The organism is Bradyrhizobium sp. USDA3516 (assembly GCF_057651995.1).
In genome coordinates, this window is the sequence record NZ_JBYGYN010000009.1 from 250068 (window position 1) to 307477 (window position 57410).

A 57410-nucleotide genomic window follows, 5' to 3' on the forward strand; every position below is an offset into this window, starting at 1 on the left:
CGGGTCCCAGCTCTCGTCGATGCCGTTGAGGATGCCGGTGAGTTCGGCGGCGTCCGAGCGCAGGCGGAGCAGGCCCTCGAGGCCGCAGCCGAACTCGGCCGTGGTGATCTCCCGCGCATAGGTGCCGCTGACCGTGGTGAGGTGCGAGGCGTAGACGAGGCCCGCCTTGAGGAAGGAGACCTGGTCGTAGAACTCGACGCCGTCGATGTGGAAGGAGCTCTCCGGTGCGCCGATCCGCCGCAGCGAGTCCTTCGGGAAGAGGCCCTGATAGGCGAGGTTATGGATGGTGAGAATGGACGGCAGCTTGGCGCCCTGCCAGGCCAGATAGGCCGGCACGAGCGAGGCCTGCCAGTCGTTGGCATGGATCAGGTCTGCTGCCCAATTCTTGTCCAGCTTGCCCATGGCGAGCTCAGCTGCCGCCGAGGCGAAGCGCGCGAAGCGGATGTCGTTGTCGGGCCAATCCCGCCCAAGCTCGTCGCCATAGGGGTTGCCGGGCCGGTCGTAGAGCTGCGAGCACAACAGCACATAGACCGGCAGCCCGTCCTTGGTCGCCGCACGGCCGAGCGAGCAGGCCGGCATCTCCGCGAATGCGGGACAGCGGCCGACGATCTGAATATGCGTGAGTTGCTCGATGATGTCGCGATAGCCGGGCAGCATGATCCGGATATCGGCGAAGGAGCGAAGTGCGCGGGGAAGGGCGGCGGAAACGGCGCCCAGTCCGCCGACGCGGACGAAGTCGTCCATCTCTGTGGTGACGAACAAGACCCTCAAGAACAGCCGCCCTCTTCCGATCCCGCTTGCTGCTATGCAAGAACGGGTCCAGTTATCCTGGAATTCCAAAGCCCGCCCACGCGGCACGTCTGCTCGGTAAACACTTTCCTACTCAGCCGCCGCCCTCTAGGGTCGCCGCATCAACAACGAAGAACTTCGATGGTTCCCAAGAGATCCCAGGACGCAGGCAGGCATGCAGCTAGCAGATAAGCATGAGCGGACGACGACAAAGGCCTTCGCGGGCCTGCGGGTGCTGGATTTTTCGACCACGATCGCCGGGCCCCATTGCACACGGATGCTCGCCGACATGGGTGCCGAGGTCATCAAGATCGAGTCCGACGGCGGCGAGACGATGCGGACCCGGCCGCCGCTGCGCAACGGCTGCAGCACCGCGTTCGGCCAGCTCAATGTCGGCAAGAAGAGCGTGGTCCTCGATCTCAAGTCCGAGGACGGCAAGGAGGCGGTGCGCCGGCTGGCCGCGACCTCGGACATTCTGGTCGAGAACTTCCGTCCCGGCGTGATGCGCCGCCTTCGGCTCGACTACGACAGCCTGCGCCAGGTCAACCCGAGACTGATCTATTGCTCGATCTCGGGCTACGGCCAGACCGGCCCTTCGGCCGAACTGCCGGCCTACGCCCCGGTGATCCACGCGGCCTCCGGCTACGACATGGCGCATCTCGCCTACCAGCCCGGCCGCAACCGTCCCGACTATTGCGGCATCTACCACGCCGACGTCGTCACCGGCACCTATGGTTTTGGCGCGATAGCGTCCGCGCTCTATCAACGCACCGTGACGGGCGCCGGCCAGCACATCGACGTCTCCATGCTGGAAACCATGCTGTCGCTGACGCTGACCGAGCTGCAGAGCTCGCAATTCGCGGTGCCGCCCCCGCCGCGCCCGATGTTCGGACCGACCGAGACGGCAAGCGGCTACGTCATGATCACGATCGCCAGCGAGAAGACGTTCCAGGCCCTGATGGGGGTGATCGGCCGCCCGGACTGGGTCTCCGATCCACGCTTCGCCACCTACGCCGCGCGGCGCGCGAACTGGGCCGAGCTGATGGATGGCGTCGAAATCTGGTCGCGGCAGCTTTCGACCGATGCGTGCCTGCGTGTGCTCGAGGGTGCCGGCGTGCCGGCTTCGGCCTATCGCAGCGTGTCCGAGGCCCTGGCCGATCCGCAGCTCGCGCATCGCGGTGCGCTCTCCGAGGTGCGGGACGAGGGCGGCTCGTTTAGGGTGCTCAACCTGCCGTTTCGGATGTCGGGGGCTGACACGGCCCCGGCCAGGACCGTGTCCGCGCTTGGCGAGCACACCGACGCATTGCGCCAGGAGATCGGCCTTGCGGACGGTACGGCAATTCCGCCAGGCAAAACGGTCGCGACATCTTAAAGTCTTATCGCCGCCGCATGCGGCGTTCGAGCTCTCGTTCGTTCCTCTTGCCGAGCCGGGCATTTGTCGCCAAGCTCGCCTCCGAGTCATTCAACGATCCGAAACATCGGACGAGGGATCCCGGGAGGAACCATGACGAACGCGGCGGCCTTGGCGCGCAAGCGCGTGCCTGTTTTCCTCGTTGCGGCATTTGCACTGACAACGCCGGTGCAGGCGCAGAAGTCGGGCGGCAGCATCACGGTCGGACAGGAGCTCGATATTCCGGGCTTCGATCCACTCAAGGTCGGTGTCTACGACACCTCGACCAATACGGCCGCGGCCGCGATCTTCGACACACTGACGACGCTTGATGAGAAGGGAGAGCCGGCGCCGAAGCTCGCGGTGTCCTGGTCCCACTCCGAGGACTACAAGACCTGGACCTTCAAGCTTCGAGAGGGCGTGAAATTCCACGACGGCACGCCGTTCAACGCACAGGCCTTCAAGGAGAATTTCGATCGCCAGAAGGATCCCGCCAACAAGTGCCGCTGCGCCTTCTACATCACCAACGTCAAGGAGGTGCTGGCGCCGGACGAATACACGATCGTCTACAATCTCACCGATCCCAGTGTGAACCTGCCGGCGACGATCACCATCCAGAGCCAGAACAACGTCATCCATTCGCCGACCGCCTGGAAGACCAAGGGCGACGATTACAACCGCAATCCCGTCGGCACCGGCCCCTACATCCTGAAATCCTGGACCGCCGGCGACCGCATGGTGCTGGAGAAGAACCCGAACTATTGGGACAAGGGCCGTCCTTATCTCGACCGCATCGTCCTGAAGCCGCTGCCGGATGCGCAGTCGCGCTTCGCTTCGCTGCAATCGGGCGAGGCCGACATCATCTGGGACGACGAGAACGACGCCGACAACATCATGAAGGCGCAGAAAGACCCCAAGCTCACGGTGCACACCTACAAGGGCTCGGGCGCTGCGGTCTACGCCTTCAACACCAAGGTGGCGCCGTTCGACGACGTCAGGGTGCGGCAGGCGCTGGTGATGGCGATCGACCGCCCGAAGATGTCGCAGGCGATCAGCAACGGCCTCAGCCGGCCTGCGAGCAATCCTTACGGCGACGGCTCCTGGGTCAAGTGCAAGGACGACGGGGCGCTGCCGTTCGACGTCGAGAAGGCCAAGGCGCTGATCAAGGATTACGGCAAGCCGGTCGAGTTCAAGATGCTGGTGACGGCGACGCCGCGCGGCCGCATGGTCGGCCAGGTGCTGCAGCAGTTCTGGAAGCGTGTCGGCGCCAACATGGAGATCGAGCAGGTCGACCAGGCCACGATTCCGACGCGCGCCTTCACCCGTCAGTTCCAGCTGACGCCGTGGCGCATCGTCGATCTCGCCGATCCCGATCCGCAGATGTACGCGAATTTCCGCAGCGGCAGCCCGCTGGCGCTCGCCGGATATTCGAACCCCGAGCTCGACAAGCTGCTGGACCATGCGCGCGTCACCGCCGACATCGGCCAGCGCACCGAGGATTACTGCGCCATCAGCCGCCTGATCAACAAGGAGGCGATCTGGTTCTGGACCTTCCAGAACACTTACTACGCGCTGTCGAGCGCCAGGCTGAAAGGCTTCCCGAAGATGTACAACGGCGTGATCGACGTCTCGACCACCTGGCTGGAATGACCGCGTGATGCTGAACTTCGTCGCGCGGCGGCTGCTTGCCATGCTGCCGGTCCTGCTCGCCGTCTCGTTGCTGACGTTCCTGATCGCCTCGCTGCTGCCGGGCGATCTCGCGCTCGTCATCCTCGGCGACCAGGCAACGCCGGAGAATGTCGCGGCGCTGCGCCGTGACATGGGGCTCGACCGGCCGTTGTGGTGGCGCTATTTGAGCTGGCTCGGCCACGTGTTGCAGGGCGATCTCGGCCGCTCGTTTCGCACCGGGCAGACGGTGCTGCAGGCGGTCGCCGAGCGCATTCCGGTCTCGCTGCAGCTGATGCTGATGGCAGAGTTCATCGGGCTCCTGATCGGCGTTCCCATTGCGATCGCCTGTGCTGCGCGCGCCGGCGGCGCGTTCGACCGCTTCATGACCGGCAGCGCTTTCGCGATGCTGTCGATGCCGTCCTTCCTGGTGGCGATCCTCTTGATCTATCTGTTCGCCGTCGAGCTGCGCTGGCTGCCGGCGACCGGCTATGTGCCGTTCACCGAAGAACCGCTGGCCAATTTGCGCTTCTTCGTGCTGCCGGCGCTGACGCTGGCGCTGGCGGAATGGCCGGGCATCATGCGCGTGCTGCGCTCCGACATGATCGCGACCCTGCAGGAGGATTATATCGCGCTCGCCAAAGCAAAGGGCCTCAAGCCGTCCCGCATCCTGTTCGTGCATGCGCTGAAGCCGTCGTCGCTGACCCTGGTGACGGTGACGGGCATCAATATCGGCCGCTTGCTCGGCGGCACGCTGATCGTGGAATCGATCTTCGCGCTGCCGGGCATCGGCCGGCTGCTGGTCGGGGCGATCTACACCCGCGACCTCGTCATCCTCCAGGGCGTCGTGCTGCTGGTCGCCTGCGGCTTCGTCATCGTCAACTTCATCGTCGACATGCTCTATGCCGTGCTCGATCCGAGGATCCGCCATGGCCACGCTTGAGCTGTCGATCCAGGACGAGGAGGTGGCGGCGCCGGTCGGCCGCAAGCGCAAGCTCGGCCTGTTGTTCTGGGTTGCAAGCGCCTGGGTCGCAATCATCCTTTCGCTCGCGATCCTGGCGCCGGTACTGCCGCTGCAGAATCCTGTCGACATGGACATGCTGGAACGGCGCGCTCCTTTCTCCGGCGAGCACTGGCTCGGCACCGACGGGCTCGGCCGCGACGAGCTCGCCCGGCTGATCTTCGGTGCGCGGGTGTCGCTGACGGTCGGGCTGATCGCGCCCATGATCGGCCTCGTCGTCGGCGGCGCGCTCGGCCTGCTGTCCGGCTATTTCCGCGGCCGGTTCGAGACGCTGGTGGTGGGCAGCATGGACGTGCTGCTCGCCTTTCCGCCGCTGATCTTCGCGCTCGCGGTGGTCGCTTATCTTGGCCAGTCGGTCCCCAACCTCACGATCGTCCTCGGCGTGCTCGGCATTCCCGCTTTCATGCGCGTGGCGCGCGCGGCGACGCTGACGCTGGCGCGGCGCGAATTCGTGATCGCGGCCGAGGCGTTAGGGGCGAGCCATGCGCGCATCCTGCTGCGCGAGCTGCTGCCAAACGTCATCCTGCCGCTGCTCGCCTTCTTCCTGCTCGGCGTCGCCGTCACCATCGTGGTCGAGGGCGCGCTGTCCTTTCTCGGCCTCGGCGTGCCGCCCCCGATGCCGAGCTGGGGCAGCATGATCGGGGAGGGGCGCGACAGTCTCGACGTCGCGCCGCGCCTCGCTTTTCTGCCGGCGGCTGCACTGTTTGCGACCGTGCTGGCGTTCAACCTCGTCGGCGACACATTGCGGGCCCTCACCGACCCCCGTCAGGGGGCGCTGTGAGCGCGCCGCTCTTGACCATCGAGGATGTCGCGGTCGAGCTGCCGACCCCGCGCGGAAGTCTGCGTGCCGTCGATCACGTCGACCTTTCGCTGCAGGCCGGCCGCACGCTCGGGATCGTCGGTGAATCCGGCTGCGGCAAGACCATGCTCTCGCGCGCCGTGCTGCAGCTGCTGCCGAAGAAGGCGAAGCTGACCGGCCGGGTGATGTTCGACGGCGAGGATCTGGTGCGGCTCGACTCCGAGCGCCTGCGGCGCCTGCGCGGACGCGATCTCGCGGTCGTGTTCCAGGACCCCATGACCTCGCTCAACCCGGTGCTCACCATCGGCACGCAGCTGATGGAGACGCTCCAGGAGCATCTCGAGCTCGACGCTCCCGCCGCGCGGGCCCGCAGCATCGAGCTGCTCGCCGCCGTCGGCATTCCCGCGCCGGAGCAGCGGCTCGCGCAATATCCGCATCAATGCTCCGGCGGCATGCGCCAGCGCATCGCGATCGCGATCGCACTGTCCTGCGAGCCGAAGCTCCTGATCGCGGACGAGCCGACCACCGCGCTCGACGTCACCATCCAGGCGCAGATCCTCGATCTGCTCGCGCGCGAGCAGCGCCGCCGCCACATGGCGATGATCATCATCACCCACGATCTCGGCGTCGTCGCAGGCCGCGCCGACGAGGTCGCGGTGATGTATGCCGGCCGGGTGGTGGAGCGCGCGCCGACATCGGGGTTGTTCAAGCGCATGCACATGCCCTACACCGAGGCGCTGCTGGCGGCGATCCCGAAGCTCGACACCGCCCCGCATACGCCGCTGCCGGCGATCTCGGGCCGTCCACCCGATCCGACGCGGCCGCTGAAGGGCTGCTCCTTCGCGCCGCGCTGCACTTATGCCACCTCGCGCTGTCATGAGGCCAAGCCGGTCCTGACGAGCGCCGAGATGCCGGATCATCTCTACGCCTGCTTCCATCCGATCCGGATGGCGGAGGGGATCGAGGCATGATGCAGCTTGCCGTGCGCCCCGCGCCGCTTCTGAGCGTCGACAATCTCGTCGTCGAATACGGTCTCGGCAACAAGATCGTTCATGCCGTCTCCGGTGTCAGTCTCGAGGTCGCGCGCGGTGAGACGCTTGGGCTGGTCGGCGAATCCGGCTGCGGCAAGTCGACGCTCGGGCGCGCAGTGCTGCAACTGCGCCGCGCCAAGTCCGGCCGCGTGATGTTCGACGGCGAGAACCTCACCGCGATGGAGGGTGAGGCGCTGCGCAGGATGCGCCGCCGCGTGCAGCTGATCTTCCAGGATCCGATTGCCTCGCTCAATCCGCGCCGGCGCATCGGCGACATCGTCGCCGAGCCGCTGATCATCGCCGGCGTCAAGGATGCCGCCGAGCGCAAGCGCAGGGTTCACGAGGTGCTGTCCGCGGTCGGGCTCGACCCCGATCTCGTGACGGGCCGCCTGCCGCACGAATTCTCCGGCGGCCAGTGCCAGCGCATCTGCATCGCGCGCTCGCTGGTGCTCAACCCGGAGTTCATCGTCTGCGACGAGCCGGTGTCGGCCCTCGACGTCTCCATTCGCGCGCAGATCCTCAACCTGCTGGAGGAGATGAAGGCGCGCTTCGGCCTGACGCTGCTGTTCATCGCGCACGACCTCGCAGTGGTCAAAGCGGTCAGCGACCGCGTCGCGGTGATGTATCTCGGCCGGCTCTGCGAGGTCGCCCCCTCCGAGCAATTGTTCGCGCGGCCGGCGCATCCCTACACCGCGCTGCTGTTGCAGGCGATCCCGGTGCCGGATCCGGACGTGCGTCCCGCCGAAAGTGTGGCGGCCGGCGAGCCGCCATCGCCGATTGCGCCGCCATCCGGCTGCCGCTTCCGTACCCGCTGCCCACGCGCCGATCAGCGTTGCAGCGCGGAGATACCGGAGTTGCGCCAGGTCGCACCCGGCCAGTTCGCAGCTTGCCACCATCCGCTGGCCTGAACTAAGACCGGTTTGTCTGGTCGCGCCGAGCATGGCATGGTGGCGCGACAACAAGAAGCATGCGGGAGGACGCCGATGAAGAGTTTCAAGGTTGCCGATTTCAAGGCCCCGCTGCAGGAGGTCGACGAGGCGACGCCGCAGCCCTCGGGCACGCAGGTGCTGATCAGGGTGAAGGCCGCCGGCGTCTGCCACAGCGACCTCCACATCTGGGAAGGCGGCTACGATCTCGGTCATGGCCGCAAGCCGCTCTCGTTGAAGGACCGCGGCATCAACCTGCCGCTGACCATGGGCCACGAGACGGTCGGCGAAGTCCTCGCCTTCGGCCCCGACGTGAAGCCGACCGACCAGGGCGACCTGAAGGCCGGCGATATCGGGCTCGTCTATCCCTGGATCGGCTGCGGCAAATGTGCCACGTGCCTTGGCGGCGACGAGAACATGTGCCTGACGCCGCGCTCGCTCGGTGTCTATTGCGACGGCGGCTATTCCGATCACATGCTGGTGCCGCATCCGCGCTACCTGCTCAATCTGAAAGGCCTCGATCCCGCGACGACGGCGCCCTATGCCTGCTCGGGCGTCACCACCTACAGTGCGCTGAAGAAGGTCGAGCAGCATTTCGACACGCCGATCGTGATGTTCGGCGCCGGCGGCCTCGGACTGATGGCGTTGTCGCTGCTCAAGGCGATGGGCGGCAAGGGCGCGATCATGGTCGATATCGACGCAAGGAAGCGCGAGGCGGCAGAGAAGGCCGGTGCGCTTGCGACCGTCGATCCCAAGGCGCCGGACGCGCTGGAGCAACTCGCCAAGAAGGCGGGAGGCCCGATCCGCGCCGTGATCGACCTCGTCGGCAATGCCGCCACGACGCAGCTCGGCTTCGATTGCCTGACCAAGGGCGGCAAGCTCGTTATCGTCGGCCTGTTCGGCGGCGGCGCGACCTGGGCGCTGCCGCTGATTCCGATCAAGGCGGTGACGATCCAGGGCAGTTATGTCGGCAATTTGCGCGAGACGCAGGAACTGCTCGACCTCGTGCGGTCGAAGAAGGTGCCGCCGATCCCGGTGACGCAACAACCGCTCGCCAAGGCCAACGACGCCCTGCTGCAATTGCAGCAGGGCGCGGTGGTCGGGCGTACGGTGCTGACGCCGTAGTTCGACTCTCTCTCTTCGTCATTGCGAGGAGCGAAGCGACGAAGCAATCCAGTCTGCCTCCGCGGATGTAGTTCTGGATTGCTTCGCTTCGCTCGCGATAACGACCTGGTTGACACCTTTCTTGAGGCTCAAATGTCCGCAAACAACGCCTTCCACATTGCCGTGCTCGCCGGTGACGGCATCGGCCCCGAAGTCATGGCGCCGGCGCTGGAAGTGCTGCGCAAGGTCGGCGAGAAGTCCGGCCTCGGCTTCCGCTTCACCGAGGCGCCGGCCGGCGCCAACCATTATCTCGCGACCGGCAAGTCGATGCCGGATAGCACCGTCAGGCTCTGCGAGGAGGCGGACGCGATCCTGCTCGGGGCCTGCGGCCTGCCGTCGGTGCGCTACCCCGACAATACCGAGATCGCGCCGCAGATCGAGCTGCGCTTCATCTTCGATCTCTACGCCGGCGTGCGTCCGGCGCGGCTCATTCCGGGCGTGCCGAGCCCGATCGTCGGCGCGGACCAGCGCGGCATCGATCTCGTCGTGATCCGCGAGTCCACCGAAGGCCTGTTCGCCTCGATGGGCAAGGGCATCGTCACTCATGAGGACGCGCGCGAGACCCTGGTGATCACGCGCAAGACTTCCGAGCGCCTGTTCGAGTTCTCGTTTCGACTCGCCGAGCGGCGCAAGGCGCGCGGCAAGCCGGGGTCGCTTGCCTGTGTCGACAAGGCAAATGTGTTCAAGGCGTTCGCCTTCTTCCGCCGGATCTTTGACGAGGCCGCCAAGCGTCATCCGGACGTGAAGACGGATCATCTCTATGTCGATGCCTGCTCGGCGATGCTGGTCAAGCGTCCCTGGGATTTCGACGTGATGGTGATGGAGAATATGTTCGGCGACATCGTCTCCGACATCACCGCGAGCCTGATCGGCGGCCTCGGCATGGCGCCATCCGCCGACATCGGTGACAAATACGCAGTGTTCCAGCCCTGCCACGGCACGGCACCCGACATCATGGGGCAGGGCAAGGCCAACCCCACCGGCATGATCCTGTCCGCCGCGATGATGCTGGATTGGCTCGCCGACAAGCACGGCGTCGAGAGCGCTGCGGAAGCCGGCGCGATCATCGAGCGTGCGGTGGACCAGGTCTATGCCGGCGGCATCAAGCCGATGGAATTCGGCGGCGGCAATGGTACGGCTGATATCACGAAGGCGGTGCTGGGAGCGCTGTAGCGGCTGTGCTCCTCGCCTCTCTCCACGACGAAATTACTTCCCCCTAAACTGCGGCTTGCGCTTTTCCATGAAGGCCTGGCGGCCCTCGCGGAAATCCGCGCTGTCCATGCAGGCATTGCCGATCGCCTTGATCGCCTCTATGTCGCGCCGGCTCTCGTCCTTCAGCACCTGCGCGATGGTGATCTTGGCGGCCTTGATCGCGAGCGGGGCGTTCTGCGCGATCGTCTCGGCAATCGCCATGGTCTCGCCCCAGAGCTCGCCTTGCGGAAACACGCGCTCGACGAGGCCGACGCGCAGCGCCTCGGCGGAATCGATCCGCATGCCCGTGTACATCAAGAGCCGCGCCCAGGACGGCCCGACCAGCGACACCAGGTGCTTCAAGCCGTCATATCCGTAAGCGATGCCGAGTTTGGCCGCGGGAATGCCGAACTGGCTGTCCTGCGAGGCGAGGCGGATGTCGGCGAGCATCGCGACCTGCATGCCGCCGCCGAGGCAATAGCCGTCGATGCAGGCGATGGTCGGCTTGGGATAATCGGCGAGCAGCGCGCGCTGAGCGGCGCTGCGCCTGGCGTATTCCTCGGACGCCGCCGCATTGTGCCTGACCTTCTCGAACTGGCTGATGTCGGCGCCCGAGACGAACGCCTTGCCGCCGGCGCCGCGCAGGATCACGACGCGGACCGTGTCGTCGTCGCGCAAGGCCGTCAGCGCCTCGCCAAATCCCTCCCACATCTCCAGCGACATCGCGTTGCGCTTGTCGGGATTGTTGAAGGTGATCACGCCGACGCCACCAGCTCTGTGCGCGAGGATCTTGCCCTCGGCGTAAGGTGTTTCGGCCGTGCTGAAAATGTCGGACATCGCGCGCTCGCTGTTCGGTGGCGAGGCGCAATGTGCGGCGCAGGCGGCGCCGCGGTCAACCGGGGCAGGGTAGGACGGCCTGCATCCGCCCGTGCCGCGATTGCATGGCGCGCGGCGTTCGACGGAGGCAGAAACGTCGAAGGAAGACCGCCAAGAAACCGTCGAGAAAAAGGGGCGGCCAGGCCGCCCCGAGACAGGCCGCGCGCGAGCGCGCAGACATCTTTCAACCGATCCCGTTCAATCCGGCCGCGCCCCCGTGACGCGGCGGATTGAACGTCGGCCGTGAAAGCTGGACCGTCGACCGGCCTCAGCTCTCGTTCGCCGCGATCGATTCCATCAGCGAGACAAGCTGACGCTGCACCGTCTGATCCTTGATCTTGCTGTAGGCGCGCAGCAGGCGGAGGCTGAAAGCCGAATCGAGGAAGAGCAGGCTCTCGACCTCGCGGGCCTTGTTGTCGCCGTCGTAGAAGAACGTCACGGGCACATCGAGGGCGGAGGCGATCTGCTGAAGCCGGGCCGCGCCGACGCGATTGACGCCCTTCTCGTATTTCTGCACCTGCTGGAAGCTGACGCCGAGCTTCTCGCCGAGCTCGGCCTGCGAGATCTTCATCTCGACGCGCCGCAGACGGATACGCTTGCCAAGCTCGATGTCCGGCTTGCCCGCGCTGCGCTGCTTCATTCTTTTCGCCGCTGCTTTCATCTCTGTTTTCACCTTTGTTCTTCGGTTGAAAATCCCCCGAAGAGCTGGGTCAGGGGTTCGCCCATATACGAGTCCTTGAATTCATGCGGGTGCACGAACTCTTCCTTAAACCACGGGAAGCGGGCCGGATTGAAAGCCTCGATCAGCCAGTCAATCATGTGCCGCACGCGCGGGATACGGCCGCTACCGGGGTGGTAGGACAGCCAGATATCCAGCGGTCGGTTCAGCTCGACCTCCAGTGGAATTAATTTCCCGCCGAGCGCAATGGCGTAGCTCGGGAAGACGCCGATGCCGGCGCCGTTCGCGACCGCCCAATAATTGGCGCTCGAGACGTTGGTCTTCATGACCAGAAGGTCACGTTCGGACACGCCCGGGAAGAAGCTTTCGAAGGATTCCTTGGCGGCGAGCTGGTCAGCGAATTGCAGCACCAGACGATGCTTGATCAATTCCGCCGCCGAGCGCGGCGCGCCATGCTTTGCGATGTATTTCTCGGAGGCCCAGAACATCAGATGCATGCGGCCGAGCCGCACCAGCTTGATGTCCAGCGCCGAAGGACGGGACAGATGAATGGCGACGTCGGCCTCGTGGCGCGAGACGTCGGCCGAACGCATCGCGCAATGCAGGTCCACCAGGATCTTCGGATAGGCCTGCTGGAATTCGACCAGGCGGGGGGCAAGCCAGAACGTGCCGAGCCCCTCGGTGACGGCAACGCGGACTTCGCCCGACAGCGCGTTGGCCATCGAATCGCTGGCGCGCAGCACGTCGAAGGTCGCCGCCTCCATGCGCTCGACGGCGGAGACTACCAGGGCACCCTCATCGGTCAGATGGGTGCCGTGGACGTCGCGCGTGAATAACGTGGTGCCGGTCTGGCGTTCGAAATCGTCGATCCGTCGCCGCACGGCGTTGATCGACAGCGACAGGCGCTCGGCCGCCGAGCGAAAGCTTCCGCATCGGACGACTTCCAAGAATATACGGGCGGCGTCCCAATCAGTGAGGCCGCTGAGATTTGTTTTTGGGCGTTCCGCTAGATGAACGCCCCTTTCCGCCAAGGAGTGCATACAATTCCCTTTGGAACGCTAAACTGGCAGAATCTGGCGCAAACCACAACCACGACGGGTTGGGGAGCGGCGAGTTTTGAACGTCATCCTTACTACCTGAGGGCGGTATTTGGATGCTGCCAGGGGCTGGGAATTCGGGCCTGTCGGCTCGAGTGAGGGGTATGGCGTGAGTTCCGTTGCGAGCCGTGAGATGGCTGCGGGATTGCCGGCGCTGAGCGCAAGGAATTGTGTTGCGCGGGGAGTCGATGCCGTCGACGTTGCCGGATCGATCGCGCCACGTCAGGCGTTTGCACCCGATGCGAACGGAAACCCGGTTCCACAGCAGAACTACACTGAATTCAGGTTCGAAGGCGCAGTTGCCTCGTGCTATCTTTGGGCTTCCATGGGGGCCGAAGGGGGCGTGACAGATACGTCTCGCAGGCCGAACTAACGGAAAGAACGCCGGTGTCGCATTCAGACGAACAGTTGCAGTCGGTGCTGGAAACGCTTGAGGAGTGCCGCAGGGTTCTCAATGCGTGCAACAGCCGCGAGTCGGCCGAGATGCTCTCCATCGTCGTCCTCGACGTCAGGATGAAGCTGAAAGGAATCGACAGTGCCGATCTCAAGGCGCTGTGCGACGAAATGCTGCGGAGCGCTGCCAGCGAGCCGCAACCGCCTTCCAAGCAGACGCAGGACCAGCCCCGGCGTCCGCTGCTCCGCGTGGTGAAGTAGCCGCGCCGCCGAATCTCGCTTTTTGGCGAGGTTTGTGCGCGTCCCGATGCCGCATCTGTGATCACGGAGGGCATCGGGAGGAGCCCTGGGTTTGTGCGCTTCTGTTGCGCATTCTTCGGCTTGGGCTACACCAGAGCCGGTTCCGGCTCCGGGCCGGGCGCGTTCCCTGCGCGCCCTGACGGGGCCTGAGATGGCTCCGATTGCATCATGCAAAATGTTTCGATTCCGGCGGCACTGATTGCCGGCCTCGTCAGCTTCCTCTCGCCTTGCGTCCTGCCTCTGGTTCCACCCTATCTGGTCTACCTCACGGGCGCCACGATCGAGCATGTCGAGAGCGACGAGCCGGCCGCGGCGTCCAAGCGCGCGATCATGATGTCGGCGCTTCTGTTCGTGCTCGGCTTCTCCACCATCTTCGTCGCGCTCGGCGCCAGCGCTTCGCTGATCGGCGGGCTGATCCGTGCCTGGTCGGCGGAGCTGTCGATCCTCGCCGGCATCGTCATCATGATCATGGGCCTGCACTTCCTCGGCCTGACGCGCATCGGCTTTCTGATGCGGGAAGGACGGCTGCCGATCCCCAAGCCGGTCGGCTTATGGGGCGCCTATATCATGGGCCTCGCATTCGCCTTCGGCTGGACGCCCTGCATTGGCCCGATCCTCGCCGCGATCCTCTCGATCGCCGCGGCGGAAGCCACGGTGACGAGGGGCGCCGGCCTGCTCGCGGTCTATTCCGCGGGCCTCGGCATTCCATTCCTGATCGCCGCGCTGATGATCGAGCAGTTCTCCGCGCTGTTCGCGCGCATGAAGGGCCACCTCGTCAACGTCGAGCGCGCCATGGGCGTCTTGATGGTGCTCACCGGCATCGGCTTTCTCACCGGCGCGGTCTCGAATGTGAGCATCTGGCTGCTGGAGACGTTTCCGGTGCTGCAGACGATCGGTTAGGGCGCGCGGGGACCGGGTTTTCACGGACGAAAAAGTAGAGGAACCATTGAAACCCGTCAGGCATGCTTCATGGAACGACGATTCCAAACCTTTCCGGTTCCGGGGCGTTGCATCCCGGACAACTCGCATGGTGGAGATCCCGTGACCAAGACACTGCGCTTAGAACCCCTGTCGGACAACGCGGCCTTGATTGCCTGGCAATTTTTGGGGCAGCCGTTGCAGGAGTGGCCGAGCTGGGTTCAGTCCAATTGCTCGCTGCAGAAGGATGCCGACGGAAAATTCGAGCTTCGGCACGAGCGGCGCAGCGGCACACAGATCGTCTATCTCGGCGAGTGGCTGGTGAGAGATCTCGATGGCGGCGTGGACTTCTACACGGACGCTGAGATCTGGTCGCGGTTCGCTGCCAAACGCTGACGCGCTGAGAGATTCAGCTGGCGCGTCGATCGCGCCTTAGTCTTTCCCGCTCGAACTCCGGACGATCAAAAGCCTGTGTGGCTGGTGGGGCAAAAAGCCTCGCGGTAGGACCCGCCCATAGAATGCAATCTGTAGTAATATTTCAATCTACTGCACCCTGAGGGGCAATTCTTCTGAACGTATACTGAAACGAGAATTTCAAACCAGTCGAGATCTTCGGCGCCCCTCTCCCTTACAGCATATTGAGCAGGAGCAAGCGATGGGAACCGACGTGAATGTTCATCCCGGTCATGGCAAGGCCGGACGTCAACCGACGCGACAATTTCTGGATACGCTTTCCGGACACGATGATCCGGGCATGTTTGGCCGGATGTTTCCGACCCTGGAGCCGCTGGCTGTCGACGACGGTCCGCTGCGCGAGCTCGCCGACGCGATGAAGGATCCCGCCCCCGGCGACGCCGCGGGAAACAATCTCAACGTCCCGGCGGGTTTCACCTATCTCGGCCAATTCGTCGATCATGACATCACGCTCGATCTGACCTCCTTCGGCGAGAAGGAAGCCGATCCGATGGCGGTCACGAATTTTCGCACGCCCGCCCTCGATCTCGACAGCGTCTACGGTCTCGGTCCCGACGGAAGCCGTCATCTGTACGCGCGCAATTCGGCGAGCGACAACGGCAAGACACCGGGCCCCAAGCTGCTGATCGGCAAGACCGTCAACGTCGATGACATCACGGGCGATCATCGCAACGACCTGCCGCGCAATCCCGAGGGGTTTGCCCTGATCGGCGATCACCGCAACGACGAGAACCTTCTCGTCGCGCAAACCCATCTTGCGATGCTGAAGTTTCACAACAAGGTCTGCGATCAGCTCGCGGCGTCCGGCAAGCCGGCGGGCGAGATCTTCGAGGAAGCGCGCCGGATCGTGACCTGGCACTACCAATGGATGGTCCTGCACGATTTCGTGGAGCGGATCACCGAGAAGGGGATCGTCGCCAAGATACTCGAGCAGGGGCGGCGCTTCTACCGCTTCAAGAAGATCCCCTACATGCCCGTCGAATTCTCGGGCGCCGTCTATCGTCTCGGCCACAGCATGGTACGCCAGGTCTATAGCCACAACCGGATCTTCACGCCCGGTGGCCTCGCGCCGGCGACCCTGGACCTGCTGTTCAGGTTCACCGGGCTGTCGGGCGGCATCATCGGCGATCTGGCACCAAACCCGATTCAGCCGCCGCTCCCGCTTCCGGTGCTTTCGAGCAACTGGATCATCGACTGGCGGCGCTACTATAAGCTGTTGCCGAACAATCCTGCGGGCGTGGGGTTCAATCCCTCCCGCAAGATCGACCCGTTCATCGTTCCGCAACTCCATACCCTGCCTGGTGACGGCGGCAGCCTGCCGTTCCGCAACCTCAAGCGCGGCGTGTTGCTGGGATTGCCGTCAGGGCAGGACGTCGCCAAGGCCATGAAGATCAAGAATCCGCTGACGCCGGAAGAAATCTCGAAGGGGAGCGACGGCGCCGTCGCGAAAAAGCATGGTCTGCACCAGCACACCCCGCTCTGGTACTACATCCTCAAGGAGGCGGAGCAGCGGGGCAGCGGCGAAAGGCTCGGGCCGGTCGGCGCGACACTGCTTGCCGAGGTCTTCGTCGGCCTCGTCCATGGCGACCACCAGTCGTATCTCTGGCTCAAGGGCAAGACCTGGAAGCCGACGCTGCCGTCGCAAGTGCCGGGCGAATTCACGATGGCCGACCTGCTGCGTTTCGTCGGGGATGTCAGCCCGATCGACGGCATCTCGACGGTCTAAAGCATATCGCCGGGGGCGGCCGCCGCCGAGACGGCCGCTCTCCCGTCCCGATCAATCGATTTCCTGCACGGCGGTGGGTGAGCCGGGATCGATCAGCATCAGCACGGCTGCCGCCGGCTGTCAGAGCCGTCGGCCGGAGCGCAAGTTGCAGTGCAATAGCTCGTGCCGCAGCGCTTCCGCGACGAAGAGGCCCTCCAGCGCACGCGAAATGACTTCCGTCCCGGCGAGGTTTTTCATACGCTTACCTCTCGCAAGCCGCATAACGGCTGCGCTCACGGCCCGGCGACAGGGCCGGAGCATCAAAGGGAGGGGAGACGATGAGGCGAAGGTCATTTCTCGCAGGTATCGGTGCAACCACTGCGGCAGCTGCCGTCGGCATGCCGTCGATCCTGAGGGCGCAAGCCCCGATCACGCTGAACGGTGCCGTGCAATTCAACGACGACCATGCCTTCAACCGGGCCCTGCTGCGGTTCGAAGAGCTGGTGAAGAAGTATTATGGCAAGCCCGTCAACTTCACCCTGCACAGGAACTCCTCGCTCGGCCTCGAGAAGCAGTATTTCGAGTACATGTCGCAAGGAAAGGCAGTCGATTACGGCATCGTCTCGCCGGCTCACATGTCGACCTTCGCCAAGGCCGCCCCGTTCATCGATGCGCCCTTCGTGTTCAAGGGCATCGAGCACATGAACAAGGTGGTCGAAGCCAATATCCTGACGCCGATCGCCGACGAGGTCGCGGCCAAGGCCGAGGTGGTTCTGATCGGGTATGCCGGCGGCGGCATCCGCAACATCTTCGCCAACAAGCCGCTCAAGAACCTCGCCGATCTCAAAGGCCTCAAGGTGCGCGTGCAGGGCGCGCCGATCTGGTCGAAGACCTTTGCGGCCGTCGGCATGAGCCCAACCGTGATCGCCTATAACGAAGTCTACAATGCGATTCAGAACGGGGTGATATCGGCCGGCGAGAACGAAGCGGCCGGTGTCGAGGCGATGAAGTTCTACGAAGTGGCGCCGCATCTCAACCTGACCCAGCACGCCGTGTCGATCCGGCCGATCTGCTTCTCGGTGAAGACGTTGAAGACCCTGCCGAAGGATCTGCAGGACGCGATCATGAAGGCGGGCAAGGAGGCCGGCGATTACGGCCGCCAGCTCGAGTCGAGCGAGGAGGTCGTCAAGCTCGACACGCTGGAGAAGGCCGGCAAGCTCAAGCGCGTTCCTTTCGAGGACCGGGACGCCATGAAGAAGCTCGCCGACCCCGTGATGGCCACCTACGCCAAGGAGATCGGCGCGGAGGGCATTTTCGAGAAGATCAACGTCGTCTGAGGCCGCCCCGTCCGCCGACAGCATGCCGGGCAGGCCCCGCTTCCTGCCCGGACCTGGCGGATGAGCGCCGTACGGAGCTCCAATGTCCGAAATGCACGTCCCGTCCACGCCGTCGCTGTGGCGTCGCGTCACCGCGGCCTATGCGAAATTGCTGGAATTCCTGCTGGCCGCCTGCGTCGGCATCCTGGTCATCCCGGTCACGCTTCAGATCATCTCACGCTACACGCCGTTCATTCCCTCCTACATCTGGACGGAGGAGATGGCGCGGTTCATGTTCGTCTGGACCATCATGATCGGCGCCATGGTGGGCATCCGCGAGGCGCAGCACTTCGAGGTCGACGTGTGGCCCGATCTGTCGCGGCGGTCGGAGGCCGCGGTGCGGATCCTCGCGCGGCTCGGCGTGCTGGCACTGGCCCTCGTGTTCGTGTTGGCCGGAATCGAATTCACACGCTTCGCCTGGAACAGAACGTCGGAGCTGGCCGATCTGCCGCTCTGGCTGATCCACGTCGCCTGGCCGGTGGCCGGCGTGACCTGGATCGTGTTCGCCGGCGAACAGATCCTTGATGAAATGCGCATTCTGGTCGGGGCACAGAGATGAGCGGCACTGTACTTTCTGCCGGACAGGCCGCCATGGTGCTGTTCGGGGTCTTCATCGGCCTGCTGATCGTGCGCGTGCCGGTCGCCTTCGCGCTCGGCCTTGCCTGCGTGCCGATCCTTTTGATCGAGCCGCGCCTGTCGCTGATGACGCTCGCGCAGGAAACCTTCAACGCCTACAATTCATTCATCCTGCTCGCGGTGCCGTTCTTCCTCTTGACGGCGAACCTGATGAGCATCGGCGGCATCACCGATCGCCTGGTGGCGCTGTCGCGCTCGATGGTCGGGCACTGGCCGGGGTCGCTGGCGCAGATCAACGTCGTGCTGTCGGTGTTCTTTGCCGGCATCTCCGGCTCCTCGACGGCCGATGCCGCCAGCCAGTCCAAGATCTTCATCGATGCCCAGAACAAGGAGGGCTACGACCTCTCGTTCTCCATCGCCATCACCGCGGTGTCGGCGGTGCTTGCCGTCATCATTCCGCCGTCGATCCTGATGATCGTCTGGGGCGGGCTGATCTCGACCTCGATCGCGGCGATGTATCTGGCCGGCATCGTGCCGGGCCTCTTGATCGCGGGCGCGCAGATGGTGACGGTGCACATCTATGCCGTGCGCCGCGGCTATCCCACCTATCCGAAATCGACCTGGGTCGAGATGGGATCCGCCATCTGGCGGTCGATCCCTGCGCTGATGACGCCGTTCATCATTGTCGGCGGCATTCTGCTCGGCTGGTTCACCGCGACCGAGTCCGCCTGCGTCGCGGTGCTTTATTCCGTGGTGCTCTCCGCGTTCTTCTACCGCGAGACGGGCTTGCGGGAATTGTACAAGGCCTTGCTCGACACCGGGCGCCTCGCCGGAGTTGCCTTGTTCTGCGTGGGCACGGCGAGCGCGTTCGGCTGGTTGCTGGCCTACTACAGGATTCCGCAGGAACTTCTGGCGAATGTCTCGACCTGGGGCATGGGCACGGTTACGGCGGGCTTCTTCATCGCCTTCTGCTTTCTGGTGGTGGGCTGCTTCCTCGACGCCATCCCGGCGATCATCATCGTCGGCACCGTGCTGGAGCCGCTCGCCAAGTCGGTCGATCTGCATCCGGTCCAGTTCGCGATCATCTCCATCGTTTCGCTGGCCTTCGGGCTGGTGACGCCACCCTACGGCCTCTGTCTGATGATCGCCTGTTCGATCGCGGGCGTGCGGCTGCGCTATGCTCTGAAGGACACGGTCATCATGCTGATCCCGATGCTGCTCGTGCTGGCGGCCTTGATCATTTGGCCCAGCGTGTCGCTGTTCCTGCCGCGCCTGCTCGTGCCGGAAATGCTCAAGTGAGGGGCGATGGCGTGATCCCGCGGCCGGCGGCCGCGGGATCGTCGCTTAAAGATTGCTTTCCGTGATCGCGGCGTAGACCATGCTGCGCAGCTCGCGGCGGATCGGGTAGGCGCTCGACGGCAGCACTTGCGTCATGAAGATCGCGATCAGCTCCTCGGCCGGATCGATCCAGAACGAGGTCGTGGCCGCGCCGCCCCAATTGTATTCGCCACGGCTGCCGGCGATCAGCGTCTCGGCCGGGCGCATGGTGACGGCGAAGCCGAGACCGAAGCCGATGCCGTTATAGGTCGCTTCCGAGAACAGCGAGCGCGAGACTTCCGGCAGCGCTCGGCCGCCCGGAATGTGGTTGGTCGTCATCAGCGCCAGCGTCTTCGGCCCGATCAGCCTGACGCCGCCGAGCTCGCCGCCATTGAGCAGCGCGCGGCAGAAGGTCAGATAGTCGGCGACCGTCGAGCACAGCCCGCCGCCGCCGGAGATGAACGAGGGCGGCGACAGGAACGAGCTCGTGGTCGGATCGTCCTGTAGCGTCAGCCCCTCGCGGCGCTGGCCGGCATGGAAGGTCATGCCGCCGCCGGGATCGGCGGAATAGCAGGCGGCGAAGCGATGCGCCTTCGAGGCCGGCACGTGGAAATCGGTATCGGTCATGCCGAGCGGATCGAGAATCCGCTGCTTGAGAAACTGCTCGAAAGGCATCCCCGAGATCTTGCCGACGAGGTAGCCGATCACGTCGGTTGAGACGGAGTAGTTCCAGGATTCGCCCGGCGAGAATTCCAGCGGGATCTTGGCCAGGCCCTCGATCATGGTCTGCAGCGTGCCTGACTTCTCGACCTCGCCGATCTTTTCGGTGCGATAGGCGGCATCGACGTTAGAGCGCTGCTGGAAGCCATAGGTTAGTCCGGATGTGTGGCGCAGGAGGTCGACGATCAGCATCGGCCGGGACGGCGGCCGGGTCAGGAACGCCGGATAGGTGCCGGCGACGAACACCCCGAGGTCCTTCCACTCCGGAATGTATTTGGCGACGGGCTCGTCGATCGCGACGAGGCCTTCCTCGACCAGCATCATGAAGGCGACGCTGGTGAGCGGCTTGGTCATGGAATAGATGCGATAGATCGTATCGTCCTTCACCGGCACCTTGCGCTCGACGTCGGCAAAGCCCTGCACCGAGCTGTGCGCGACCTTGCCGCGGCGGTAGACCAGAAGATGCGTGCCCGGGAAACGGCCGGCATCGATGTACCGGCGCTTCAGATGCGCATCGACACGGTCGAGCGCGACTTTGGACATGCCGACGGATTCGGGCGAGGCGGGGGTGGGGGCGAGCATCAGTTCCTCCGGGCGTTTTGTCGTTGATACCGAAATGGCGGCCGCATTCCAAGCCGGTTGCGCTTAACGAGGCTGGGCCTCGTGGTGTAGACTCGGCCTTGAAACGCAAGGAGCCCGCCAGGGCCAACGAGAAGAACGCGAGGGCAAACGCACCATGACTCAGTTCACCGAGACCGAACTCACCGAAGCCGTCGTCAGGAGCTTCGACCATACGCCGAATCCGCGCGCGAAATTTCTGCTGCAGGAATTGGTGAAGTCGCTGCACGATTACGTGAGCAAGACCGGTCTCACCTTCGAGGAATGGGAATACGCCATCGATTTCCTGACCCGGACCGGGCAGAAATGCACCGACACCCGCCAGGAATTCATTCTCTTGTCCGACGTGCTCGGCGTTTCCATGCTGGTCGACGCCGTCAATCACAGGGATCGTGACGGCGCCACGGAGACCACGGTGCTCGGCCCGTTCTATGTCGGCGAGCACAAGGTGACTGCGCACGGCACCGACATCTCGCCGAACAACCAGACCGGGGAGCGGATGTTCGTGCAAAGCCGCGTCACCGATCTCGAGGGCAAGCCGCTCGCCGGCGTTCCCGTCGACGTCTGGCACGCCGATGACGACGGCTTCTACGATTCCCAGAAGCCGAACTACGATGAGGTCGGCGCCTCGGCGCGGGCGCGCTTCATCACCGACACCGACGGCCGCTTCTTCTTTCGCACCATCCTGCCGTGCAGCTATCCGATCCCAACCGATGGTCCGGTCGGCGAGATGATCGTGCAGACCGGCCGCCACCCGATGCGCCCGGCGCACGTGCACTTCCTGGTCAACGCCAAGGGCTATGAGCCGCTGATCACCCACGTCTTCATGGACGGCGACAAGTATCTCGATTCCGACGTGGTGTTCGGCGTCAAGGACGATCTCATCGCCAAGGTCGAGCCGCGCAACGATCAAGTAATGCCGGATGGCACCAAGGCGAACGGGCGGTGGCACCTGATGACTTACGAATTCCACCTCAAGCCCGGCGGCGGCATGGCGCCGAAGCCGCTGGGGACGAAGGCGGCGGAGCCGGCGTGAGGCCACTTCGTTCTTCTATCGCAGCCGGAGCGCTGCGAGCAGCGCGATGACGGCACAGGCCAGCATTGCCGTTGTCAGCTTCCAGAACAGCAGTGGATTGCGCTCGAGCAGCGGTGTGGTCCGGGTGGCGAGATAAGCCGGATTGGGATTTCTGAGCTCGAACACGAACTCGGACATGTCCTCGTGGCGCTTATAGGGATCGGGATGCAGCGCTTTCCTGAGCGCGCCGTCGATCCAGCCCGGGATGCCGCGCTCGGCATCGATCGCCGGGCGGTATCGCAATTTCCACGCGTCCGATCGTCCGCGGATTTTGGCAAGCTGGGTGCCGTAGGGCAGATGCCCGGTCAGCATGTGGTAGCAGATGGCGGCCAGCGAGAACATGTCGGACCGGGGCGAGCCGCCCTGCCCAAGAAAATATTCCGGCGCCGTGTACTGGACCGTGCCGAGAATTTCCGCGTCGGCCGATCTCGGCGCCGCTTCGGCGACGCCTGCGACCCTCACCGATCCGAAGTCGATGATCTTGGCGGTGCCGGTCTTGTCGATCAGGACGTTGTCGGGTCTGAGATCCTGGTGCAGCATCTCCATGCGATGGAAGGCGCGCAGTCCGGTGGCGATCTGCTCGATGATCCTGCGCACCGTCTCCAGATCGGGACGCGGATTGTCGAGCATCCATTGCCGCAACGTCCGCCCCTCGACGAACTCGGTCGCGACGTAGAGGTAGTTGCGCCGCGTCGATCGCGATCGCGGCTTGAGCACGTACGGACTGTCGATCCGTCGCGCGATCCACTCTTCCATCAGGAAACGTTTCAGGTAGGCCTGGTTATCGCGCAGGTCGATCGAGGGAATCTTGAGCGCGACCGTTTCCTCGGTCTCCGCATCGACCGCGAGATAGATGTGGCTGCGGCTGCTGCCATGGATCTCCCGGACGATCCGGTAGCCGTCGAACATCGCGCGCGGCTCCAGCAGAGGCGGCAGCGGCAGCGTCGCGGTCCGGTCGAACACGCCCGTTTCCTCCGGCACCGCGTCGATGCGCAGGATCTGCACGGTGATGTTGTCGTCGCTGCCGCGCCGATAGGCTTCCTCCACGATCGCCTTCGCCGCGCCGTCGAGCTCGGCTGCGTGCTCGTTGATTGCACGGGTAACGAAACGCGCATCGACGAACTCGTACGCACCGTCGGTCGCCAGCAGGAAGGTGTCGCCGGCCTGGATATCGACCGTCTGATAGTCGATCTCGAGCTGCGGATTGATGCCGAGCGCGCGGCCGAGATAGGTCTGCTCGGACGAGACGATGATGCGGTGATCGTCGGTCAGCTGCTCGAGCGCCTTACCGGCGAGGCGGTAGATCCGGCAGTCGCCGACATGGAAGATGTGCGCGGTCGCCGCCTTGATGACCATGGCGCTGAGCGTGCAGACATAGCCTTTGTCGCGGTCATAGGCATACTGGCTCTTGCGTGTCTGCGCATGCAGCCAGGAATTGGTCGCCTCCAGCACGCGGCGGGCGGAGGTCTTCACCGTCCACGATTCCGACGTGCAGTAATAATCCATCAGGAAGCTCTTGACCGCCGACTCGCTGGCGATCTGGCTTACCGTGCTCGAGGAAATGCCATCGGCGAGAACCGCCGCGATGCCCTTCAGGCTGAGCAGCGGCTCCTCCGGAATCAGGACGCCGTGAAAGTCCTGGTTGACGGGCTTGCGACCGCTGTCCGAGTGCTGGCCAACCGAGATCTGGAGTCCGCGGGGCATCGTCATCACCGGGAGAGGGGAGCCTCACCGTGCTTGGGCGAGACTCCCCTGTCGAGACCTATTCGATCACGCCGCGACGCGGGGCTTTGCAGCCCTCTCCGCCTGGCGCTTCGGCAGGGTCATGACGTGGGTGGCATAGAGGGTCATGCCGGTGAAGGCGAGGCCGCCGACGAGGTTGCCGAGCACAGTCGGGATCTCGTTCCAGATCAGATAATCCATGATCGAGAACTTCGCGCCGAGCAGCAGGCCCGAGGGGAACAGGAACATGTTCACGACGGAATGCTCGAACACCATGTAGAAGAACACCAGGATCGGCATCCACATCGCGATGACCTTGCCGGGGACCGAGGTCGAGATCATGGCGCCGACGACGCCGGTCGAGACCATCCAGTTGCACAGCATGCCGCGCAGGAACAGCGTCGCCATGCCGGCTGCCCCGTGCGCGGCATAGCCAAGGGTTCGGCCCTCGCCGATATTGCCGATGGCGGCGCCGACCTTGTCGGGCGCCTGCGTGAAGCCGAAGGTGGTGACGAAGGCCATCATGAAGGCGACGGTGAAGGCGCCGGCGAAATTGCCGACGAAGACGAGGCCCCAATTGCGCAGCACGCCATTGAGCGTGACGCCCGGGCGCTTGTCGATCAGCGCGAGCGGCGAGAGCACGAACACGCCGGTCAGCAGGTCGAAGCCCAGGAGATAAAGCATGACGAAGCCGACGGGGAACAAGAGCGCGCCGACAAGCGGCTGGCCGGTGTTCACGGTGATGGTGACGGCGAACCAGGCTGCGAGGGCCAGGATCGCGCCGGCCATGTAGGCGCGGATGATGGTGTCACGGGTGGACATGAAGATCTTGGACTCGCCTGCATCCACCATTTTGGTGACGAATTCCGAAGGCGCGAGATACGACATCAATGGTTCCTTTGCTTCGTAAGTGAGATCGACGCGCTCCCGGCGAGAGCGCGCTGAACGTCATCGGCCGTGCGGGCTGCCTGCCGCGCACGTGGGCTATGGAAAGTCTGGAAGCTTTGGGAATCGCGTCACGAGGACTCTGAAGCCGGGAGAGCCGCGAAGCAGGTGAGCTTCCGGGATGCAGCCGACAGAGGCTGCATCAATGCGGCGATGCCGCAGTCTTCGTTGACGCGATCTTAGAAGCAATTTGTGTGCCGTTAGACGTCGCTGGAAAAACCAAGCAAATTCAGCCGGATATCACCTGTAGGGTCATGATTTCCAGGTCCTGCGCCGCCTCTTGCTTGAGCGACTGCACAACGTTTGTGCGGCGCACAAGGATTGAGCAAATCGCAAATTTCGCGTGCGGAACTGGGCAACGTTGGTCGGGCACGGAATTACCAAGTGTCTGATTATCCATCATTTCCGACGGCGGTCGGCTTGGCATGAAGCTTGAATAGTTCCAGGCCGACGCCATTGAAGCCGTCCCGCGAGACTTCTCATCCGAATTGCTGACGCACCCAAACGGGGGTCCCCCCGTCGTGCGTTCGCATGCGCCCATTTTCTGGCGTTACGGACGGACGGGCTGCTCGTGCGCACTGACGCAATCATTCCGCAACGACGCAAAAGGACGACACGACCTATGACCAAGCGTATTCGCCGGCCCTCCGAGACTGGCCTCAACCGCCGTCAATTGTTGAAAGCCGCCGGCTCAACCGCCGCCCTCCTTGCCGCAGCAAAACTGAATTTCCCCGCCGGCGCCTTTGCGCAGGATGCAGGCCCCGAGGTCAAGGGCGCCAAGCTCGGCTTCATCGCGCTCTCCGATGCCGGTCCGCTGTTCGTCGCCAAGGACAAGGGCCTGTTCGCCAAGTACGGCATGCCTGACGTCGACGTGCAGAAGCAGGCCTCCTGGGGCACCACGCGCGACAACCTCGTGCTCGGCTCCGAGGGCAATGGCATCGACGGCGCTCATATTCTCACCCCGATGCCCTATCTGATCTCGGCCGGTAAGGTGACGCAGAACAACCAGCCGACACCGATGTACATCCTGGCGCGGCTCAATCTCGACAGCCAGTGCATCTCGGTCGCCAACGAATATGCCGACCTCAAGCTCGGCGTCGACGCATCGCCGTTCAAGGTGGCGCTGGAGAAGAAGAAGGCATCCGGCAAGGCGGTGAAAGCCGCCATGACCTTCCCCGGGGGCACGCATGACCTCTGGATCCGCTATTGGCTCGCCGCCGGCGGCATCGATCCCGACAAGGACATCGAGACCATCGTGGTGCCGCCGCCGCAGATGGTGGCCAACATGAAGGTCGGCACCATGGACTGCTTCTGCGTCGGCGAGCCCTGGAATCTGCAGTTGATCCATCAGAAGATCGGCTACACCGCGGTCAATACCGGCGAGCTCTGGAACAAGCATCCGGAAAAATCCTTCGGCATGCGCGCTGCCTTCGTCGACAAATATCCCAAGGCCGCCAAGGCGCTGCTGATGGCGGTGATGGAAGCCCAGCAATGGGCCGACAAGGCAGAGAACAAGGCCGAGCTTGCTGCCATCATGGGCAAGCGGCAGTGGATGAACTGCCCGGTCGAGGACGTGCTCGATCGCACCGCCGGCAAGTTCGACTATGGCATCCCCGGCAAGGTGGTCGAGAACTCGCCGCACATCATGAAGTACTGGCGCGATCATGCCTCCTATCCGTTCAAGAGCCACGATCTCTGGTTCCTCACCGAGGACATCCGCTGGGGCAAGTACGAAGCCGGCTTCGACACCAAGGCGCTGATCGCCAAGGTCAACCGCGAGGACCTCTGGAAGGACGCGGCCAAGACTCTCGGAGTTTCGGCTGCCGACATCCCGACCTCCACCTCGCGCGGCAAGGAGACCTTCTTCGACGGCAAGGTGTTCGATCCGGAAAATCCGGCTGCCTACCTGAAGTCGCTCGCGATCAAGCGCGTCGAAGTCTGATGGAGCCCTGCGGCCGCCTTTGGGGGCGGCCGCATCGTCCCTGCCACGCCGGAGAGAGATAGCGATGAACATGACTGCCACGAAGATCGAGGTTGAGACCGCGACGCCTGCCGCAACGATTGCGCCGGTCGTCACGCTGACGCCGAAGCGTCCCCCGCGTAATGAGGCTTACGCACGCATGGCACGCGAGACCGCCGTGCGCGTGATCCCGCCGCTGGTCGTGATCGCGCTGCTGACGCTGGTGTGGGAGCTGGTCTGCCGCAGAGCCGGCTCGGCGCTGCCGCCGCCCTCAAAAGTGTTTGCGGATACCAAGGAGTTGATCTTCGATCCGTTCTTCGACCGTGGCGGCATCGACAAAGGCCTGTTCTGGCATCTGTCCGCCAGTCTCCAGCGCGTCGCCTTCGGCTACTCGCTCTCGGCGATCGCAGGCATCGCGCTCGGCGTGCTGGTCGGGCAGTCGGTCTGGGCGATGCGCGGGCTCGATCCGCTGTTCCAGGTGCTGCGCACGATTCCGCCGCTGGCCTGGCTGCCGCTCTCGCTCGCGGCCTTCCGCGACGGCCAGCCTAGCGCGATCTTCGTCATCTTCATCACCTCGATCTGGCCGATCATCATCAACACCGCGGTCGGCATCCGCAACATCCCGCAGGACTATCGCAACGTCGCCGCGGTGGTGCAGCTCAATCCGCTGGAATTCTTCGCAAAGATCATGATCCCGGCGGCGGCGCCCTACATCTTCACGGGCCTGCGCATCGGCATCGGCCTGTCGTGGCTCGCGATCGTCGCCGCCGAAATGCTGATCGGCGGCGTCGGCATCGGCTTCTTCATCTGGGACGCCTGGAACTCCTCGCATATCAGCGAGATCATCCTGGCGCTGTTCTATGTCGGCATCATCGGCTTCGTGCTGGACCGCCTGATTGCGGGGCTCGGCAAGTTCGTCACCCGCGGCACCGCGCAGAACTGAGGAGAGGGGACATGACCGCCTACCTGAAGCTCGACCACATCGACAAGGTCTTCACCCGCGGCACCGCCACCACGGAGGTGCTGAAGGACATCAACCTGACGATCGAGAAGGGCGAATACGTCTCGATCATCGGCCATTCCGGCTGCGGCAAGTCGACCCTGCTCAACATCATCGCAGGGCTGACAGTCGCCACCACGGGCGGCGTGCTGCTGGAGAACCGCGAGGTGAACTCGCCGGGACCGGATCGCGCCGTGGTGTTCCAGAACCACAGCCTGCTGCCGTGGCTGACCGTCTACGAGAACGTCAAGCTCGGCGTCGACAAGGTCTTCGCCAAGACCAAGTCCCGCGCCGAGCGCGACGCCTGGGTGATGCACAATCTCAACCTCGTGCAGATGGCCCATGCCAGGGACAAGCGTCCTTCGGAGATCTCCGGCGGCATGAAGCAGCGCGTCGGCATCGCGCGGGCGCTGGCCATGGAGCCGAAGGTGCTGCTGCTCGACGAGCCGTTCGGCGCGCTCGACGCGCTGACCCGCGCCCATTTGCAGGACTCGGTGATGGCGCTGCATCAGAAGCTCGGCAACACCATCCTGATGATCACCCACGACGTCGATGAGGCCGTGCTGCTGTCCGACCGCATCGTGATGATGACCAACGGGCCGAGCGCGCGCATCGGCGAAGTGCTGGAGGTGCCGCTGGCGCGGCCGCGCAAACGGCTCGACCTCGCGACCAACGCCACCTATCTGAAGTGTCGCCAGCGCGTGCTCGAATTCCTCTACGAGCGTCATCGCTTCGTCGAAGCCGCGTAAGTGGCGCGTTCACGCGAGATATGCCCCGCGCTCAATTAATCGACATCAAGCTCAATCCTTGTGCGTCGCACAGGGATTGAGCGAAACGCAAATTTAGCGTGCGGAAAAGCCCTGCAAAGAATTCGGGCAATGCGAATAACGTCCTGAAATCCCTGTGTTTCCTTCGGGCGCGCAACTGGCACGGAAATTGAAACGTCTTTGCGCGACGCCAACGACGACGTCCCTCAACATCATCAATCAGCATCGTGAACTCGCCACCGGGGTGAAGCCTCGGAGCGCGCCTCCGTGATTGGAGGCAGAGCCTGCAACGACGCAGCGGTGAGCCTGGAAGGGATACTCAATGACGAAGAATCCGACTCTGAATTCGAGCTGGATCTCAGACTGGCGCCCCGAGGATGAGGCGTTCTGGAACAATACCGGCAAGTCGATCGCGCGGCGCAATCTGATCTGGTCCATCGTCGCCGAGCATATCGGCTTCTCGGTCTGGCTGATCTGGAGCATCGTCACCACCAAGCTGCCGCAGGCCGGCTTCCACTACACCACCGACCAGCTGTTCCAGCTCGTCGCCGTGCCGGGCCTGATCGGCGCCTTCATGCGCTTTCCCTACACCTTCGCCGTGACGACGTTCGGCGGCCGCAACTGGACCATCTTCAGCGCGGCGATCCTGTTCATCCCGACCCTGTCGCTTGCCTATTTCGTCAGCCAGCCCGACACGCCGTTCTGGCTGATGCTGCTGGTCGCCTCGACCGCGGGTCTGGGCGGCGGCAATTTCGCCTCCAGCATGACCAACATCTCGTTCTTCTTCCCCGACCGGATGAAGGGATGGGCGCTCGGCCTCAACGCGGCCGGTGGCAATATCGGCGTCTCCAGCGTGCAGCTCCTGACTCCGTTCTTGATGACGCTCGCCGTCTTCAACCTGTTCCAGGCAACGCCCGTCGACGGCATCTTCCTGCAGAATGCCGGCCTGATGTGGGTGCTGCCGATCGGCATCGCGGTGTTCGGTGCGGTGTTCTTCATGAACAACCTCACCACGGCGAAATCGTCGGTGAAGAACCAGCTCGCGATCGTCAAGCGCAAGCACACCTGGATCATGGCGTATCTCTATATCGGCACGTTCGGGTCCTTCATCGGCTATTCGGCGGCGTTTCCGCTGCTGCTCAAGACGCAGTTCCCCACCGTGACGATCTCGATCGCCTTTCTCGGCCCGCTGGTCGGCTCGCTGTCGCGTCCGCTCGGCGGCTGGCTCGCGGACCGGGTCGGCGGCTCCATCATCACGTTCTGGAACTTCATGCTGATGGCGGGCGCCACGGTCGGCGCGCTCTACTTCGTCGGGCACAAGGATTTCGTCGGCTTCCTGTCGATGTTCCTGATCCTGTTCGTGACGACCGGCATCGGCAACGGCTCGACCTACCGCATGATTCCCTCGATCTTCCGCGAGGAGAACCTGTTCAAGGTGCGCGGCAAGGGCGATGCGGCGCGTAGCGCTGCCCTGAAGACCGCGAGCATCGAGAGCGGCGCGGCGGTCGGCTTCATCGGCGCGGTCGGCGCCGTCGGCGGCTATCTGATCCCGAGCGGCTTCGGCAAGTCGATCGCCATGACCGGCGGGCCGCAGCTCGCGCTCGCGGTCTATCTCGGCTTCTACGCCTCCTGCCTCGCTCTGACCTGGTGGTTCTACCTGCGTCGCAGCCCGCAGCGTGAAGGCGCGCCAAGCCTCGCCGAGGCGCGTGTGTAGAGCATGATCCGGAGAAGTGTGAAGCGGTTTTCCGACAAGATCATGCTCAGGAGATGGAGAATTGGCACGAATGTCGCTTCTCCCCGTACGCGGGGAGAAATCTCTCTGATGACGTTTGACCCATGAACTTTGTCCGCAATGGCGCGGACGAAGGCAGACCGAAACAGACAGGAGAACATCATGACGCCCGAGCAGATTACCCTCGTTCAGCAGAGCTTCGCCAAGGTCGCTCCGATTTCGGAAGCCGCCGCGGTGCTGTTCTACGACCGCCTGTTCGAGGTGGCGCCGTCCGTGCGCGCGATGTTTCCGGAGGACATGACCGAACAGCGCAAGAAGCTGATGGGCATGCTCGCCGCCGTTGTCGGCGGCCTGTCGAACCTGGAATCGATTCTTCCCGCGGCCTCCGCACTCGCCAAGCGTCATGTCGACTATGGCGCCAAGGCCGAGCACTACCCCGTGGTCGGCGCCACCTTGCTGTGGACCCTCGAAAAGGGCCTTGGCTAGGCCTGGACGCCCGAACTCGCCGCCGCCTGGACCGACGCCTATGGCGTGCTGTCCGGCTACATGATTTCCGAGGCCTACGGCGCGCAAGCGCAGGCCGCCGAATAGGAGATGCGTTGTGAGTGAACCGCTGGTCATCGTCGGCAATGGTATGGCGGCCGCGCGTCTGGTCGACGAGCTCGCCAAGAGCGCGCTCGGCCGCTATGCGGTCGCCGTGATCGGCGAAGAGCCGCGGCTCGCTTACAATCGCGTGCTGCTCTCATCCGTGCTGGCCGGCGAGACCGGCTCGCACGAGATCGAGCTGCGGCCGGCCGGCTGGTGGCGAGACCGCGGCGTCACGGTGCGCTACGGCTATCGCGTCAGCGAGATTGATGTCGGCCGCCGTGAGCTCAAGATCGCGGGCGAGGAGAGCATGGAATATTCCAAGCTCGTGCTCGCCACCGGATCGACGCCACTGCGGCTCAACGTGCCGGGCGCAGATCTTGCCGGCGTGCACACGTTTCGCGACACCCGCGACGTCGACCTCTTGCTGACGCTGGCCGCGGCCAGGAAGCGCGTCGTCGTGGTCGGCGGCGGCCTACTCGGGCTCGAAGCGGCCTACGGTCTCGCCAAGGCCGGCGCGCCGGTGACGTTGCTGCATCTGATGGACCGGCTGATGGAGCGTCAGCTCGATGGGCCCGCGGCCGACCTGCTCAAGACGCTGGTCGAGCGCAAGGGCATCCGCGTCATGCTCAATGCCGCGACGGCCAGCATCCATGGCGACGGCCATGTCCAGGCCGTCGAGCTCGCCGACGGCAGCCGCATCGATGCCGATGCGGTGATCTTCGCCGCGGGCATCAAGCCGAACGTCGCGCTGGCGAAAGAGGCGGGGATCGCGGTCAACCGCGGCGTCGTCGTCAACGACGTGATGCAGACCTCTTCGTCAGACATCTTTGCACTCGGCGAATGCGCCGAGCATCGCGGCACCTGCTATGGCCTGGTCGAGCCGGCCTATGAACAGGCGCGGGTGCTGGCGCGGCATCTGGCCGGCCGGCCCGCCGCCTATCAGGGCAGCGTGGTCTCGACCAATCTGAAGGTCTCCGGCGTCAGCGTGTTCTCCGCCGGCGACTTCATGGGCGGGGAGGGCAGCGAGAGCCTCGTGCTGTCGGACCGCAGGCGCGGCACCTACAAGAAGCTCGTCATCGCCGACGGCCGGCTCACCGGCGCCGTGCTGATCGGCGATACGATCGATGCGCTCTGGTACCTCGAGCTGATCCGCAACCGCGACAAGGTCGCTGCGATCCGTACCGACATGATGTTCGGCCGCGCGCTGGCGCAGCCTTCGAAAGCGGCGTGATATGACGGCGATCGATCCAAATCTCCGCACGACCAAGACGACCTGCCCCTATTGCGGCGTCGGCTGCGGCGTGCTCGCAACGCCAGACGGCAAGGGTGGTGCAGCAATCGCGGGCGACCCCGATCATCCCGCCAATTTCGGCCGGCTGTGCTCAAAGGGCTCCGCGCTCGGCGAGACCGTCGGCCTGGAAGGGCGACTCCTCTATCCCATGATCCGCTGCAAGGGCGTGCTGGAGCGCGTCGCCTGGAGCGATGCGCTCGATCATGTCGCCCATCGCATGCAGCACATCGTGGCGCGCGATGGCGCCGACGCGGTCGCGTTCTATCTCTCCGGCCAGCTCTTGACCGAGGATTATTACGTCGCCAACAAGCTGATGAAGGGTTTCGTCGGCACGGCGAATGTCGACACCAATTCGCGGCTCTGCATGTCGTCCTCGGTCGCGGGCCATCGCCGCGCCTTCGGCGCCGACACCGTGCCCGGCTGCTACGAGGATCTCGACCAGGCCGATCTGCTCGTCTTCGTCGGCTCGAACGCGGCCTGGTGCCACCCGGTGCTGTTCCAGCGCATGCTGAAGAACAGGCAGGAGCGCGGCGCCCGCATGATCGTGATCGATCCGCGCCGCACCGACACCGCCGGCGACGTCGATCTGTTCCTCGGCCTCAGGCCCGGCACCGACACCGCGCTGTTCTCCGGCCTGTTCGTGCATCTCGCCGACAACGGCGTGCTGGATCGGGATTATATCGCGCAGAACACGTCCGGCTTCGACGATGCGCTGGCGCGCGCGCGCAGCATCGCCGGCAGCGTCACTGCGACCGCGCTCGCCACGGGTCTCTCCGAGCAGGACGTCGCCGCCTTCTTCCGGATGTTCCGCGACACCGAGAAGGTCGTCACGCTCTATTCCCAAGGGGTCAACCAGTCGGCGCAGGGCACCGACAAGGTCAACGCCATCCTGAACTGCCATCTCGCCACGGGGCGCATCGGCAAACCCGGCGCCTCGCCGTTCTCGCTGACCGGCCAGCCCAACGCGATGGGCGGCCGCGAGGTCGGCGGCCTCGCCAACATGCTCGCCGCCCATATGGGTTTCACGCCGCCCGACATCGACCGCGTCAGGCGGTTCTGGAAGGCTCCGCGCATCGCAACCCATGAAGGCCTGAAGGCGGTGCAGCTGTTCGAGGCCATCAACCGCGGCGAGGTCAAGGCGCTCTGGGTGATGGGCACCAACCCGGCGGTGTCGTTGCCGGACGCCGACATGGTGCGCGATGCCCTGAAGAAGCTCGAGTTGTTCGTGGTGTCCGAGAACGTGCTCTCCAACGACACCGTCGCGGCCGGCCCGCACGTGCTGTTGCCGGCGCTGGCCTGGGGCGAGAAGTCGGGCACGGTGACCAATTCGGAGCGGCGCATCTCGCGCCAGCGCGCGTTCCTGCCGGCGCCGGGCGAAGCGCGTCCCGACTGGTGGATCCTGAGCGAAACTGCAAAGCGTCTCGGCTTCGGCGACAGCTTCAATTACAAATCGGCCGCCGATATCTTCCGCGAGCATGCCGCGCTCTCGGCCTTCGAGAACAATGGCAGCCGCGATTTCGACATCGGCGCGCTGACCTCGCTGTCGGACGAGGCCTTCGATGGTTTGAAGCCGGTGCAATGGCCGGTGCGCGAAGGCGGGCTGCCTGGCGAGCGCTTCTTCGCGCAAGGTGGCTTCTTCACCAATGACGGCAGGGGCCGCTTCGTCGCGCCGGAGGTGCCGGCGTTGCGCGGCGAGACCGGCCCGTCGCGTCCCTTGAGGCTCAACACCGGGCGCATCCGCGACCAATGGCACACCATGACGCGCACCGGCCTCAGCCAGCGCCTCGGCGCGCATCTGCCCGAGCCGTTCGTCGAGATTCATCCCGACGACGCCGGCAAGTACGGCATCGCCCATGACGGCTATGCCCGCATCAGCACCGATTATGGCCAGTGCATCCTGAAGGTCGTTGTCAGCGATCGGCAGCAGCGCGGTACGCTGTTCGTGCCGATCCACTGGAGCGCGATGAACGCCTCGCACGGCCGCGTCGGCGCGCTTGTGCAGTCCTTCACCGATCCGTTCTCGGGACAGCCGGAAGCCAAGGCGACGCCGGCCGCGATCGCGCCTTACGAATTCGTCTTCCGCGGTTTTGCATTGTCGCGCAAGCCGCTCGATCTGCCGCAAAACCTGTTGTGGACGCGCGTGACCGTCAGCGGCGGCTTCGGCTATCTGTTCGCCGACAATGCCGATCTCGCCCGCTGGCCCGCCTGGCTCGAGAGCATCGCCGGCGAGGATGTTGCCGAATATCGCGATTTCGGCGGCGGGGTTTTTCGCGCGGCTTCGTTCGCAGGCGAACGCATCGAGACCTGCCTGTTCGTCGGCCCCGCGCACGATGCCGGCGACTGGGAGGTGGTGAAAAGCCTGTTCGCGGCCGATCAGGTCAGCGACGAGCAGCGCCGCATCCTGCTGTCGGGCAGGTGCTGCGAAGGCGCAGCCTCGACCGGCCCCATCGTCTGCGCCTGCTTCGGCGTCGGCCGCGGCACCATCTGCGACAGCATCGCCGGCGGCGCGCGCACCGCCGCCGACATCGGCGCCAAGCTCAAGGCCGGCACCAATTGCGGCTCCTGCATCCCCGAGCTGAAACGCCTGATCGCCACGACGGAAGTTCCTGCACAGCAGGCCAAGGTCGCAAGCGCGGCGGGGTAGGGAGGGCGTTCTCCACCGTCATTGCGAGCGCAGCGAAGCAATCCAGAGTCTTTCCGCCGAGGGATTCTGGATTGCTTCGCTGCGCTCGCAATGACGCCGTGGACGCAGCCATTCATCCCGCGCCAATCGACGCGCCTTCGATTGTGCCCTATGCTGCCGCGCTTCCCGTCAACAAACCCAACAACAATGATGTACCTGGAAACGCCGCCGCGCCTGATCGAGACCAGGCTGTTCACCGCCATGCCCGAAAAGTTTCGCCGCAAGGGCGTGCGAACCGATTGGGCCGATGCCAACCGGCCGAACATACCGACCGAGAGCTTCATCGAGGGGCCGTCCTTCGACAAGGATGGCCATCTCTACATCGTCGACATTCCATTCGGCCGCATCTTTCGTATCGCGCCGGACGGCGAATGGTCGCTCGTGATCGACTATGAGGGCTGGCCGAACGGGCTGAAGATCGCAGCCGACGGACGCATCCTGGTCGCCGACTACAGGCATGGCATCATGGAGCTCGATGCGAAGGTCGGGCGGATCAAGCCCATCCTGACCGCGCGCAATTCGGAATCGTTCCGCGGCTGCAACGATCTGCATCTCGCCTCCAACGGCGATATCTATTTCACCGATCAGGGCCAGACCGGGCTGCACGATCCGAGCGGGCGGGTTTATCGGCTGGGATCGAATGGCCGGCTCGATTGTCTGCTCGACACCGGCATCAGCCCGAATGGGCTGGTGCTCGACCCAACCGAAACCGTGCTGTTCGTCGCGATGACGCGGGACAACGCGGTGTGGCGGCTGCCATTCATGAAGGACGGCAGCGTGTCCAAGGTCGGCCGCTTCTGCTCGCTGTTCGGCACCAGCGGCCCTGACGGTTTGACCATGGATGCCAAGGGCCGCCTTTTCGTCGGCCATCCCTCGCTCGGCCACGTCTTCGTGTTCGCGCCGAACGGCGAACTGATCGCGCGGATCAAGTCCTGCGCGGGACCGAACTGCACCAATGTCGCGATCGGTGGCGAAAACAGGGATCGGCTCTATATCACGGAGTCTGGGACCGGCAGCGTGCTGGTGGCGGATATCGGCGCATTGTAGCGCTGACTCTTCGCCTCTCCCCGCTTGCGGGGAGAGGCCGACGCGCAAAGCGCGGCGGGTGAGGGGGACTCTCCGCGAGTCTCTTTGCTATCGAGTTTGCGGAAGCAGCCCCTCACCCCAACCCTCTCCCCGTACGAACGGGGAGAGGGTTGGGAAACAGCGGAGATCGGAGATAGACATGAACACAAAAACCTTCGGCAAGACCGGCGCCAACGTCTCCGTGATCGGGCAGGGCACCTGGTATCTCGACCATGGCGACCGCAAGCGCGCGATCGCGGCGCTGCAGCGCGGGCTCGATCTCGGCATGACCCACATCGACACCGCCGAGATGTATGGCGATGCCGAGCTCGTCATTGCGGATGCGATCGCAGGCCGGCGCGACGAGGTGTTCCTCGTTTCGAAAGTGCTGCCGAGCAATGCCTCGCGCCGCGGCACCATCACCGCCTGCGAGCGCTCGCTGAAGCGACTGAAGACCGACCGGCTCGACTGTTATCTCCTGCACTGGCGCGGCTCCTATCCGCTGGAGGACACCGTCGCTGCGTTTGAAGAGTTGGTGCAATCAGGCAAGATCAAATCCTGGGGCGTCTCCAATTTCGATGCCGACGATCTCGACGAGATTGTCGAAGTCTCTGGCGAGGGGCGGATCGCCTGCAACCAGGTGCTCTATCATCTGAAGGAGCGCGCGATCGAGCATGCGGTGATCCCGTGGTGCGAACGGCACAATGTTGCCGTCGTGGCCTACTCGCCGTTCGGCCACGACGACTTCCCCGCAAGCAGCAGCAAGGGCGGTGCCGTGCTGGCGCGCATCGCGGAAGCGCATCGTGCGACGCCGCGTCAGGTCGCGCTGAGCTTCCTCACCCGTGCGACTACGGTGTTCGCGATTCCGAAGGCCTCGTCCGCGGAACATGCCGGCGAGAATGCGGCGTCGGGCGATCTCGTGCTGACGAAAGACGAGGTTGCCGCGCTCGACGCGGTATTTCCGCGCGGGCCGAAGCCGCGCGGCCTGCCCATGCTGTAGTGCACAAATGGCAATATTAACGGAGCATTGACGCGCGCGGCGGCTTGCGCATATCGGCATCCTGTTTTCGGAAGTTGTGAACGCGGGGCATTTGTCGTTTTTTACGGCTGTTCTCGATTCGCATTTTGCCCGGGTTCCAGCCGTGACACCGCCGCCCGCCGCAGCCGCAAGGCTCGACAGTATTCCCATGCCTGTGCCGGAGAAGAAGCAGGAGGCTCGCCGCGCCCCTGCGCGCGTCGATCATCCCTTCAAGGGCATCGCGCTGATCCTGCTCTCGACGGTGTTTCTCGGCTGCTCCGACGTCACTGCGAAATATCTTTCGACCAGCCTGCCCGCGATCGAGATCACCTGGATCCGCTTCCTCACCTTCACACTGCTGTTCACGCCGGTGATGCTGCCGGCCTCGCCGTTCTATGCGATGCGGACCAAGCGTCCCGGCCTGCACGTGATGCGCGGGGCGGCCCTGCTCGGCTCCTCGCTGTTCTTCATCACGGGCCTCGGCTTCCTGCCGATCGCGGAAGCCTCCGCCACCGGTTTCGTCGCGCCGCTGTTCGTCACGGCGCTCTCGATCGTGTTCCTCGGCGAGAAGGTCGGCATGCGCCGCTGGCTCGCCACCGCACTCGGCTTGATCGGCGTGCTGATCATCCTGCGTCCGGGCACCAGCGCGTTTCACCCCGCCGCCTTCTTTCCCTTGATCTCGGCGGCGTGCTGGGCCGGCACGCTGATCCTGACGCGCATGATGAGCGGACGCGAAGCCGTCGTCACCACCATGGCCTATTCCTCGCTCACCGGCCTTGTCATTCTCACCGCGATCGTGCCGTTCGTCTGGGTGACGCCGTCCTGGACTGCGATCGCGCTCGGCATCTTCATCGGCGTCGCTTCGACCGCGGGCCAGTGGATCGTCGTGCTCGCCTATCGCTACGGCGATGCCTCGGTGCTGGCGCCGTTCTCCTACTCGCAATTGTTGTGGGTCAGCATCCTCGGCTTCTTCATCTTCGGCGAGGTCCCGAGCGTCTGGACCGTCGTCGGTGCAGCCTTCATCGTCGCCAGCGGCCTCTACATCGCCCATCGCGAGCGCGTCCGCCGCGCCCAGCTCCTCGTGCTGGAAGAGCGCTCGCCGAACGCCTGACGCAAGTTCGCAACTTCCGCCTCGTGCTATCAATGGCTCCAACGATCAGGGGAGGAGCCGGATGCGCGCCGCGATCTTCAGGAACGGTGAGATTGTCGTAGGCCGGATGGCCGAGCCGACGCCGGGCCCCGGCCAGGTGCTGGTCAAGACGCTCGCCTGCGGCATTTGCGGCTCCGACCTGCACGCGCGCCAGCACGCCCATCGCATGGTGGAGATGGCGCGGAAGACCGGACGCAAGCCGATGGACCTCAGCCGCGACGTCGTGTTCGGCCACGAGTTCTGCTGCGAGATCGTCGATTTTGGTCCGGGCACCGAACGAAGGGTCAAGCCGGGCAGTCGTGTCTGCTCGCTGCCGGCGCTGGTGACGCCGCAGGGCATCGAAGGGATCGGCTATTCCAACGACAATGTCGGCGGCTATGCCGAGGCGATGCTGCTGAGCGAAGCGCTGCTGCTCGAAGTCCCCAATGGCCTCGCGCCGGAGCATGCTGCGCTGACCGAGCCGCTCGCGGTCGGCGTCCACGCGGTGGCGAAAGCCAATATCCGTGGCGGCGAGGTGCCGCTGGTGATCGGCTGCGGGCCCGTTGGGCTTGCGGTGATTGCGGCGCTGAGGATCAAGGGACTGCATCCGATCATCGCTGCCGACTATTCGCCGGCGCGCCGCGCGCTTGCCGCCAAGCTTGGCGCGGACATCGTCGTCGATCCCAAGGTGTCGCAACCCTATGCGACGTGGGCGGAGCACGCGCAGATGTCGGACGCGGAGAAGGCCGCGCGGCCGCCGCTCCAGGCCATGCTGCCGGCCCTGAAACCTGCCATCATCTTCGAATGCGTCGGCGTGCCCGGCCTGCTGCAGCAGGTGTTCGAGGGCGCCCCGCGTGACGCCAGGATCGTCGTGGTCGGCGTCTGCATGGAGAGCGACAGAAACGAGCCGATGCTGGGCATCATGAAGGAACTCAACGTTCAATACGTGCTCGGCTATACGCCGGAGGAGTTCGCAGGCTCGCTACGTCTGATAGCGGAAGGGCAGGTAGACGCGGCGGCGATGGTGACCGCCGAGGTCGGCATCGACGGCGTCGCAAAGGCGTTCGCCGATCTCGCCAACCCGGAGGCGCACACCAAGATCATCGTGCAGCCATGGCGGTGATGGTCTCGTAGCTGACGATCTCGTAGGGTGGGCAAAGGCGCAAAGCGCCGTGCCCACCATCTTGCCCGACTCAAACGCAGGTGGTGGGCACGCTACGCATTGCCCACCCTACGAGGCCTCCCTCAATACTTCGCAGGCACGTACATCTCCGGAGGGACCGGACCGCGCTGATAATCGGGGTTGCGCACGCGCGGCGGTAGCGTCACAGGAGCCCGCACGACCTCCTGGTAAGGGATCTGCGTCAGGAGATGCGCGATGCAATTGAGCCGGGCGCGCTTCTTGTCCACGGCATCGACGATCCACCAGGGGCTATCCGGCAGGTGCGTATGCTCGAGCATCGTCTCCTTGGCCTTGGTATACGCCTCCCAGCGGCTGCGGGACTCGACGTCCATCGGGCTCAGCTTCCACTGCTTCAGGGGATCCTTGATGCGCATGGTGAAGCGGAACTGCTGCTCGTCGTCGGTGATCGAGAACCAGTATTTGACCAGGATGATGCCGGAGCGGATCAGCATGCGCTCGAACTCCGGCACCGTCTTGAAGAATTCCTGATATTCGTCTTCCGAGCAGAAGCCCATCACGCGCTCGACGCCGGCGCGGTTGTACCAGCTGCGATCGAACAGCACGATCTCGCCGCCGGCCGGCAGGTGCGCGACGTAGCGCTGGAAATACCATTGCGTGCGCTCGCGCTCGTTCGGCGCCGGAAGCGCCGCGACGCGGCAGATACGCGGATTGAGCCGCTGCGTGATGCGCTTGATCACGCCGCCCTTGCCGGCGGCGTCGCGGCCCTCGAACAGGACCACGACCTTCTTCCTCTCGCTCTGCACCCAGTCCTGGAGCTTGATCAGCTCGCCCTGGAGACGAAGCAGTTCCCGGAAATAGAGCCTGCGATCGACCGCCGGTTTCAGCGTTCCGGTCTCGTCGAGGAGCTCGTCGAGACGGGCATCATCCAGCTCCATCTCCAGTTCCTCGTCGAGGTCGTCGGCCATTTCCTGGATGATGCGCTCGCGCTTGGCGGTTTGGGAGGTGCGGTCGGTCATGGGTGTCCTTCTCTCCGCTAGGATGCCGGTTACCAACGACCATCGGCGGGCTTTGTTGCGCCCATGTGACAACCCGGCAACCCCTCGGAGCCAGGTCACACCGGCAGCGCGATCGAGTACTTCACCTGGCTGAGCGCAAAGCTCGATTCGATCGAGGCGATGCCGTCGAGCCGGGTCAGCTTGGTCTTCAGGAACGTCTCGTAGGAGGCGAGGTCGGCGGCGACGACGCGGAGCAGGTAGTCGCGATTTCCGGTCATCAGATAGCATTCCAGCACCTCGTCCCATTTCGAGATGGCGCGGGCGAAGCGGTTGAGGTCCTCCTCCTTCTGCCGGGCCAGCTTGATCGAGATGAACACGCTGACATGCAGTCCCAGCGCCTTCTGGTCGACGGTCGCGACATAGCGCGAGATGACGCCGCGCTCCTCCAGGAGCTTGACCCGGCGATGGCAGGGCGAGACCGAAAGCCCGACCTTGTCGGCGAGCTCCTGCATGGTCAGGCGGCTGTCGTTCTGAAGGTGGCTGAGGATCTTGCGGTCGATGGCGTCGAGTTCGGGCATTGGGATGAAACCTACGTTTGGTCGACAACGTTGGTAAAATATCCCAATATCGGCGGGTAGGGCGCGAAAAATTGAGAAGTTTGATGCTGAGCGCAAGCGTATGATCGGGCATATTTCCCGGAGCATTGCCATGCCCGTCGATCCCGCCCGTCTCGACATCCTGACCGCTCTCAGCCGCAAGGCGCTGTGGCTGTCGTCCTGGACCATCCACCACGCCAATCACATCCGTCCCAATGCGGATGGCCTCAAGGTCGGCGGCCACCAGGCCTCATCCGCCTCGCTCGCCACCATCATGTCGGCGCTGTACTTCCACGTGCTGCGGCCTGAGGACCGCGTCGCGGTGAAGCCGCATGCGAGCCCGGTGTTCCACGCCATCCAGTATCTGTTCGGCCGCCAGAGCCGCGAGAAGCTGGAGAATTTTCGCGGCTTCAAGGGCGCGCAGTCCTATCCCTCGCGCACCAAGGACGTCGACGACGTCGATTTCTCCACCGGCTCGGTCGGCCTCGGCGTCGCGCAGACGCTGTTCTCTTCGCTGGTGCAGGACTACGTCAAGGCACACGGCTGGATGAAGGATCGCCGCGAGGGGCGGATGATTGCCCTGGTCGGCGATGCCGAGATGGACGAGGGCAACATTTTCGAGGCGCTCGCGGAGGGCTGGAAGCACGGCCTGCGCAACACCTGGTGGGTGGTCGACTATAACCGCCAGTCGCTCGATGCCGTCGTGCGCGAAGGTCTGTGGGAAAAGTTCGAGACCATGTTCCGCAATTTCGGCTGGGACGTCGTCATCGTGAAATACGGCCGACTGATGCGCGAGGCCTTCGCGGAGCCCGGCGGCGAGGCGCTGAAGCGCTGGATCGACAATTGCCCGAACGCACTCTATGCGGCGCTGTGCTTTCAGGGCGGCGCGGCCTTCCGCAAGCACCTCCATGACGAGATCGGCGACCAGGGCCCGATCACAAAGCTGATCGACAAGCGCAGCGACGAGGAGCTGCTGGCGCTGATGTCGAATCTCGGCGGCCACGACATGGCGAGCGTGCTGGAGGCGTTCGATTCCATCGACCACGACCGCCCCGTCTGCTTCATCGCCTACACCATCAAGGGCGTCGGCCTGCCGTTTCAGGGCCACAAGGACAACCACGCCGGCCTGATGACTGTTGCGCAGATGGAGAAATATCGCGACAGCCAGAACATCCGGCCCGGACACGAATGGGACAAGTTCGAAGGGCTGCCGCAGGATGCGGCCGAGCTCGAAGCCTTCCTCGCGCGGGTGCCGTTCAACCAGGATGGTCGCCGGCTCACGGCGCCCGTCGTCGAGGTGCCGCAGCAGCTCGCCTTCAAGCCGTCGCCGCAGATGTCGACCCAGCAGGGCTTTGGCCTCGTGCTGAACGAGATCGCGCGGAGCGACAGCGAGCTCGCCAGGCGTATCGTGACGACATCGCCCGACGTCACCGTCTCCACCAATCTCGGCCCCTGGGTCAACCGCCGCGGCCTGTTCGCGCGCGCCGAGAAGGCGGACTTGTTCCGCAGCGAGAAAATTCCTTCGACCTACAATTGGGACGCTTCGCCAAAGGGCCAGCATCTGGAGCTCGGCATCGCCGAGATGAACCTGTTCATCATGCTCTCGGCGCTCGGCCTGTCGCACCAGATCAACGGCGAGCGGCTGTTGCCGGTCGGCACGCTCTACGATCCCTTCATCGAGCGCGGCCTCGATGCGCTGAACTACGCCTGCTACCAGGACGCGCGCTTCATGGTGGCGGCGACGCCGTCCGGCCTCACGCTCGCACCCGAAGGCGGCGCGCATCAGTCGATCGCAACGCCCTTGATCGGCATGGCGCAGGACGGACTCGCCTCGTTCGAGCCGGCCTTCGTCGACGAGCTCGCCGTGATCATGGCTTTCGGCTTCGAGCACATGCAGCGCGATCCGGGCGAAGGCGGCTCGGTCTATTTGCGGCTCTCGACCCGCGCGATCGAGCAGGCGCAGCGGATCATGACACCGGAGCTGAGGCAGGGCATCACCGACGGCGCCTATTGGCTGCGCAAGCCGGGTCCGAATGCCGAGGTCGTGATCGCCTATACCGGCGCGGTCGCGCCCGAGGCGATCGAGGCGACCGGCTTCATCGGCGAGAGCCGCCGCGACGTCGGCCTGCTCGCGATCACCTCGGCCGATCGCCTCCATGCGGGGTGGACCGCCGCGCGGAAATTGCGGCGCGACCGCCGCGGCGTGCAGCATCTCAGCCACATCGAAAAGCTGCTCGCGCCGCTGCCGCGCGATTGTGGCATCGTGACCGTGATCGACGGCCATCCGTCCGCGCTCGGCTGGCTCGGCAGCGTCCGCGGCCACCGTGTCGAGGCGCTCGGCGTCGAGCAGTTCGGCCAGACCGGCAGCATTGCCGACCTTTATCGGCACTACGGCATCGATGCGAACGCGATCATCGATGCGGCCGAAAGCCTCACCACCGGCGCGCCGGTGCTGCATCGGAAGATGGCGGTGTAGTTACGTCGTCATTCCGGGGCGCGCGGAGCGCGAGCTATGGTGCGCAATTGCGCACCTGAGAATCCATCGGGCGTCAGGGCAGGTGGTGAAATGGATTCCGGGCTCGCGGCTTTGCCGCGCCCCGGAATGACAGCGGGGCCACCTTGCCACGTTCCCGCCATCGGCTCATATAACCTCCGTCCGCCGCAACGCTGGCCCCGCATATGGCGGGTTCAATTGCCGGCGCTTTCGTGCAAGGATACCTGCCGAAACGCCCCCTCCAAGCCCCCAAGAAGAGGTTAACGATGGTCAATCGCATGCAATTCTACATCGACGGCGCCTGGGTCGATCCCGCCGTCAAGAAATCCACCGCCGTGATCAATCCGGCGACGGAAGAGGCGATGTACGAGGTTGCGCTCGGCTCCAAGGCTGATGTCGACAAGGCGGTCGCCGCCGCCAAGCGCGCCTTCGCAACATTCTCCCAGACCAGCCGCGAGGAGCGCGTCGCGCTGCTCAGCAAGATCATCGAGGTCTACAAGGGCCGCCTCAAGGAGATCGGCGCCGCCGTTTCCGACGAGATGGGCGCGCCGCTGCCGATGGCGGAGAAGCTGCAGGCCGGCGCCGGCCTCGGCCATCTCATGACCACGCTCGACGTGCTCAAGAACTACCATTTCGAGGAGCCGGTCGGGACCGCCATGGTGCTGCGCGAGCCGATCGGCGTGGTCGGCATGATCACGCCCTGGAACTGGCCGCTGAACCAGATCGCCTGCAAGGTCGCGCCCGCGCTCGCCGCCGGCTGTACCATGATCCTGAAGCCCAGCGAGTTCACGCCGACCTCGGCGCTGATCTTCGCGGAAATCCTCCATGAAGCCGGCGTGCCCAAGGGCGTGTTCAACCTCGTCAACGGCCTCGGCCCCGAGGTCGGCGCCGCCATGAGCGAGCACCCTGATATCGACATGATCTCCTTCACCGGCTCGACCCGCGCCGGCATCGACGTTGCGAAGCGCGCAGCGCCCACCGTCAAGCGCGTCAGCCAGGAGCTCGGCGGCAAGTCGCCGAACGTCATCCTGGAAGGCGCCGACCTCACCAAGGCGGTGACCGGCGGCGTGATGCACATGTTCAACAATTCCGGCCAGTCCTGCAACGCGCCCTCGCGCATGATCGTGCCGCTGTCGAGGATGAAGGAAGTCGCCGCGATCGCGAAGGCCGTCGCCGACAAGACCAAGGCCGGTGATCCCCGCGCCGAAGGCACCACCATCGGCCCGGTGGTCAATCGCGGCCAGTGGGACAAGATCCAGGGCCTGATCAAGAAGGGCATCGACGAGGGCGCAACGCTCGTCGCCGGCGGCCCGGGCCTGCCCGAAGGCGTCAACAAGGGCTTCTATGTCCGCCCGACCATCTTCGCCGACGTCACCCCTGACATGACGATCGCGCGCGAGGAGATCTTCGGGCCGGTGCTGACCATCATCGGCGCCAAGGACGAAGCCGACGCGGTCAAGATCGCCAACGACACGCCCTATGGTCTCGCGGGCTATGTCTATGGTCCCTCGGTCGAGGACGCCAAGCGCGTCGGCCGCCAGATTCGCGCCGGCAACGTCAACCTGCAGGGCGTGCCCAACGACCGCACCGCGCCGTTCGGCGGCTACAAGCAGTCCGGCAACGGCCGCGAATGGGGCAAGTTCGGCCTCGAGGACTTCCTCGAAGTGAAGGCGGTCGCCGGCTTCAACGCGGCGTAGTTCATACGGCGCTTGCACTACAGGGAATGCCGGCTTCCAGGGAAGCCGGCATTCTTTTGCTCAGACCGGCCGCTTCACTACGACAACAGCCCGTCGAATCAAGAAAAGCAAAGGGACGGAACGTGAGAAGACTGATCATTGCATTCGTTGCGCTGCTGCCGCTGTCAGGCGCAGCGCAGGCCCAGACGGTGAAGGATCTGCTCAACACGCTCAGGGCGAAATGGAACGAGCCGACCGAGCCGTTCAAGATCATCGACAACGTCTACTATGTCGGCACCAACGGACTCGCGTCCTACCTGATCACATCGCCCCAGGGGCATATTCTGGTCGATACCGTGATGCCGGAATCGACGTCGCAGATCAGGACGAGCATCGAGAAGCTCGGCTTCAAGATCAGCGACATCAAGTATCTCATCAACACCCACGCCCATATCGACCACACCGGCGGCTTTGCCGAGTTGAAGCAGGCGAGCGGCGCGCAGATGGTTGCGGGCGAGGCCGACAAGCCGTTGCTCCAGGGCGGCTATTATCCGGGTGCGCAGGAGGAGAAGGCGCTCGACTTTCCACCGGTGAAAGTGGATCGAACGGTGCGTGAGGGCGACACCGTTGCGGTTGGCAGCGTTACGCTAACGGCGCGCGAGACGCCCGGCCATTCGCCGGGCTGCACCAGCTGGGCATTCTCGGTGAAGGATGGCGATGCAACACGCTCGGTGCTTATCTTCTGCAGCGGCACGGTCGCGCTGAACCGGCTCGTCGGCAACCCGACCTATTCCGGTATCGTCGACGACTATCGCAAGACCTTTGCACGCGCCAAGGACATGAAGGTCGACATCCTGCTGGCTCCTCATCCCGAGATGTACAAGATGGCAGACAAGCGCGCCAAGCTCGCCGGCGGCGGACCCAATCCGTTCGTCGATCCCGGCGAGTTCAAGGCCTATGCGGCATCGCTGGAGAAGGCGTTCGAAGAGGCGCTCGTCAAGCAAACTGCGGCGACACAGGAGAAGAAGGGGTAGAGGCGGTCGGTGGTTGGGCGCGCTGTGGAGCCTATCCCCCCACCGCCCCCTGCGTGTTTACATACAGCGCATAGATCGACTGGCTCGCGGCCATGAACAGGCGGTTGCGCTTGACGCCGCCGAAGCAGACATTGGCGCAGCGCTCGGGCAGGGCGATGCGGCCGATCATGACGCCGTCGGGTGCGAACACCACCACGCCGTCGAGCTCGGGATCGCCCATGCCCCAGCCGCACCAGAGATTGCCGTCGATGTCGCAGCGCATGCCGTCGGGCGTGCCCGGACCTGCATCGATATGGACACGCTTGTTTGCGATCGTGGTGCCCTCGGGCGAAACGTCATAGGCGAGGATTTTTCGGTTCGGCACGCCGCGCGATTCCACGACATACAGAATCTTCTCGTCCGGCGAGAAGCACAGCCCGTTCGGCCCGAGCACGCCCTCGGCAACGATCGTCGCCTTGCCGGTCGCGGGATCGAGCCGATAGACGTTGGGCTCGATCTCGGGCTCAGCCTTGTAGCCCTCGTAATTGCCGAGCAGGCCGAAGGTCGGATCGGTGAACCAGATCGAGCCGTCCGATTTAACAACGACATCGTTCGGCGAGTTCAACCGCTTGCCGTTGAACTGATCCATCAGCACGGTGATGCTGCCGTCATACTCGGTGCGCACCACGCGCCGGCCGCCGTGCTCGCAGGTGATGAGCCGGCCCTGCCGGTCACGCGTGTTGCCATTGGCAAAATTCGAGGGCTTGCGGAACACGCTGACCGCACCGGTCTCTTCCTCCCATTTGAGGATGCGCTGGTTCGGAATGTCGCTGCACAGGAGATAACGCCCGTCGCCGAACCACACCGGCCCCTCGGCCCAGCGAAGGCCGGTCGCCAGCCGCTCCACCGCCGAAAGCTTCAGCCAGTATTTTTCGAAGCGAGGATCGAATGCCCTAATCGCGGGATCGGGGTAATAGGTCGCCGGCCGCCAGCTTGGCCGTTCCTCCGTGTGGGACGATGCCTCATTCATGCCGGTTCTCTCGTTTCGTTCCCTCTGGACAATCCTGCTATCATTAGAGACAGGTGACCGCAAATCGGTCACCAGAGGTGAGGAAAGACATGCCGCGTATCTTGATGACGGGAGCTTCGGGCGGAATTGGCACGAGCCTGCGGAAACTGCTGCCGCCGATCTACCCGGATCTCCTGCTCTCCGACATCAAGCCGCCGGCTGATCTCGGCCCCGATGAAAAATTCAAGGCCGCGGACCTCGCCGATCTCGCGCAATGCGAGGCGATCTGCGAGGGCGTCGACGGCATCCTGCATTTCGGCGGCTATTCGGTCGAAGGCACCTGGGATCAGATCCTCCAGGCCAACATCATCGGCGGCTACAACCTGTTCGAGGCGGCCTACCGCAAGGGCGTCAAGCGCGTGGTGTTCGCCTCGTCGAACCATGCCGTCGGCTTCTATCCGCGCCACCACAAGATCGGCACCGACGTCACCCCGCGGCCTGACAGCCGCTATGGCGTCAGCAAGGTGTTCGGCGAGGCCGTCGGCGCGCTCTATGCCGACAAGCATGGGATGAAGGTGACGTGCCTGCGCATCGGCAATTTCGGCGACATGCCGCTGGACAAGCGCCGGCTCTCGATCTGGCTGAAGCCCGACGATCTCGTGCAGCTCTGCCGCATCGGTCTCGAGCATCCCGACATCCATTTCGAGATCTTCTACGGCGCCTCCTTCAACGAGCGCGCCTGGTGGGACAACCACCGCGCCTACGAATTCGGCTATCGCCCGACCGGCCGCGCCGAAGATTTCCGCGAGCACGCCATGGCCGAGCAGGCCAAGCTGAAGCCGGATCCGGTCGGCGATTACTTCCAGGGCGGCACGTTCTGCAGCATGGAGTTCGACGCTGATCCGGGTCGTGTGATCGACTGGAATAAGCGGTAGCTCTGGTGATGCAGCCTGCGCCCTCGCCGTGACGCAGGTCCACTCCCTTGCCCCGCTTGCGGGGAGAGGGTTGGGTGAGGAGGAGTCTCCGCGGGAACGGAGGCAGTTGGATCCGCATTCACTCACCACGTCATTGCGAGCGCAGGGAAGCAATCCAGATTCCCTCCGCGGACGCAGTCTGGTTTGCTTCCTCGCAAGGGCTCCTCGCAATGACGCCTCGAGGGACTGATGCTCGACAGCAAGCATGTGACACGCGGCGACCGCTATTGATCTAGATCAACTCACTGCCGGCATCGCCGTCTCGATTTGTGTGATCGCAAATCGAGAGCCACGACAATGAAATTCAAATTGTCAGTCTTCGCAATGCTCGCGACGATCGTGCCGGGGCCGTCGAAAGCCGCACCCCTCAGCGACGCCGAAGCAACGTTCCTCGATCAACTCGTCACCGCATCCGTGGTGCTCGAACAGCGATGCGACGGTTACGAGGTCGATGGCAGCGGCAGCGTTCAGCTCGGCGCCCGACTGCTCGGCAGTCCCGATGCAGCGATGGCGATGATCGACGCCTATGCTGCGGCCATCAAGGCTCGCGATGGCGACAACTACGATCCCCGCAAATTCCGTCCCGAGGTGTCGGACGCGGCGAGCAGAACGTTCAGACGCGTCCGCACGGATTTGATCAGAAACCCGAACAGGGCTTGTGCCGACTATGGTGAGGCGAGCGTGGATCGCGGGCTGTTGAGACGTTACTGAACAATCCTCGGCGTACGGCCGCAGCCCCGCCGATTCCTCTGAGTGCGCCGACATCAGAAATGCAGGTTGACGCGCAACAGGTCGGGCTGCACTGCGTAGGAGATCGCCGGCAATTGTTGCGACTCATTCTTAGTTGCGGTCAAGTGTGGCGGCTGGAACTGAGCTCAGGCGGAGTCCCGCTGGCCGGGAGCGGGGCGTGCGGGCCGGAGGCATTGATCGGGCTGCCGGCAAGAGGCTGCGACGGGACCTCCGCTGGGCCGGTCAAGCTATCGAAATCAACTTCTGGCGATGTCCCGGCTTATCTTCTGCAATCGTGCAAAGGCTGCCCACGCGTCTGGATATTGGGCGGCTTTCGAATCGATGGTGAGCAGCGCGCGGCAGGCCTCGTTGATCTCGTCCGCTGAAGGACGCATGGAGCTATCGCCCGATGACTCCGCCTGCTTCCAGCGCTCCTCGACCTCTTTTGCCAGGGCCAGTGCTTCCGACGGGGTTCGCTTCCGGGTTGGCTTCGCCAATACGTGGTCCGGAGGGAATGTGGGCCAGGCGGTGGGAGGCCGATCGGCTCGCCAGTCGCCTTCCTTGGCGGCCTCGCGCTGCGCGGGCGGATTTGCCTGTCCAGGTACGGCATCCGGCGGAACGGTTCGGCCGGCCAACTCGCGGATCTGCTGCTCCATTGTCCCACCAGACGACGATCCGCCCGCGGAGGGCGCAGGCGCTGTCAGGACGGGCGCAATCGACGTCTGCACGTCGGGGGCAACCTTCTGAACGGTCTTGACGACCGCCGACGCGCCGGGCGACAGAGCCGGACGCTGTTGCGCGACCTTGTCGTCCTCGGTGGGGCAGGGCCTGTATCCCGAACGCTGACGCGTGATGCGTCCGTCATCATCGATGCGGGCAAAATCAATGGCCACAGTGTAGACGAAAGGGGCGTCGATGAACTGGCCGGACTTGTCCCGTGCCTTGACGCCGCCGCAAACATACCTCGCCGCGCCGGCTTCGACTGAACGCAACGCGCCGAATGTGGCCGTCCCTGGATCGATCAGCGCATGTCGAACGGCTTCGCGCGCTTTCATGTGTTCAGTGGAGAGCGCGCTGATCAGGACGTCAGGATTGATCAGATCGGGCTGGTAGTACCACACATACTCCGCTGCAAAAAATGCTGCGCCGAAAGCCGCTGCGATAAGAACACCAGGTACATTCATGGGATTTCTCCGGGCAAGGGAACCCGGTATGGTTGTTATTTTTTCGAGGACCATTTGCGCTAGAGTCATCTAACAAGTCGTTAATCGGTTGTGTGATCGAAAACTATCTACCAGACGATGGTCCTGGGGGGAGGGATGAGCTCCGCCGGATCCATTTGCGCGTCTTGTTGACAATACGGGGCGAGACGGTACCACCATGGCAAAACTGGACGGAGCGACCTGATGACGAGTGGCTTGCGCAAGGGTCTGACGAGCTATGGCGATGCCGGCTTCTCGCTGTTCCTGCGCAAGGCGTTCATCAAGGCCATGGGCTATTCCGACGACGCGCTGGAGCGCCCGATCGTCGGCATCACCAACACCTATAGCGACTACAATCCCTGCCACGGCAACGTCCCTGACATCATCGAGGCCGCCAAGCGCGGCGTGATGCTGTCGGGCGCGATGCCGTTCGTGTTCCCGACCATCTCGATCGCGGAGAGCTTCGCGCATCCGACCTCGATGTACCTGCGCAATTTGATGGCGATGGACACCGAGGAGATGATCCGCGCCCAGCCGATGGATGCGGTGATCGTGATCGGCGGCTGCGACAAGACGCTGCCGGCGCAGGTGATGGCCGCGATCAGCGCAGATCTGCCGACCGTGGTGATTCCCGTCGGCCCCATGGTGGTCGGTCATCACAAGGGCGAGGTGCTGGGCGCCTGCACCGATTGCCGCCGTCTCTGGGCGAAATATCGCGCCGGCGACATGGACGATGCCGAGATCGAAGCGGTGAACGGGCGCCTGGCGCCGTCGGTCGGCACCTGCATGGTGATGGGCACGGCGTCGACCATGGCCTGCATGATCGAGGCGATGGGCCTGTCGCTGCCGATGAGCGCGACGATTCCGGCGCCGCATGCCGAGCGCTTCCGCCTAGCCGAAGCCAGCGGCAAGGTGGCCGCGGAGATGGCCAAGGCCAAGGGTCCGAAGCCGAGCGAGGTGTTGACGCCGGCCTCGTTCAAGAACGCGCAGGTCGTGCTCCAGGCGATCGGCGGCTCGACCAACGGCCTGATCCATCTGACAGCGATGGCGCATCGCTCGCCGCACCGGCTCGATCTCGCAGCGTTCGACCAGATCGGCCGCGGGGTGCCGGTGCTGGTCGATCTCAAGCCGTCCGGCGAGCACTATATGGAGCACTTCCACCACGCCGGCGGCGTGCCGAAGCTGCTGGCGCAGCTCGGCGATCTCATCGATCTCGATGCCCGGACCATCAGCGGCCAGACGCTGCGCGAGATCGCGGCGAATGCGGAGGATGTGCCGGGCCAGGATGCGATCCGCCCGCGCGACAATCCGATCAAGAAGGAAGGCGGCCTCGCCATCCTGCACGGCAATCTCGCCCCGCGCGGCGCGGTCATCAAGCAATCGGCCGCGAGCCCGAAGCTGCTGCAGCACACCGGGCGCGCCGTCGTGTTCGAATCGGTCGAGGACATGACCTTACGGGTCGACGATCCCGATCTCGACGTCACCGCCGACGACGTGCTGGTGCTGCGCAACGCCGGCCCGAAGGGCGCGCCGGGCATGCCGGAAGCAGGCTACCTGCCGATCCCGAAGAAGCTCGCGCGCGGCGGCACCAAGGACATGGTGCGCATCTCGGATGCGCGCATGAGCGGCACCGCATTCGGCACCATCGTGCTGCACATCACCCCGGAATCCGCCGTCGGCGGACCGCTGGCGCTGGTTGAGAACGGCGACATGATCCGCCTCGACGTGGCCAAGCGCAGCATCGAGCTCCTGGTCGATGCCGCCGAGCTGGAGCGGCGCCGCGCCGCGTTGCCGCCGGTGGCCGCGCCAGAGGAGGCGCGGCGCGGCTACGCCTGGCTGTTCAACGAGACCATCCTGCAGGCCGACGAGGGCTGCGATTTCGACTTCATGCAGAGGACAGGCCCCGCGAAGGGCTGAGCCACCGTCTCGCTACTTGCTCTTGCTCGTGAACTTCTTCACGGCGGTGCGGAACGCCTCCGTGTTCATCGCCATGATGATCTTGTGCTCCTCGGCATCGAGCTGCTGCTTCACCGGCGTGGTCGCAGCCTGATAGACCAGCTGCTTGGTGCCGGCAATCGACGCCGGCGGGTTCTGCGCCAGGCGCTCGGCGAGTTTTCGCGTTGCGGTCTTCAACTCGGCGGCAGGAGCGACCTTCGCGACCAGGCCCCATTCATAGGCCTGCTGCGCGGTAAAATTGTCCTCGGCGAGGAAGATCTGCAGCGCGCGGCGCGAGCCGACCGTGCCGACGATGCCGACCGTCGAGCCGCCGTCCGGCGACACCCCGATCTTGGCATAGGCCGGCGTGAATTTGGCATCGTCAGCGGCGATGCAGAGATCGGTGACGAAGGCGAGGCCCATGCCGGCGCCGGCCGCCGAGCCGTGCACGCTCGACAGCGAGATCTTCGGCATGCGCCTGATGATCTCGATGAAGGCGTGATAGTGCTTCAATAGCTCGCCGACCACGGGCGTCACCGTGCCGGCTTCGGCGGCGGCCCCGATCGTCTGCAGATCGCCGCCGGCGCAGAACGCGCGGCCTTCGCCCTCGAGCACGACGACGCGGATGTCGTCGGCGCCTTCGAGATAGGTTGCGAGCTGCTCAAGCTTCTGGGCAATTGCAAGGTCGATCGCGTTAAACGCGGCAGGGCGGTTCAGCGTGATGGTCGCGATCGGGCCGTCGACCTTGAGCAGGGCGGGATCGTCGGGCTTTGAGACGGGAGCGGTCATCTTAAATTCTCCGGCAGGAGGTCGAGGCTCGAACTAGATCGCAGAAGGGCAGGGGTGACAATCCCCGAACCGCCGCTCTTGCGCCGGGCGGAACGATAGGCTCAAATGGAGCCGCTTTCGCCAAGGGACGGACACGAGCGCCGGCTCCTCGCAAGGCCAGCAAGCAAAATCAGCGAGAGAGGAGACGGCATGGGTCACGCTCGTGTCTTCCGGAAATGGGCTGTCCGATGACCGGCCCGGTGATCATCGTCGGTGCCGGCCATGGCGGCTACCAGGTTGCGGCATCGCTGCGCCAGGCCGGCTTTGCCGAGCGCATCTGCCTGATCAACGACGAGCCGCATCTGCCCTATCAGCGGCCGCCGCTGTCCAAGGCCTACATCAAGGGCTCCGCGGGTCCGGAGAGCCTGATGTTCCGGCCTGAGAAGTTTTACCAGGACCAGACCATCGAGCTGATCGCGGGCCGCGCCGCCTCGATCGACCGCGCCGCGCGCAAGGTGCATCTCGCCTCCGGCGCGACGCTCGATTACGGGCATCTCGTGCTGGCGACCGGCGCGCGCAATCGCCTGCTCGATCTGCCCAATGCCAATCTGGCGGACGTGAAATATCTGCGCATTCTCGACGACAGCGAGGCACTGCGCGCGATCATGCCGTCGAAGACGCGCGCCGTGATCATCGGCGCCGGCTTCATCGGCCTCGAATTCGCCGCGACCGCCCGCATCAAGGGCCTCGAGGTCGACGTGCTCGAGCTCGCCCCGCGCGTGATGGCGCGGGCGGTGACGGCGGAGGTCTCCGAATATTTCCAGGACCGCCACCGCGAGGCCGGCATCCGTATCCATCTCGGCGTGCAGGCGACCTCGATCGAAGCCGAGGGCGGCAAGGTCACCGGCGTGTCCTTGAGCGACGGGCGGCATCTGCCGGCCGACTTCGTCGTGGTCGGCGTCGGCGTGCTGCCGAACATCGAACTCGCGGCCGAGGCAGGGCTGCCGGTCGCCGCCGGCATCATCGTCGATGAATATCTGTCGACGGCTGATCCCAGCATCTCCGCGATCGGCGATTGCGCGCTGTTCGCAAGCCCGCGCTTCGGCGGATCGCTGCGGCTGGAATCGGTGCAGAACGCCACCGATCAGGCCCGCTGCCTCGTAGCGCGCCTGACCGGCGACAGGAAGCCGTACGACAGCCATCCCTGGTTCTGGAGCGATCAGGGCGATGACAAGCTCCAGATCGCGGGGCTGACGACCGGCTACGACCGCGTCGTGCTGCGCGGCGATCCAGCCAAGAAGGCGTTCTCGGCGTTCTGCTATCACGGTGACAGACTGCTCGGCATCGAATCAATCAACCGCGCCGGCGATCACATGTTCGGCCGGAGATTGCAGGCCATGGACCGCTCCATCACGCCGGAGCAGGCCGCGGACGAGAGCTTCGACCTCAAGAGCGCGCTGGCATAGGCGTCTACAACGCCGCCGCCACTTCCGCCGCCGTCGGCATCGACGGCCCGGCGCCCATGCGCTGCACGCTGATCGAGGCGGCGGCGTTGGCGAACGTCAGCGCCTCGCGCAAGGGCGCATCATCAGCCAGCTGCGCGGCGAGCGCGCCGACGAAGCAGTCGCCGGCGCCTGTGGTGTCGACCGCCTTCACCACACGGCCGGCCACCGAGATCTGCTCGCGCCCGGCGAGCGCGAGCACGCCGCGCTTGCCGAGCGTGACGCAGATGGTCTGATCCTGGCGGGCCTGAAGTTTTCGCGCGACATCGATGATGCGCGCGGCCGCGTCGCGCTCGGACAGCTCGCTGCCTGCGAGAAAGCCGAGCTCGGTCTCGTTCAGCACGAGGATGTCGACCAGCGCCAGCAGCTCATCCGGCATCTTCTGCGCCGGCGCCGGGTTCAGCACGGTCACCGCCCCCGCCGCGCGGGCGCGGCGGAAGAACGCGGCGATGGTCGGCAGCGGAATTTCGAACTGGCTGACGGCGACGTCACCCTTGAGCAGCGGCACGACGCTGACGTCATCGGCGCCGACCAGCCCGTTCGCCCCGGGCACGACGACGATGGTGTTGTCGGCGTTGGCTACCGTGATGATGGCCGTTCCGGTGTGCGCCTCGGCCGTCTCCACGACATAGCCGAGGTCGATGCCCTGCGCGCCGAGAAAGGCCTTCAGCTCAGCGCCGAACGAATCCCGGCCCAGCCGTCCGATCAGCGTGGTGCCGGCGCCGAGGCGCGAGGCCGCGACCGCCTGGTTCGCGCCCTTGCCGCCCGGGAAATACAGCACCTGGCGGCCGGCGACGGTCTCGCCGATGCGTGGATGGCGATCGGCCGTCGCCACCACATCCATGTTGATGCTGCCGGCGACGAAGACGCGCCCCATCTTTTGCTAGACCCTGACCTCGAACTCGTGGCGAACCTTCGCAATATCGACCAGTGTCGGCAAGCCGGCCTCGTTGCCGAGGCGCTGGATCTTGAAGGTCGAGGCGGCGCGCGCGAAATCAAAATGCTCGCGCCAGCTTTTGCCGGGATGGGCGAGGTAGGAATAGACATAGGCGCCGTGGAAGACGTCGCCGGCGCCGTTGGTGTCGATCACGCGCTCGCGCGGAATCGGCATCGCCGGCATCACCTGCACCGTCCCGGTTTCGTCGTACCAGAACAGGCCCTTCTCGCCCATGGTGACGCCGCCGATCTTGCAGCCGCGGCCCTTGAGGTAGTCGAGCATCTTCTCCGGCGTCAGGTCCATCTGCTCGCACAGGCGCTCGGCGACGATGGCGACGTCGATGAATTCGAGCAGCTCATGGGTGTTGGTGCGCAGGCCGCCGCCGTCGAGCGAGGTCAGGATGCCGGCCTCGCGGCAGACCTTGGCGTAGTGGATGGCGGCATCCGGCTGGTGGCCGTCGACATGCAGCGCGCGGCAGCCGCCGAGATTGAGCATCGGAAAGGGGTGGATGTGCTCGTCGTCGCGGCAGCGGACGATGGCGCGCTTGCCGTCCTTGGGCATGATGAAGGAGAGCGAGGACTGGTTGACCTTGCGCCCATGCAGCGAGATGCCGTACTTCGCGCACATGTCCTGGAACATGCGCCCCAGCCAGTCATTGGCTGCGGTCGCGATCAGGTCCGGCACGATGCCGAGCTTGGCGCAGCAGAACGCCGCCGTCACCGCATTGCCGCCGAAGGAGACGGCGTAGTCACGCGCCACGTGCTTCTCGTCGCCGGTCGGCATGTGGTCGGTGATGAAGACGACGTCGATATAGGTCTGTCCGATGAAGAGAGCCTGCATTGCTTGTCCGTGATGCGCTTGTGGTCCCGGCCGGCGGAATTACTCTAGCACCGGTTCCGCTCCGGGGGGACGCTGAAATTATTCGCAAAACTGCCGCCCGAAGCGCTTGAGGTCAGCATGGTGCCGGAATACGACCATCGCTGGCCCATGCCAAGCCCGGACAAACGCCGTCTTTCGCGCCCGGGGTTCCCGGTCCACAAGAAGGGTGCAAAATGATCACCGGCCTCGATCACTTCGTCGTTCTGGTGGGCGATATCGGTGCGGCCAAGGCGGCCTATCAGACGCTGCTCGCCCGCGCGCCGGCCTGGCAGAACTCGGGCGAGGGCGCCGACCGGGTGCTGTTCACCCTCGACAACATGACCATCGAGCTGATGGCCCCTCACGGCTTCAGCGTCACCGCCGACCGCATGCGCGCACTGCTCGGCGACCAGGAGGGCGTGCTCGCCAGCCTGTGCTTTCGTGTCGCCGACATTGGCAAGATGCACCGCCGGCTGGAGCGGGTGGCCCTGCGGCCCGACCCGGTCGCCGAGGTCGAAAGCAGCGACGCCGTCACCGACGCCGTGCTGCATTGGAAGCGCACGCGGGCCGCCACTGAGCTGACGCGTGGCGTGCGCATGTTCTTCCTGGAGCTGGCCGACGAGCGGCCGAAATCGGCCGTGACCGACATCGCGCCGGTCGACGGCCTCGACCACGTCGTGGTCACCACCGAGGATTCCGAGCGCGCCGCCGCGCTCTACGGCGCCCGGCTCGGCCTTGATCTCGCGCTGGACCGCTCGCACCAGGACTGGGGCCAGCTGATGTTCTTCCGCTGCGGCGACCTCATCGTCGAGGTGGTGCGCCGCCCCGTCGCCGGCGGCGATGCCGCGCATGACCGGCTCTGGGGGCTCAGCTGGCGCGTCGCCGACATCGACGCCACCCGGGCCCGCCTGATCGCGAGCGGACTCGACGTCAGCGAGGTGCGCACCGGCCGCAAGCCGGGCACGCGCATCATGACCGTGCGCAATGGGACCTGCGGGATTCAGACCGTGCTGCTGGAGCGCTCGCCGAAGCCGGCGGATTGATTCTGTCATTCCGGGGCGATGCGTAGCATCGAACCCGGAATCCATTCCGCCACCGACTCTGCCGCCCAATGGATTCCGGGCTCGCGTCCAAGAGGGCGCGCCCCGGGATGACGAAACGTTCTCAAACGCTCCCCCGCGTGTTACACGCTGACCTCAGACCACCCAGCGAGCACCCGGTTTGGCGACAGCAAAACGAACTCTGAAATGGCAGCGTGACCCCGAGGGGATGCGGCTGCGCATTCTCGAAGCCGCCAAGCAGGAGTTTTCCGCCCACGGTCTTGCCGGCGCGCGCGTCGACCGCATCGCGGCCAAGGCCGGCGCCAACAAGCGCATGCTCTACTACCACGTCGGCAACAAGGACGAGCTCTATCTCGCCGTGCTCGAAGGCGCCTATGACAAGATCCGCAGCGAGGAGCGGGGCCTCGACCTCGAGCACCTCGATCCGCCCGAGGCGATCCGCCGCCTGATCGGGTTCACCTGGAACTACTTCCTGCGCAATCCCGAATTCCTGTCGCTGCTGCAGACCGAGAACCTC

Annotated in this window: 50 protein-coding genes and 1 pseudogene (2 of these 51 cut by a window edge); 36 read left to right on the forward strand and 15 right to left on the reverse strand. The window is 64.7% G+C overall.

What is annotated here, in order from left to right; genetic code table 11:
- Positions 1-771 carry the 5' portion of a glycogen synthase GlgA gene (gene glgA, locus AC24YW_RS26965; RefSeq protein WP_487485565.1) on the reverse strand. It extends 645 nt beyond the left edge of the window, so the window shows 771 of its 1416 coding nt (coding positions 1-771); the start codon lies at positions 769-771; its stop codon lies beyond the left edge, outside the window.
- Between the two features lie 193 nt (positions 772-964).
- Here glgA and AC24YW_RS26970 point away from each other — a divergent pair, with 193 nt between their 5' ends.
- From AC24YW_RS26970 to AC24YW_RS27005, 8 genes are all read left to right on the forward strand, one after another.
- The gene (locus tag AC24YW_RS26970) at positions 965-2161 is read left to right on the forward strand and encodes a CaiB/BaiF CoA transferase family protein (protein ID WP_487485566.1); all 1197 of its coding nucleotides are present in this window, start codon (positions 965-967) and stop codon (positions 2159-2161) included.
- A gap of 132 nt (positions 2162-2293) precedes the next feature.
- Positions 2294-3829, forward strand: a complete 1536-nt coding sequence (locus tag AC24YW_RS26975; RefSeq protein WP_487485567.1) for an ABC transporter substrate-binding protein — start codon at positions 2294-2296, stop codon at positions 3827-3829.
- Between the two features lie 7 nt (positions 3830-3836).
- Positions 3837-4787, forward strand: coding sequence for an ABC transporter permease (locus AC24YW_RS26980; protein WP_487485568.1), 951 nt, complete (start codon positions 3837-3839; stop codon positions 4785-4787).
- Entirely contained in the window at positions 4774-5646 is an 873-nt protein-coding gene (locus AC24YW_RS26985) for an ABC transporter permease (RefSeq protein WP_487485569.1), read from the forward strand. The genes AC24YW_RS26980 and AC24YW_RS26985 overlap by 14 nt, the downstream gene beginning before the upstream one ends.
- Positions 5643-6635 (forward strand): ABC transporter ATP-binding protein, encoded by a 993-nt coding sequence (locus AC24YW_RS26990; RefSeq protein WP_487485570.1) that lies wholly within the window; start codon positions 5643-5645, stop codon positions 6633-6635. Before AC24YW_RS26985 ends, AC24YW_RS26990 begins: the two co-directional genes overlap by 4 nt.
- Complete coding sequence (locus AC24YW_RS26995; RefSeq protein WP_487485571.1) at positions 6632-7603, forward strand: ABC transporter ATP-binding protein; 972 nt, start codon at positions 6632-6634, stop codon at positions 7601-7603. The genes AC24YW_RS26990 and AC24YW_RS26995 overlap by 4 nt, the downstream gene beginning before the upstream one ends.
- 75 nt (positions 7604-7678) lie before the next feature.
- Positions 7679-8746: an alcohol dehydrogenase gene (locus tag AC24YW_RS27000; protein WP_487485572.1), complete on the forward strand. Its 1068-nt coding sequence runs from the start codon at positions 7679-7681 to the stop codon at positions 8744-8746.
- A 132-nt stretch (positions 8747-8878) separates the two neighbouring features.
- Complete coding sequence (locus tag AC24YW_RS27005; protein WP_487485573.1) at positions 8879-9958, forward strand: isocitrate/isopropylmalate dehydrogenase family protein; 1080 nt, start codon at positions 8879-8881, stop codon at positions 9956-9958.
- A gap of 33 nt (positions 9959-9991) precedes the next feature.
- Here the strand turns inward: AC24YW_RS27005 and AC24YW_RS27010 are convergent, their stop codons facing one another.
- The 3 genes from AC24YW_RS27010 to AC24YW_RS27020 all read right to left on the reverse strand — a co-directional run bounded on the left by AC24YW_RS27010 (position 9992) and on the right by AC24YW_RS27020 (position 12571).
- Positions 9992-10813, reverse strand: coding sequence for an enoyl-CoA hydratase (locus AC24YW_RS27010; protein WP_487485574.1), 822 nt, complete (start codon positions 10811-10813; stop codon positions 9992-9994).
- 307 nt (positions 10814-11120) lie between these two features.
- Positions 11121-11492, reverse strand: a complete 372-nt coding sequence (locus tag AC24YW_RS27015) for a helix-turn-helix domain-containing protein (protein ID WP_020608151.1) — start codon at positions 11490-11492, stop codon at positions 11121-11123.
- Positions 11493-11521: 29 nt separating this feature from the next.
- Positions 11522-12571, reverse strand: a complete 1050-nt coding sequence (locus AC24YW_RS27020; RefSeq protein ID WP_487485575.1) for a LysR family transcriptional regulator — start codon at positions 12569-12571, stop codon at positions 11522-11524.
- Between the two features lie 444 nt (positions 12572-13015).
- Between AC24YW_RS27020 and AC24YW_RS27025 the strand changes: the two genes are divergently transcribed.
- The 7 genes from AC24YW_RS27025 (at position 13016) to AC24YW_RS27055 (ending at position 19669) form a co-directional block, all read left to right on the forward strand.
- Complete coding sequence (locus AC24YW_RS27025; RefSeq protein WP_487485576.1) at positions 13016-13282, forward strand: hypothetical protein; 267 nt, start codon at positions 13016-13018, stop codon at positions 13280-13282.
- Between the two features lie 207 nt (positions 13283-13489).
- Complete coding sequence (locus AC24YW_RS27030; protein ID WP_487485577.1) at positions 13490-14221, forward strand: cytochrome c biogenesis CcdA family protein; 732 nt, start codon at positions 13490-13492, stop codon at positions 14219-14221.
- A gap of 141 nt (positions 14222-14362) precedes the next feature.
- On the forward strand, positions 14363-14635 hold the full coding sequence (locus AC24YW_RS27035) for a hypothetical protein (protein WP_487485578.1): 273 nt from the start codon (positions 14363-14365) through the stop codon (positions 14633-14635).
- A 259-nt stretch (positions 14636-14894) separates the two neighbouring features.
- Positions 14895-16439: a peroxidase family protein gene (locus tag AC24YW_RS27040; protein ID WP_487485579.1), complete on the forward strand. Its 1545-nt coding sequence runs from the start codon at positions 14895-14897 to the stop codon at positions 16437-16439.
- A 317-nt stretch (positions 16440-16756) separates the two neighbouring features.
- On the forward strand, positions 16757-17755 hold the full coding sequence (locus AC24YW_RS27045) for a TRAP transporter substrate-binding protein (protein WP_487485580.1): 999 nt from the start codon (positions 16757-16759) through the stop codon (positions 17753-17755).
- An 82-nt stretch (positions 17756-17837) separates the two neighbouring features.
- On the forward strand, positions 17838-18353 hold the full coding sequence (locus tag AC24YW_RS27050) for a TRAP transporter small permease (protein WP_487485581.1): 516 nt from the start codon (positions 17838-17840) through the stop codon (positions 18351-18353).
- Positions 18350-19669: a TRAP transporter large permease gene (locus tag AC24YW_RS27055; RefSeq protein ID WP_487485582.1), complete on the forward strand. Its 1320-nt coding sequence runs from the start codon at positions 18350-18352 to the stop codon at positions 19667-19669. The genes AC24YW_RS27050 and AC24YW_RS27055 overlap by 4 nt, the downstream gene beginning before the upstream one ends.
- A 45-nt stretch (positions 19670-19714) precedes the next feature.
- Here AC24YW_RS27055 and AC24YW_RS27060 read toward each other — a convergent pair whose 3' ends face one another.
- Entirely contained in the window at positions 19715-20989 is a 1275-nt protein-coding gene (locus AC24YW_RS27060; RefSeq protein ID WP_487485583.1) for a serine hydrolase domain-containing protein, read from the reverse strand.
- Between the two features lie 154 nt (positions 20990-21143).
- On the opposite strand from AC24YW_RS27060, the gene AC24YW_RS27065 reads away from it, so the two are divergent.
- Positions 21144-22061 (forward strand): intradiol ring-cleavage dioxygenase, encoded by a 918-nt coding sequence (locus AC24YW_RS27065; protein WP_487485584.1) that lies wholly within the window; start codon positions 21144-21146, stop codon positions 22059-22061.
- A gap of 15 nt (positions 22062-22076) precedes the next feature.
- Here the strand turns inward: AC24YW_RS27065 and AC24YW_RS27070 are convergent, their stop codons facing one another.
- The 3 genes from AC24YW_RS27070 to AC24YW_RS27080 all read right to left on the reverse strand — a co-directional run bounded on the left by AC24YW_RS27070 (position 22077) and on the right by AC24YW_RS27080 (position 25224).
- Positions 22077-23810 (reverse strand): bifunctional protein-serine/threonine kinase/phosphatase, encoded by a 1734-nt coding sequence (locus tag AC24YW_RS27070; RefSeq protein ID WP_487485690.1) that lies wholly within the window; start codon positions 23808-23810, stop codon positions 22077-22079.
- 60 nt (positions 23811-23870) lie between these two features.
- Positions 23871-24710, reverse strand: a complete 840-nt coding sequence (locus tag AC24YW_RS27075; protein WP_487485585.1) for a formate/nitrite transporter family protein — start codon at positions 24708-24710, stop codon at positions 23871-23873.
- 286 nt (positions 24711-24996) lie between these two features.
- Complete coding sequence (locus tag AC24YW_RS27080) at positions 24997-25224, reverse strand: hypothetical protein (RefSeq protein WP_487485586.1); 228 nt, start codon at positions 25222-25224, stop codon at positions 24997-24999.
- Positions 25225-25389: 165 nt separating this feature from the next.
- On the opposite strand from AC24YW_RS27080, the gene AC24YW_RS27085 reads away from it, so the two are divergent.
- The 11 genes and pseudogenes from AC24YW_RS27085 (at position 25390) to AC24YW_RS27135 (ending at position 39123) form a co-directional block, all read left to right on the forward strand.
- Positions 25390-26709, forward strand: coding sequence for a CmpA/NrtA family ABC transporter substrate-binding protein (locus AC24YW_RS27085; protein WP_487485587.1), 1320 nt, complete (start codon positions 25390-25392; stop codon positions 26707-26709).
- Positions 26710-26773: 64 nt separating this feature from the next.
- A complete protein-coding gene (gene ntrB, locus AC24YW_RS27090; protein ID WP_487485588.1) occupies positions 26774-27670 on the forward strand; it encodes a nitrate ABC transporter permease in 897 nt (298 codons plus the stop codon).
- Between the two features lie 11 nt (positions 27671-27681).
- Entirely contained in the window at positions 27682-28476 is a 795-nt protein-coding gene (locus tag AC24YW_RS27095; RefSeq protein WP_487485589.1) for an ABC transporter ATP-binding protein, read from the forward strand.
- 340 nt (positions 28477-28816) lie between these two features.
- Positions 28817-30208, forward strand: coding sequence for an MFS transporter (locus AC24YW_RS27100; RefSeq protein WP_487485590.1), 1392 nt, complete (start codon positions 28817-28819; stop codon positions 30206-30208).
- Between the two features lie 180 nt (positions 30209-30388).
- Positions 30389-30817, forward strand: a pseudogene (locus AC24YW_RS27105) (globin family protein).
- Positions 30818-30827: 10 nt separating this feature from the next.
- Positions 30828-32045 carry an NAD(P)/FAD-dependent oxidoreductase gene (locus AC24YW_RS27110; protein WP_487485591.1) on the forward strand — a complete coding sequence of 406 codons (1218 nt, stop codon included), beginning with the start codon at positions 30828-30830 and terminating at the stop codon, positions 32043-32045.
- Position 32046: 1 nt separating this feature from the next.
- Complete coding sequence (locus tag AC24YW_RS27115; RefSeq protein ID WP_487485592.1) at positions 32047-34749, forward strand: nitrate reductase; 2703 nt, start codon at positions 32047-32049, stop codon at positions 34747-34749.
- 189 nt (positions 34750-34938) lie between these two features.
- Complete coding sequence (locus AC24YW_RS27120) at positions 34939-35835, forward strand: SMP-30/gluconolactonase/LRE family protein (RefSeq protein ID WP_487485691.1); 897 nt, start codon at positions 34939-34941, stop codon at positions 35833-35835.
- Between the two features lie 178 nt (positions 35836-36013).
- Positions 36014-36853 carry an aldo/keto reductase gene (locus AC24YW_RS27125; RefSeq protein WP_487485593.1) on the forward strand — a complete coding sequence of 280 codons (840 nt, stop codon included), beginning with the start codon at positions 36014-36016 and terminating at the stop codon, positions 36851-36853.
- Positions 36854-37040: 187 nt separating this feature from the next.
- Positions 37041-37982, forward strand: a complete 942-nt coding sequence (locus AC24YW_RS27130) for a DMT family transporter (protein ID WP_487485692.1) — start codon at positions 37041-37043, stop codon at positions 37980-37982.
- Between the two features lie 61 nt (positions 37983-38043).
- Positions 38044-39123 (forward strand): zinc-binding dehydrogenase, encoded by a 1080-nt coding sequence (locus AC24YW_RS27135; protein ID WP_487485594.1) that lies wholly within the window; start codon positions 38044-38046, stop codon positions 39121-39123.
- Positions 39124-39245: 122 nt separating this feature from the next.
- On the opposite strand, the gene ppk2 is transcribed toward AC24YW_RS27135, so the two are convergent.
- Positions 39246-40160, reverse strand: coding sequence for a polyphosphate kinase 2 (gene ppk2 / locus AC24YW_RS27140; RefSeq protein ID WP_487485595.1), 915 nt, complete (start codon positions 40158-40160; stop codon positions 39246-39248).
- Between the two features lie 95 nt (positions 40161-40255).
- Entirely contained in the window at positions 40256-40717 is a 462-nt protein-coding gene (locus tag AC24YW_RS27145) for an Lrp/AsnC family transcriptional regulator (protein WP_027571162.1), read from the reverse strand.
- Between the two features lie 130 nt (positions 40718-40847).
- Here AC24YW_RS27145 and AC24YW_RS27150 point away from each other — a divergent pair, with 130 nt between their 5' ends.
- The 3 genes from AC24YW_RS27150 (at position 40848) to bla (ending at position 45939) form a co-directional block, all read left to right on the forward strand.
- Positions 40848-43211 carry a transketolase gene (locus AC24YW_RS27150; RefSeq protein WP_487485596.1) on the forward strand — a complete coding sequence of 788 codons (2364 nt, stop codon included), beginning with the start codon at positions 40848-40850 and terminating at the stop codon, positions 43209-43211.
- Between the two features lie 284 nt (positions 43212-43495).
- Complete coding sequence (locus AC24YW_RS27155; protein WP_487485597.1) at positions 43496-44926, forward strand: aldehyde dehydrogenase family protein; 1431 nt, start codon at positions 43496-43498, stop codon at positions 44924-44926.
- Positions 44927-45048: 122 nt separating this feature from the next.
- The gene (bla, locus tag AC24YW_RS27160; protein ID WP_487485598.1) at positions 45049-45939 is read left to right on the forward strand and encodes a subclass B3 metallo-beta-lactamase; all 891 of its coding nucleotides are present in this window, start codon (positions 45049-45051) and stop codon (positions 45937-45939) included.
- 31 nt (positions 45940-45970) lie between these two features.
- Here the strand turns inward: bla and AC24YW_RS27165 are convergent, their stop codons facing one another.
- A complete protein-coding gene (locus AC24YW_RS27165; protein ID WP_487485599.1) occupies positions 45971-46948 on the reverse strand; it encodes an SMP-30/gluconolactonase/LRE family protein in 978 nt (325 codons plus the stop codon).
- Positions 46949-47037: 89 nt separating this feature from the next.
- On the opposite strand from AC24YW_RS27165, the gene AC24YW_RS27170 reads away from it, so the two are divergent.
- Complete coding sequence (locus AC24YW_RS27170) at positions 47038-47862, forward strand: NAD-dependent epimerase/dehydratase family protein (RefSeq protein WP_487485600.1); 825 nt, start codon at positions 47038-47040, stop codon at positions 47860-47862.
- A 336-nt stretch (positions 47863-48198) separates the two neighbouring features.
- A complete protein-coding gene (locus AC24YW_RS27175; RefSeq protein ID WP_487485601.1) occupies positions 48199-48612 on the forward strand; it encodes a hypothetical protein in 414 nt (137 codons plus the stop codon).
- Positions 48613-48887: 275 nt separating this feature from the next.
- Here AC24YW_RS27175 and AC24YW_RS27180 read toward each other — a convergent pair whose 3' ends face one another.
- The gene (locus tag AC24YW_RS27180) at positions 48888-49814 is read right to left on the reverse strand and encodes a hypothetical protein (RefSeq protein WP_487485602.1); all 927 of its coding nucleotides are present in this window, start codon (positions 49812-49814) and stop codon (positions 48888-48890) included.
- Positions 49815-50036: 222 nt separating this feature from the next.
- On the opposite strand from AC24YW_RS27180, the gene AC24YW_RS27185 reads away from it, so the two are divergent.
- On the forward strand, positions 50037-51749 hold the full coding sequence (locus AC24YW_RS27185) for an IlvD/Edd family dehydratase (RefSeq protein WP_487485603.1): 1713 nt from the start codon (positions 50037-50039) through the stop codon (positions 51747-51749).
- 12 nt (positions 51750-51761) lie between these two features.
- Here the strand turns inward: AC24YW_RS27185 and AC24YW_RS27190 are convergent, their stop codons facing one another.
- On the reverse strand, positions 51762-52556 hold the full coding sequence (locus AC24YW_RS27190) for an enoyl-CoA hydratase/isomerase family protein (RefSeq protein ID WP_487485604.1): 795 nt from the start codon (positions 52554-52556) through the stop codon (positions 51762-51764).
- Between the two features lie 227 nt (positions 52557-52783).
- Between AC24YW_RS27190 and AC24YW_RS27195 the strand changes: the two genes are divergently transcribed.
- Positions 52784-54001, forward strand: a complete 1218-nt coding sequence (locus AC24YW_RS27195) for an NAD(P)/FAD-dependent oxidoreductase (protein ID WP_487485605.1) — start codon at positions 52784-52786, stop codon at positions 53999-54001.
- Between the two features lie 4 nt (positions 54002-54005).
- Here AC24YW_RS27195 and AC24YW_RS27200 read toward each other — a convergent pair whose 3' ends face one another.
- A complete protein-coding gene (locus AC24YW_RS27200) occupies positions 54006-54914 on the reverse strand; it encodes a ribokinase (protein ID WP_487485606.1) in 909 nt (302 codons plus the stop codon).
- Positions 54915-54920: 6 nt separating this feature from the next.
- Entirely contained in the window at positions 54921-55814 is an 894-nt protein-coding gene (locus AC24YW_RS27205; protein WP_036043087.1) for a sugar kinase, read from the reverse strand.
- 212 nt (positions 55815-56026) lie between these two features.
- On the opposite strand from AC24YW_RS27205, the gene AC24YW_RS27210 reads away from it, so the two are divergent.
- Together AC24YW_RS27210 and AC24YW_RS27215 are read left to right on the forward strand one after the other, a co-directional pair.
- A complete protein-coding gene (locus tag AC24YW_RS27210; RefSeq protein ID WP_487485607.1) occupies positions 56027-56875 on the forward strand; it encodes a VOC family protein in 849 nt (282 codons plus the stop codon).
- Between the two features lie 178 nt (positions 56876-57053).
- Positions 57054-57410 carry the 5' portion of a TetR family transcriptional regulator gene (locus AC24YW_RS27215; RefSeq protein ID WP_487485608.1) on the forward strand. It continues 351 nt past the right edge of the window, so the window shows 357 of its 708 coding nt (coding positions 1-357); the start codon lies at positions 57054-57056; its stop codon lies beyond the right edge, outside the window.

Bases quoted from the DNA above. Each gene is read 5' to 3' on its own strand.
- AC24YW_RS27120 (WP_487485691.1), top strand. From the start codon at position 34,939: ATGTACCTGGAAACGCCGCCGCGCCTGATCGAGACCAGGCTGTTCACC.
- AC24YW_RS27195 (WP_487485605.1), top strand. From the start codon at position 52,784: ATGACCGGCCCGGTGATCATCGTCGGTGCCGGCCATGGCGGCTACCAG.
- AC24YW_RS27095 (WP_487485589.1), top strand. From the start codon at position 27,682: ATGACCGCCTACCTGAAGCTCGACCACATCGACAAGGTCTTCACCCGC.
- AC24YW_RS26970 (WP_487485566.1), top strand. From the start codon at position 965: ATGCAGCTAGCAGATAAGCATGAGCGGACGACGACAAAGGCCTTCGCG.
- AC24YW_RS27070 (WP_487485690.1), bottom strand. From the start codon at position 23,810: ATGACGATGCCCCGCGGACTCCAGATCTCGGTTGGCCAGCACTCGGAC.
- AC24YW_RS27100 (WP_487485590.1), top strand. From the start codon at position 28,817: ATGACGAAGAATCCGACTCTGAATTCGAGCTGGATCTCAGACTGGCGC.
- AC24YW_RS27020 (WP_487485575.1), bottom strand. From the start codon at position 12,571: ATGCACTCCTTGGCGGAAAGGGGCGTTCATCTAGCGGAACGCCCAAAA.
- AC24YW_RS27040 (WP_487485579.1), top strand. From the start codon at position 14,895: ATGGGAACCGACGTGAATGTTCATCCCGGTCATGGCAAGGCCGGACGT.
- AC24YW_RS27115 (WP_487485592.1), top strand. From the start codon at position 32,047: ATGACGGCGATCGATCCAAATCTCCGCACGACCAAGACGACCTGCCCC.
- AC24YW_RS27205 (WP_036043087.1), bottom strand. From the start codon at position 55,814: ATGCAGGCTCTCTTCATCGGACAGACCTATATCGACGTCGTCTTCATC.
- AC24YW_RS27010 (WP_487485574.1), bottom strand. From the start codon at position 10,813: ATGTCCGACATTTTCAGCACGGCCGAAACACCTTACGCCGAGGGCAAG.
- AC24YW_RS27175 (WP_487485601.1), top strand. From the start codon at position 48,199: ATGAAATTCAAATTGTCAGTCTTCGCAATGCTCGCGACGATCGTGCCG.
- AC24YW_RS27060 (WP_487485583.1), bottom strand. From the start codon at position 20,989: ATGCTCGCCCCCACCCCCGCCTCGCCCGAATCCGTCGGCATGTCCAAA.
- AC24YW_RS27210 (WP_487485607.1), top strand. From the start codon at position 56,027: ATGATCACCGGCCTCGATCACTTCGTCGTTCTGGTGGGCGATATCGGT.
- AC24YW_RS27055 (WP_487485582.1), top strand. From the start codon at position 18,350: ATGAGCGGCACTGTACTTTCTGCCGGACAGGCCGCCATGGTGCTGTTC.
- AC24YW_RS27190 (WP_487485604.1), bottom strand. From the start codon at position 52,556: ATGACCGCTCCCGTCTCAAAGCCCGACGATCCCGCCCTGCTCAAGGTC.
- ntrB (WP_487485588.1), top strand. From the start codon at position 26,774: ATGAACATGACTGCCACGAAGATCGAGGTTGAGACCGCGACGCCTGCC.
- AC24YW_RS26995 (WP_487485571.1), top strand. From the start codon at position 6,632: ATGATGCAGCTTGCCGTGCGCCCCGCGCCGCTTCTGAGCGTCGACAAT.
- AC24YW_RS26975 (WP_487485567.1), top strand. From the start codon at position 2,294: ATGACGAACGCGGCGGCCTTGGCGCGCAAGCGCGTGCCTGTTTTCCTC.
- AC24YW_RS27075 (WP_487485585.1), bottom strand. From the start codon at position 24,710: ATGTCGTATCTCGCGCCTTCGGAATTCGTCACCAAAATGGTGGATGCA.
- AC24YW_RS27145 (WP_027571162.1), bottom strand. From the start codon at position 40,717: ATGCCCGAACTCGACGCCATCGACCGCAAGATCCTCAGCCACCTTCAG.
- AC24YW_RS27155 (WP_487485597.1), top strand. From the start codon at position 43,496: ATGGTCAATCGCATGCAATTCTACATCGACGGCGCCTGGGTCGATCCC.
- ppk2 (WP_487485595.1), bottom strand. From the start codon at position 40,160: ATGACCGACCGCACCTCCCAAACCGCCAAGCGCGAGCGCATCATCCAG.
- AC24YW_RS27030 (WP_487485577.1), top strand. From the start codon at position 13,490: ATGCAAAATGTTTCGATTCCGGCGGCACTGATTGCCGGCCTCGTCAGC.
- AC24YW_RS27080 (WP_487485586.1), bottom strand. From the start codon at position 25,224: ATGGCGTCGGCCTGGAACTATTCAAGCTTCATGCCAAGCCGACCGCCG.
- AC24YW_RS27165 (WP_487485599.1), bottom strand. From the start codon at position 46,948: ATGAATGAGGCATCGTCCCACACGGAGGAACGGCCAAGCTGGCGGCCG.
- AC24YW_RS27000 (WP_487485572.1), top strand. From the start codon at position 7,679: ATGAAGAGTTTCAAGGTTGCCGATTTCAAGGCCCCGCTGCAGGAGGTC.
- AC24YW_RS27065 (WP_487485584.1), top strand. From the start codon at position 21,144: ATGACTCAGTTCACCGAGACCGAACTCACCGAAGCCGTCGTCAGGAGC.
- AC24YW_RS27150 (WP_487485596.1), top strand. From the start codon at position 40,848: ATGCCCGTCGATCCCGCCCGTCTCGACATCCTGACCGCTCTCAGCCGC.
- AC24YW_RS27185 (WP_487485603.1), top strand. From the start codon at position 50,037: ATGACGAGTGGCTTGCGCAAGGGTCTGACGAGCTATGGCGATGCCGGC.
- AC24YW_RS27180 (WP_487485602.1), bottom strand. From the start codon at position 49,814: ATGAATGTACCTGGTGTTCTTATCGCAGCGGCTTTCGGCGCAGCATTT.
- AC24YW_RS27125 (WP_487485593.1), top strand. From the start codon at position 36,014: ATGAACACAAAAACCTTCGGCAAGACCGGCGCCAACGTCTCCGTGATC.
- AC24YW_RS27135 (WP_487485594.1), top strand. From the start codon at position 38,044: ATGCGCGCCGCGATCTTCAGGAACGGTGAGATTGTCGTAGGCCGGATG.
- AC24YW_RS26985 (WP_487485569.1), top strand. From the start codon at position 4,774: ATGGCCACGCTTGAGCTGTCGATCCAGGACGAGGAGGTGGCGGCGCCG.
- AC24YW_RS27005 (WP_487485573.1), top strand. From the start codon at position 8,879: ATGTCCGCAAACAACGCCTTCCACATTGCCGTGCTCGCCGGTGACGGC.
- AC24YW_RS27050 (WP_487485581.1), top strand. From the start codon at position 17,838: ATGTCCGAAATGCACGTCCCGTCCACGCCGTCGCTGTGGCGTCGCGTC.
- AC24YW_RS27045 (WP_487485580.1), top strand. From the start codon at position 16,757: ATGAGGCGAAGGTCATTTCTCGCAGGTATCGGTGCAACCACTGCGGCA.
- AC24YW_RS26980 (WP_487485568.1), top strand. From the start codon at position 3,837: ATGCTGAACTTCGTCGCGCGGCGGCTGCTTGCCATGCTGCCGGTCCTG.
- AC24YW_RS27170 (WP_487485600.1), top strand. From the start codon at position 47,038: ATGCCGCGTATCTTGATGACGGGAGCTTCGGGCGGAATTGGCACGAGC.
- AC24YW_RS27200 (WP_487485606.1), bottom strand. From the start codon at position 54,914: ATGGGGCGCGTCTTCGTCGCCGGCAGCATCAACATGGATGTGGTGGCG.
- AC24YW_RS27015 (WP_020608151.1), bottom strand. From the start codon at position 11,492: ATGAAGCAGCGCAGCGCGGGCAAGCCGGACATCGAGCTTGGCAAGCGT.
- AC24YW_RS27085 (WP_487485587.1), top strand. From the start codon at position 25,390: ATGACCAAGCGTATTCGCCGGCCCTCCGAGACTGGCCTCAACCGCCGT.
- AC24YW_RS27130 (WP_487485692.1), top strand. From the start codon at position 37,041: ATGCCTGTGCCGGAGAAGAAGCAGGAGGCTCGCCGCGCCCCTGCGCGC.